Genomic DNA, 57671 nt, shown 5'->3' on the forward strand with positions numbered 1-57671 from the left:
GCGCGCCACATGTTCCAGCTCGATGCCACCTGCCCGCTCGTCACCAAGGTGCACATGGAGGCGCAGCGCCACCATGCCGAGGGCTATGAGATCATCCTCATCGGCCACAAGGGCCACCCGGAGGTGATCGGCACCATGGGGCAGCTGCCGCAAGGCGCCGTGGTCCTCATCGAGACGCCCGGCGACGTGGGGCGGCTTCAGGTGAAGGACCCCGTCAAGCTTGCCTACATCACCCAGACAACGCTGTCGGTCGACGACACGCGGGACGTGATCGCGGCGCTGCAGGCGCGCTTTCCGGCGATCAAGGGCCCTTACAAGGAAGACATCTGCTACGCCACCACCAACCGGCAGGAAGCGGTGAAGGTCATTGCCAGCCAAGTGGATCTGCTGCTCGTGGTGGGGGCGCCAAACTCGTCGAACTCCCGCCGTCTCGTGGAAGTGGGCGAGCGCAACGGCACGCCGCGCTCCATGCTGGTGCAGCGGGCAGCCGAGCTCGACTGGTCAACACTTCAGGGCCTGTCCACCGTCGGCATCACGGCGGGGGCTTCCGCGCCGGAGCTGCTGGTGAACGAGATCATCGACGCCTTCCGCGCGCGCTATGACGTGAGCGTGGAGACGGTGACGCTGAGGGAGGAGACTGTCTCCTTCAAGCTGCCGCGGGAATTGCGCGAGGTTCCGGCCAGTCCATGACGGCGAACAAAGTGATCGTGCATACCGACGGGGCCTGCTCAGGCAACCCCGGCCCAGGCGGCTGGGGCGCGATCATGGACTACAACGGCGCGCGCAAGGAACTTTCGGGCGGCGAGGCCCGGACCACCAACAACCGCATGGAACTGATGGGGGCGATTTCGGCGCTCGAGGCGCTGAAGCGTTCCTGCGAGGTGGAAATGCATGTCGACTCGCAATACGTGAAGGACGGCATCACCAAGTGGATTCACGGCTGGAAGAAAAACGGCTGGAAGACCGCCGGCAAGAAGCCCGTGAAAAATGCCGAACTCTGGCAGCGGCTCGACGATGCGCTGAAGCTGCACAAGGTGAGCTGGCACTGGGTGAAAGGCCACGCCGGCCATGACCACAACGAACGCGCCGACGAACTGGCGCGTGAGGGCATGGCGCCATTCAAGAAGCTATAATAATTTATTCCTCTCCCGCTTCAGCAGGAGAAGACGCTTGCTCACCTCCGTGCCTTCGCCACGTCCTCCGCCATGGGGCACAGGATTTCGAACATCATCGTCACGCCCGCATGCGCGGTGACGCCCGACGGGTCGAAGGGCGGCGACACTTCGACGACATCGCCGCCGACGATGTGCAAGCCCCGCATCTCGCGCAGCATCGCCTGAGCCTGGAACGTCGTGAAGCCGCCAATCTCCGGCGTGCCGGTGCCAGGGGCATAGGCGGGGTCGAGGCAGTCGATGTCGAAGCTCACATAGGTGGGGCCGTCGCCAACGATCCCGCGGGCTTCCGCCATGATGGCCTTGGGCCCCTTCTCCATCGCCTCCTCGATCCTCACCAGGCGCACGCCCATTTTCTCGCCCCACTCGAAATCGTCGAGGTCATACATGGAGCCGCGCAAGCCGATCTGGATCGTGCGCTTCGGGTCCAGCACACCTTCCTCGATGGCGCGGCGGAAGGGCGTGCCGTGGGTATATTTGAAGCCGCCGAAATAGCCGTCATAGAGATCGGTGTGGGCGTCGAAATGGATCATGCCCACCGGCTCCCTCTCGCCCACCGCGCGCAGCACGGGCAGCGAGCAAAGATGGTCACCACCGGCCGAGAGCGGGCGGATTCCCCTGGCGACGAGTTTCTTGAAATAGGTCTCAACGCGCTTCAGGCCATCGGCGACATCCGCCGGGTTCACCGGGCAGTCGCCGAGATCGGCAATGTTGGCGAGCTTCGAGGGCGCCACATGCGAGGTCTGGTGCATGGGGCGCACCATAGAGGACATGTCGCGCATCTGGCGGGGGCCATGGCGCGGGCCGGGGCGGTTGGTGGTGCCGCCGTCCCACGGGATGCCCACGAGGCCGATGTCGATGCCGTCCGCCTGTTCGAGGTCCACATGCGGCATGCGCATGAAAGTGGCGATGCCGCCGAAGCGCGGCGTCACGAGGCCGGAGACCGGCTTGTTGAAATCGACCATGGCGGATGATCCTTATTCCCATTTGGCGTGGCGAAGCCCATGGCCGGTATGATGATACGGCGGGGCGTTCTTGCGCAAGGGCCAGCGCCCGGTTTAACTGGGGCCATGAGAAAGGATTTCGACATCATCGTCATCGGCGCCGGCATTGCCGGCGCTTCCGCCGCAGCGCATCTGGCGGCCACGCATCGCGTCGCCATCTGCGAGATGGAGGACCGGCCCGGCTATCACACCACCGGCCGCTCGGCCGCCATGTACGAGCCCAATTACGGCTCGCCCCCCATGCTGGCGCTGACGCGCGCCGCGGGGCCGGAATTCTGGGCCGGCGGCTTTCTGCAGAAGCGCGACACCATCTTCTTCGCGCCGCCCGAGCAGGAGAAGGCCTTCCAGCGCCTCATGGGCCTGCAGAAGGGCATGCGCGAGATTTCGGTGGCGGAGGCCAAGCAACGCTTCCCGCACCTCGCCGACGGCTATGCGCAGTGGGCGGTGCTGGACGAGCACACGGCCGACATCGACGTCGACGCCCTGCACCAGCATTACCTGAAGCTGTTCCGCCAGAAGGGCGGCGAGATGCATTGCGATCACGCCGTCATCGCGCTGGAGAAGAACGGCCAGTGGACGGTGCGCACGAAGTCCGAAACCTTCCGTGCACGGATCATTATCGATGCCGCCGGCGCCTGGGGCGACGTGGTGGCGGAGATGGCGGGGCGAAAGCCCATCGGCCTTCAGCCCAAGCGCCGCTCGATGGCGGTGGTGCCGGGCCCCGAGGGCAAGGATTTCATGCGCTGGCCGATGGTCGGCGACGTGGGCGAGACCTGGTACTGCAAGCCGCAGTCGGGCAAGCTCTTGATCTCGCCCGCCGAGGCCACCCCCGTGGAACCGCATGACGCCTATGCCGACGACATGACGCTAGCGGAAGGCATCGCGCGCTTCAGCGAAGCGGTGAACTATGAGGTGACGCGCGTCGAGCGCACCTGGGGCGGGCTTCGCTCCTTCGCCCCCGACGGCTGCCCGGTGGTTGGCTATGACGGCCTGGACGACGGCTTCTTCTGGCTGATCGGCCAGGGCGGCTACGGTATCCAGTCCGCCCCCGCGCTCTCCCGATTGGCCGCGGCCTTGGTGCGCGGCGATGCTCCGCCTACGGATATTATGGACGAGGGGCTGGTGCTGAAGGAGATTTCGCCGGGGCGGTTTGCCTGATTTTTGTCTTCTCCCGCTTCGGCGGGAGAGGACGTTTCGTTTCACCCCGCCAGCAGCGGAAACTCCGGCGCATCCATCGCCGCGCCGTGCTTCAGCGTGACACCGCGGAACGGCGGCGAGGTGTTGGCGCCCTCGCGCCGCGCGAAGCGGACGTTGTCGCCCATCAGGCGCAGCGAGAAGGCGCGGCGCTGTTCGACCTTGCTGTTGTTGGCGGGCGCGCCATGGAGCGTCATGTAGTTGAAGGCCACGGCATCGCCCGGCTCCAGCGCCCAACCCAGCACGTTGAACTTGTCGCGGTTGCCGTCGATGTCCGGCACCGGCTCCAGCCCGTCGTTCTCGTTCAGCGCCGTCTTGTTGAAGCGTTCGGGGCGGTAATACTTGCCCCACTTGTGCGAGCCCGCGACGAACTCCAGCGTGCGCTCGCGCGGAACGCTGTCGAGCGGAATCCACAGCGATACGGTGTCGGTTCCGTCCACACAGTAATAGGGCTGGTCCTGGTGCCAGGGCGTGGGAACGTCCGCGCCCGGCTCCTTTACCAGCACGTGCTCGTGGAACAGGCGCACGGTCTTGCTGCCCATCAGCTCACGGCCCACCGCGGCGGCGTCCGAGTTGAAGATGAAGTCCCGGTATTCGGGGATACGGTCCCAGTTGCAGTAGTCGCCGACGAAGCGGCCGGCCCCATCCTTGCCTTGATAGATCTTCACATCCGCCGAAGGTTCGGCGAGGTTGCGGTCCACCCCCTTGCGCAACGTGTCCATCCAGGCGGTGAAAACGCCGCGTAGCACGCAGGCGCCGTCGCGGCGGAAAGCTTCGATGGTGTCGGGCGGCACGAGGCTGGTCATGGCGCAACTCCTTGGGACCGGGGCATTCTGCCAGCCCTGACGGGCGGCGTAAACCGTTCCGCATCTTGCCGATTTTGATTGCCGCCAATTTTCGTGCTTAAGTGCTTCCACGCCCCCCGGAGGGCGGGTAAAAAGACGACAGGGAGTTATCCATGAAATTCCACAAACTGCTGGGCGCAGCCCTGCTCGCGTCGAGCATGCTGGTGGCGGGCGCCGCCAACGCCAAGACGCTGGTTTACTGCTCGGAGGGTTCGCCCGAGAACTTCACACCCTCGATCAACACCACCGGCACCAGCTTCGATGCCGCCCGCCCCGTCTATAACCGCCTCGTGCAGTTCACGCCCGGCACCACCCAGGTGGAACCGGCGCTGGCCGAAAGCTGGACCGTGTCGCCCGATGGCCTGACCATCACCTTCAAGCTGCGGCCGGGCGTCAAGTTCCATTCGGGCGTGAACGGCTTCACCCCCACCCGCGACCTCACCGCCGAGGACGTGATCTGGTCCTTCGACCGCCAGTGGAAGCCCGACCATCCCTATGCCAAAGTTTCCGCCGGCTCCTATGACTATTTCAACGACATGGCCATGCCCGACCTGCTGGAGTCGGTTGCTCAAGGCGGCGACAACATGACCGTCGTGATCAAGCTGAAAAAGCCGAATGCCCCGATCATCGCCAACCTTGCGATGGACTTCGCGGCCATCCACTCGGCCGAATACGCCAAGTTCCTGCTCGACAAGGGCACGCCGGAGCAGTTCGACCAGATCCCGGTCGGCACCGGCTCGTTCCAGTTCGTCGACTACCAGAAGGACGCGGTCATCCGCTTCAAGGCCTTCGACGGCTGGGCCGGCAAGCCCAAGATCGACGACCTCGTCTACGCAATCACCCCCGACGCGACGGCGCGCTATGCCAAGCTGAAGGCCGGCGAATGCCAGGTGATGATCGCGCCGAACCCGGCCGACCTTCCGGACATGAAGGCCAACGCGGACATCAACGTTCTCGAGCAGGCAGGCCTGAATATCGGCTACTATGCGATGAACAACCTGAAACCGCCCTTCGACAAGCCCGAGGTGCGCAAGGCCTTCGCCATGGCGATCGACCGCGACGCGATTATCAAGGAGGTTTATCAGGGTGCCGGCCAGAAGGCCAAGAACCTGATCCCGCCGACCATGTGGTCTTACGACGACTCGATCAAAGACGTCGAGTACAACCCGGACAAGGCCAAGGAGATGCTGAAGGCCGCCGGTGTCGAGGGCCTCAAGATCGACATCTGGTGGATGCCGGTGCAGCGCCCCTACAACCCCAACGCCAAGCGCATGGCAGAAATGATCCAGGCCGACCTCGCGAAGATCGGCGTGGAGTCGACCCTCGTGTCCTATGAGTGGGGCGAGTATAGGAAGCGCATGCAGGCGGGCGAGCACATGACCGGCATGCTGGGCTGGACGGGCGACAATGGCGATCCGGACAACTTCTTCGCCGTGCTGCTGGGCTGCAATGCCGAAGGCAAGCCCAACAGCAATAACATTCCGAAGTGGTGCTCGGCCAAGTTCCAGGAGGTCGTGAACAAGGCGGCCACCATCACCGACCAGGCAGAGCGCGCCAAGCTCTACCAGGAAGCGCAGAAGATCCAGGCGGAGGAGATGCCGCAGGTTAACATCGCGCACTCGACCGTCTTCGAGCCGATCAGCAAGAAGGTGACGGGCTACAAGGTGAGCCCGCTCGGCGCCCACGAATTCCAGAACGTGGACATCGCCGAGTAAGCAGACACACCCGTCCTTCTCCCGGCTTGGCCCGGGGGAAGGGCTTTGAGCATTTCCCTCCCCACAAGGGGGAGGGGAATGCCGAAAGATCCGTCAGACGTTTTTCCCATCCGGCGCCAAAACAGGTGGCAATGATCCGGTTTTTCCTCAAGCGCCTGGCGCTGACCATTCCCACTTTCATCGCGCTCATGTTCATCACTTTCGTGATGCTGCGGCTGGTGCCGGGAGACCCCATAGAGGTGCGCCGCGGCGAACGCGGCATCTCGCCCGAACGGCTGGCGCAGCTGCGCCATGACATGGGCCTCGACCAGCCGGTGTGGAAGCAGTTCCTCGACTATGCGAACGCGCTGCTGCACGGCGATTTCGGCACCTCCATCGTGTCCAAGTCGCCGGTCCTCCATGAATTCCTGACACTGTTTCCGGCCACGCTGGAACTCACCATCACGGCCATGCTCTTCGCCATCGTGCTGGGGATTCCCGCCGGCGTCATCGCCGCCTCGCGGCGCGGCGGCGTCTATGACCAGACGTTGATGGGCCTGGCGCTCACCGGCTATTCCATGCCGATCTTCTGGTGGGGCCTGATCCTGGTGCTCGTCATGTCCAATACGCTGCACCTCACGCCCGTGTCCGGACGCGTCGATCTCATCAAGTTCTATTACCAGCCGGTGACCGGCTTCATGCTCATCGACTCGCTGCTGTCCGGCCAGGAGGGCGCCTTCATGGATGCGGTGCGCCACCTGATCCTGCCGATGATCGTGCTCGGCACCGTGCCGCTCGCCGTCATCGCGCGCATGACGCGCTCATCCATGCTCGAAGTGCTGGAGGAGGATTACGTGCGCACGGCACGCGCCAAGGGCCTGTCCTGGACGCGCATCGTGGGCGTTCATGCGCTGCGCAATGCGCTGATCCCGGTCGTCACCGTCATCGGCCTGCAGGTGGGCGGATTGCTGGCCGGTGCGGTGCTGACCGAGACGATCTTCTCCTGGCCGGGCGTGGGCAAGTGGCTGATCGAATCGATCAACCGCCGCGACTACCCGGCCCTTCAGGGCGGCATCATGCTGATCGCCACCATCGTCATTCTCGTCAACCTGTTCATCGACATGCTCTATGGCCTCATCAACCCGAGGATCCGCCATGCCAAGTGACGCGCGCCTTACCGCGCCCGCAACAGCACCGGCCCCACCCGGACCCTTGCGCGCCTTCTGGCGGGCCTTCCGCGAAAACCGCGGAGCGGTGCTGGGCCTCGCGGTGGTCGGCTTCATCCTGTTCGTCGCCGTCTTCGCCAATGTGCTGGCGCCCTACAGCCCCATCGAGCAGTTCCGCGGCTTCTCCAAGCTGCCGCCCTTCTGGGTGGAGGGGAGCGACCCGAGGTTCCTGCTCGGCACTGATGCCGTGGGCCGCGACATGCTCTCGCGCCTCATGTATGGCGCGCGCGTGTCGCTGTTCATTGGTCTCTCCGTCATGGTGGTGTCGATGGTGGTGGGCGTGGCGCTGGGCCTTGCCGCCGCCTTCTTCGGCGGCGTCGCCGACGTTATCATCATCCGCGTGATGGACCTCATCATGGCGATCCCCTCGCTGGTGCTGGCCATCCTCATCATCGCCATCATCGGGCCCAACCTCACCAACACCATCGTGGCGGTCACCATCGTCGGCCTGCCGCGCTATGTGCGCCTGGTGCGCGCCTCGGCCTTGACCGAACTCACCAAGGATTATGTGACGGCGGCCAGGGTCTCGGGCGTGGGCAAGTTCCGGCTGATGACGAAGACGGTGCTGCCGAACTGCGTGGCGCCGCTCATCGTGCAGGCCGCACTGGGCCTCTCCGACGCCATCCTCGAGGCGGCGGGTCTCGGATTCCTGGGGCTCGGCGCGCAACCGCCCACGCCGGAATGGGGCTCGATGCTCGCCGACACGCGCGACCTGATGCTGTCGCACCCCTGGGTCATGGCCTTCCCGGGCCTTGCCATTCTCGTCACCGTGCTGGCCATCAACCTCATGGGCGATGGCCTGCGCGACGCGCTGGACCCGCGCCTGAGGAGAAGCTGAGATGAGCCTGCTCGAAATCGAGAACCTCACCGTCGAGTTCAAGACAGGGTCGGGCGATTTCCGCGCCGTCGATGGCGTGTCGCTGAAGGTCGACAAGGGCGAAGTGCTGGCCATCGTCGGCGAGTCGGGCTCCGGCAAGTCGGTTTCGATGCTGGCCGTCATGGGCCTCCTGCCGTGGACCGCGAAGGTCACTGCCGACCGCATGCATTTCGAGGGCATCGACCTTCTCGGAATGTCGGCCAATGAGCGGCGCCGGATCATCGGCAAGGACATTGCCATGATCTTCCAGGAGCCGATGTCGAGCCTCAACCCCTGCTTCACCGTGGGCTTCCAGATCATGGAGGCGCTGAGGGAGCACCTCGACATGGGCAAGGCCGAACGCAAGGCGCGCGCCATCGAGCTTCTGGGCCTCGTCGGCATTCCCTCGCCCGGGCAGCGGCTCAGGGCCTTCCCGCACCAGCTGTCGGGCGGCATGAGCCAGCGCGTGATGATCGCCATGGCGATTGCCTGCAATCCCAAGCTGCTGATCGCGGATGAGCCCACCACCGCCCTCGACGTCACCATCCAGGCGCAGATCCTCGACCTTCTCGTCAAGCTGCAGAAGGAGACGGGCATGGGCCTCGTGCTCATCACCCACTCGATGGGTGTCGTGGCGGAGACGGCGGAGCGCGTGTCCGTGCAATATGCCGGGCAGAAGGTGGAGGAGCAGCCGGTGAAGAACCTGTTCCGCGATCCGCATCACCCATATACTGCCGCCCTGCTCTCAGCACTGCCCGAGCGCGCCACCGGCCGCAAGCTGCCGTCGATCCCCGGCGTGGTGCCAGGCCAGTTCGACCGGCCCGCGGGTTGCCTGTTCTCACCGCGCTGCCACCTTGCCACCGAACTCTGCCGCACCACCAGGCCGCCGCGCATCGATGGCGCGCTGTGCCACTATCCCCTGCATGAAGGCGTGGCGCAGAACCACCCCGGACAGGAGAAGGCGGCATGAGCATCGTCGTTACCGCCCGCGGCCTCGCCCGCTACTACACCGTCTCGCGCGGGGCCTTCTCGGGTTCCGCCACGCTGAAGGCACTCGATGGCGCAAGCTTCACGATCGAGCGCGGCAAGACGCTGGCGGTCGTGGGCGAGTCGGGCTGCGGCAAGTCGACCCTCGCGCGCCTCGTCACTATGATCGAGACGCCGACCTCGGGCTCGCTCAACATCGGCGGTGAAGAAATCGTGGGAGCTTCCGCCGCCACGCTCAAGGCGCTGCGCTCGCGCGTGCAGATCGTATTCCAAAATCCCTATGGTTCGCTCAACCCGCGCCAGAAGATCGGCCATGCGCTGGAGGAGCCGCTGCTCGTCAACACCACGATGGGCGCGAAGGAGCGCTCCGGGAAGGCGCGCGAGATGATGGCGAGCGTGGGGCTGCGCCCCGAACACTACGACCGCTATCCGCACATGTTCTCCGGCGGCCAGCGCCAGCGCATCGCCATTGCCCGCGCGCTGATGCTGAACCCGGAGCTGCTGGTGCTGGACGAGCCCGTCTCGGCACTCGACGTCTCGATCCAGGCGCAGGTGCTGAACCTGCTGGCCGACCTGCAGGAGCGGCTGAACCTCGCCTATCTCTTCATCAGCCACGACCTCTCGGTGGTGCGCCACATCGCCAATGACGTGATGGTGATGTACTTGGGCCGCGCCGTCGAACACGGGCCGCGGGATGCGGTGTTCGGCAATCCGCAGCATCCCTATACCAAGGCGCTGCTCTCGGCGACGCCGCAGCCCAACCCGGAGCGGAAGCGCGAGCGCATCGTGCTGACGGGCGAGTTGCCGTCACCGCTGAATCCACCATCGGGCTGCACTTTCCACACGCGCTGCCCGTGGGCCTTCGAACCCTGCGCCCACCTCAATCCAGCCTTGCTTGCGCAGGACGGAAGCCTTGTGGCATGCCATGCGGTGAACCCGCCCGAGCCTTCAACGAAAGCAGCCTGACATGCCGCACCGCGCAGAACTCTCGACCGGCGAAGCCCTCGTCGGCCTTCTCGAGGCCTATGGGGTGGACACGATCTTCGGCATCCCCGGCGTCCATAATGTCGAGATGTATCGCGCCTTGCCGCGCTCCAAGATCAAGCACGTCCTGGTGCGCCACGAACAGGGGGCGGGCTTCATGGCCGACGGTTATGCGCGCGCGACGGGCAAGCCCGGTGTTTGCTTCACCATCACCGGGCCGGGCCTTACCAATATTCTCACACCGCTGGGCCAGGCGTGGTCCGACTCGAGCAACGTGCTGGTCATTTCCTCCGCACTCGACATCCGCGATTCGGCGCAGGGGCGCGGGCGTTTGCACGAGATGATCGACCAGCGTGGTGCGGCCGCGGCGGTGACGGCGCTCAATTTCCGCTGCTATACGCCGAAGGATGTGCGCGATGCGGTGGCGGCGGCCTTTGCGCATTTCACCAGCCAGCGCCCGCGACCCGTCTATATCGAAGTGCCGCTCGACCTTCTGAAGGAACCCGCCGGTGAGGGCTGGACGGCGCGCGCCCTGCCGCAGCGCCCCTCGCCCAATGCGGCGCAGATCGCTGCGGCGGTGGCCAAGCTCAATGGCGCGAAGAAGCCGCTGATCATCCTCGGCGGCGGCGCGCTGGACGCCGGCAATGCGGCGATCGCGATTGCCGAAAAACTGAAGGCGCCGATCATCACGACAACCGCCGGCAAGGGGGCCGTTCCCACCGGTCACCCGCTGTGCCTTGGCCAGATGATGGCGCGCGAGGGCTTCTGGACGCTGGCGGCGGAGTCGGATGCGATCCTCTGCGCCGGGTCGGAACTCTCCGAGACCGACCACTGGAACGATGCGATGGCGATTGAGAAGAACCTGATCCGCATCGACCTCGACCCCTCGGTCATGGCGCGACCGCACACCGCCGGGATCGCCATTCTCGGCGATGCGCGCGAGGCGCTCGAGCTGATCGCCAAGGGCGTCAAGGACAAGAAGGGCAAGGCCGCCGCCAGCTTCGACATGGGCGAGCCCGACGCGCTGCGGGCGATGCTCACCAAGGTCCTCGCGGTGATCCGCCAGGAATTGCCGGAAGACACCGTCATCGCCTCCGACATGACACAGATTGCCTATGCCGCGAACGAGGTGTTTCCCGTCAGCCTGCCGCGCACCTGGCTGCACCCCGTGGGCTTCGGCACGCTGGGCTTCGGTTTGCCGGTGGGCATCGGCGCCAAGTTCGGCGTGGGCGAGCGGCCCGTCGCGGTGCTGATCGGCGATTATGGCATCCAGTATACGATCAACGAGCTCGGCACGGCGGCGGAGCACAAGCTGCCCATCGTCATCCTGATGTGGAATAACAATGCGCTGGGCGAGATCAGGGACGACATGGCAAGGAAGGGCATCCAGCCCAATGCCGTAACGCTGATGAACCCGGATTACCAGATGCTGGCGAAGGCCTATGGCCTCAATGCCGAGCAGCCGAAGGACCTGAAGGCGCTGGCCACCGCGATCAAAAAGGCGCTGAAGGCCGAGGCCCCGACGCTGATCGAGATGACGCCGCGCGTGGTGGCGGGCTAATCAGTCCGGTAAAGGAAAAAACTCCTTGACAGCGCGCGCTCGATGTGCTAGAAAGGCGCATACTCCAGAATTGGGTTTTGCGGCCCTTCAGCTTCCATCATGTCCGGGCTTGTCCCGAGCATTCTTCTCGGCGGACGGCAAAAAAGATCACCGGAATAAGCCCGGCGATGATGAGCGGTGGGACGTGAGCGCCGGTGAACGAGAGAGCGTGGAGACACGCTGGCAAATTTCGTCGTATCGCCGGGACAGGCCCGGCAATTGGACGTTTGGGAATAGGACTGCAATTGTAATCTTACGCAGACACAACACACGAGAGAAACGGGACGGCGCCGGGGGAGTGGCGCCGCCCCGCAAAGGACTTACATCTTCGGCATGATCACCGCGTCGATGACGTGGATGACGCCGTTGTCGGTGACGATGTCGGCCTTGATGACCTTGGCCTGGTCGACCATGACGCCGTCCTTGCCGTTGACGGAGATCTCCGAACCCTGGACGCTCTTGACCATGAGTTCCTTGCCGGCGACGTCAGCGGCCATCACCTTGCCGGGCACCACGTGGTAGGTGAGGATGGCGACGAGCTTGTCCTTGTTCTCCGGCTTCAGCAGGGTCTCAACTGTGCCGGCAGGCAGCTTGGCGAAGGCTTCGTCCGTGGGGGCGAAGACGGTGAAGGGGCCAGCGCCCTTCAGCGTATCGACGAGGCCGGCGGCCTGCACGGCGGCGACCAGCGTCTTGAAATTGCCGGCGGCGACAGCGGTGTCCACGATGTCGGCGGCATAGGCCTGGGCTGCGAATGCGAAACCCGACACGGCGATGGCGGCGGCGGCGGCAAGGTTGCGAAGGCGCTTCATAAGGTAATCTCCCATTGTCGGAATTGACAGTAACGGTTACGGGCGCCTTTCCGCTGCGGTTTGCGCACGGAAAATCACGAATTCGTTTTCCGAGTTTGATGATCCGCCACCGCTCTGACATAGTCTCGCCGGAGCCTAGAACGACCAAACAGCGGGGGACCTGACAGCTTATGACGCCGGAGCCGAACGAGACGCAGAGCCAATTTGCAATTCTTAAGCGCCGGAGCTTCCTGGCCCTGTTCGTGACCCAGGCGATCAGCGCCTTCAACGACAATGCGGTGCGGAACGGCATCGCCATTCTCATCACCTACGACCTTGCGGTGCGCTTCGGCTTCGACGCGGCCTTGTTCGTGCAGGCGGGATTGGCGCTGTTCATGGCGCCTTACTTCCTCTTCTCGGCCATTGCCGGGCAGCTCGCCGACAAATATGACAAGGCACAGGTGGCGCGCTGGGTGAAGCTGTTCGACCTCGCCGCCATGGTGTTCGGGGGCTTGAGCCTCTATCTCGAGAACCCATACATGCACCTCACGGTGCTTTTCCTCGCGGGCACCACGGCGGCCTTTTTCGGGCCGCTCAAATACGGCGTGCTGCCGCAATACCTGAAGCGCGAGGAGCTGATCGCCGGCAATGCGCTGATCGAGCTCGGCACCTTCGTGACCATCCTGCTCGGAACGCTTTTTGGCGGCTTCCTGGTGCTGCAGGGCGTGGGGCGCGACATTCTCGCCATTTCCATCATCGTTCTGGCGGCGATCGCCTGGGGCTGCGCCTTCCTGATGCCGCCGGCGCCTGGCGACAGCTCGATCAGATTCGACTGGAACATTTACCGCGCGACGAAGAAGCTGCTCGCCTATGCCCGCGAGCGCGAGGACGTGTTCTGGTCGGTGATCGGCGCCTCGTGGTTCTGGTTCCTGGGAGCCGCCATCATGGCGCAACTGCCCGTCTTCACGCGTGACGTGCTGATGGCGGATGACACGGTGGCCAATGCCTTCATCGGGCTGTTTACCATCGGCATCGGGGCGGGCTCGCTGCTGACCAACTGGCTCTTGAAAGGCGAGGTTTCGCCGCGCTACGTGCCGATGGCCTCGATCATGATGACGGTGTTCCTGCTCGACCTGTATTTTTCGGCGGGCGCCGCGCATGAGGCGATGGCCGGCGCCAATGGCGCCGGGATCGCGGCCTTTTTCAGCCACTGGCAGGGCTGGCGTGTCGGAATCGATCTGTTCTTCGTCGCCTTCTTCGGCGGACTCTATGCCGTGCCGCTCAACGCCATCATGCAGCACCGCGCGGCGCCGTCGCGGCGCAGCCAGGTGATCGCCGCCAACAATGTGATGAACGCGATCTTCATGATCGTGTCGGCGCTTGCCGGGGCGGTGCTGCTGAAATTCATGTCGGCGCAGGCCTTCTTCCTGCTGCTGGGGCTCGCCAACGCCATCGCCTCGATCTTCGTGGCCAGGCTGCTGACGCAGGAACTCACCGCCTCCATCGCGCGCTTCATGTTCCGCATCCTCTACCGCGTGGAGGTGCACGGGCTGGAGAACTACAAGGCGGCCGGGCGCAAGGCGGTGATCGTGGCCAACCACACCTCCCTCCTCGACGGGCCCCTGCTCTCGGCCTTTCTGCCGGAGCGGGCGAGCTTTGCGATCGACACCTATGTGTCGCAGGCGTGGTGGGCCAGGCCTTCCTTCATTCTGTTCAAGATGATCCCCATCGACCCCACCAGCCCGATGGCGCTGCGCGTGCTGGTGGACGAGCTGAGGAGGGGACGCAAGGTGGTGATCTTCCCGGAAGGCCGCCTGACCGTGACGGGTGCGCTGATGAAGGTTTATGAAGGGCCCGGCGCCATTGCCCAGATGGCGGGCGCGCGGGTGCTGCCGGTGCGGATCGACGGCGCGCTCTATACGCCCTTTTCGCGCATGCGCGGCAAGCTGCGGCTCAGGTGGTTTCCCAAGATCACCATTACCTTCCTGCCGCCGGTCAAGTTCAATGCGCCGGCTCATTTGAAGGGCGCGGCGCTGCGCCAGCACCAGGCGAACAAGCTTTACGACGTGATGACAGACATGGTGTTCCGCACCTCGGCCATCGACAGGACGCTGTTCCAGTCGCTGCTCGACGCGCGCCACGTTCATGGCCGCGGCCACAAGGTGGTGGAAGACATCGCGCGCAACCCGGCGAGCTATGACCGGCTGGCGATGGGAAGCTTCGTCCTCGGCCGGCGCATGGCAGAGATGACGCCGGGCCAGAAGAATGTCGCCGTGCTGCTGCCCAACTCCATCGGCTGCCTGCTGACGATCTTCGGCCTCCACGCTTTCGGGCGCGTGCCGGCAATGCTGAATTTCTCGACGGGCGCGGTGAACATGGCGGCAGCCTGCACGGCAGCACAGGTTTCGACCATCGTCACCTCCAAACGCTTCATCGAGGCGGGGGGCATGGAACAGGACCTTGCGGTGGTTTCCGCTGGCCGCAAGGTGATCTTCCTCGAGGAGCTGCGCGAGGAGCTGACCTTCAAAGACAAGCTCTATGGCCTGTTCGCGCGCTTCTTCTCGAACACCGCGCTGCGCATGGCGGGGGCTTCGCGCGATCCTAATTCGCCCGCCGTGATCCTGTTCACCTCTGGCTCGGAAGGCCTGCCCAAGGGCGTGGTGCTGTCGCACCGCAACCTGCAGGCCAACCGCTATCAGGCGGCGGCGCGCATCGCCTTCACCGCCTCCGACATCGTGTTCAACGCGCTGCCCATGTTCCATGCCTTCGGGCTGACGGGCGGCGCGCTGCTGCCGGTGCTTGCCGGCGTGCGCACCTTCCTCTATCCCTCGCCCTTGCATTACAAGATCGTGCCCGAGCTGTGCTACTCGACCAATGCCACGGCGCTGTTCGGCACCGATACCTTCCTGATGGGCTATGCGCGGAGTGCGCATCCTTACGACTTCTTCAACCTGCGCCTGGTGGTGGCGGGCGCGGAGCGGGTGAAGCCCGAAACGCGCGAGGCCTGGATGGAGAAATTCGGCCTGCGCATCCTCGAAGGCTATGGCGCCACCGAATGCGCGCCGGTGATTGCCGTGAACACGCCGATGCATTTCCGCACAGGCACGGTGGGGCGGCTGCTCGACCAGATTCAATACCGGCTGGACGTGGTGCCTGGCATCGAGGAGGGCGGGCGGCTTTACGTGAAGGGCCCCAACATCATGCTGGGCTATCTGCGCGCCGGGAACCCGGGCGTGATCGAGGCGCCGCCCGATGGCTGGTATGACACGGGCGACATCGTGAAGGTCGCCGAGGATGGCTTCGTCACCATCCTGGGCCGCGCCAAGCGCTTCGCCAAGATCGCGGGCGAGATGGTGTCGCTGGGGCTTGTCGAGCAGAAGCTGGCGGAGGCGTTTCCGCAAGCGCAGCACGCGGTTGTTGCGGTGGCGGATGCGAAGAAAGGCGAGCAGCTCGTCATGTTCACCACAGATGAGGGCGTAGACGCCAAGGCGGTGCAGGAGAAACTGAAAGAGGCCAACGCCACGGCGCTGATGGTGCCGCGCAACGTGATCGCGGTGAAGGAACTGCCGCTGCTGGGCTCCGGCAAGACGGATTACCAGTCGTTGAACCGCATGGCGCTGGAGCGGGTGAAGGCTTGAGGGTGAGGGGCCGCGCCTTGCCCTCACCTTCCATCGTCATCCAGGCGAAGGCCGGGATGACGGAATTATGTGGGATGACGGCGTCCTTGGTCTTTGCGGTGCGGTGATGGACCTCCCCGAGCAGACCCGCGCCCAGCTCGCCGGCGATCATGGCCCGGCGATGCAGCTGGCCGCGCGACTCGTCGTCAAGGCGGCGGAGATCATGGGGGCGGAGCGGCTGATCCCGATTTCCTTCGCGCATCTGGATGCCTGTTTCTACACAGGCCGGGCGCATGTCGATTTCGTGCGCTTCCTGACCGGGAACGGCGCTGCGCTCAGCGTCGAGACCTGGACCAACAATGGCGTCGTCAGCCTTGCCGATCCGTCGCTGAGGCCGCGCGAGGAAGACCCCGAGATGGTGGCGGGCGCCGCGGAGCTGATGCATCTTTACAAGCGGCTGGGAACGCGGCCCACCTGGACCTGCGCGCCTTACCAGCTTCCCGGCGGGCCGAAGCTGGGGGACCATATTGCCGTGGGTGAGTCCAATGCCGTGTCCTATTACAATTCGGTGGTGGGCGCACGGACCAACAAATATGGCGACTATCTCGACGTGGCCTGTGCGCTCACCGGTTTTGCGCCAGATGCGGGATTGCACCGCGACGAAGGCCGCCGGGCGGAGCTGCACATCGATGCTTCCGCACTGCCGGAATCCTGGCGGCGCGAGGATATCTTCGCGCATCTGACCGGCCATCATGCGGGGCGGCTTGCCGGGCGGCGGGTGCCGGTGATCTCCGGCCTTCTTTCCGGTACGCCAGCTTTCGCGCTGAAGGCGATCAGTTCGGCCGCGGCGTCTTCGGGTGGGGTGGAGCTGTGGCACGCCGTGGGCGTGACGCCAGAGGCGCCAGTTCTCGATGCGGTGTTTGGCGGCGGCGAGACATATCGGGTGACGGCGGAGGACCTTACCCGCGCGCATCGCGATCTTTCCACCGCCCGCGACGGGCCGCTCGATGCGGTGGCGCTGGGTACGCCGCATTTCGGGCTTGGCGAGTTCGAGGCGCTCGTGCGGCTGTTCGATGGACGGCGCGTGAAGGCGGGATTGCCGATGCTGGTGTCGACCAGCCGCGGCGTGCGCGCGATGGCGCGGGCGAAAGGCTTCCTCGCGGCGCTCGAAGCGTCCGGCGTCGAGGTGCCCGTCGATGTGTGCACCTATCATTCGCCGCGCGTGCGGGGCTTGCGCGGACGCGTGATGACCAATGCTGCCAAGTGGGCCTATTACGCGCCAGGCATGCTGGGCGTGGAGGTGGCCTTCGGCTCGCTGAAGGAATGCGTGGAAAGCGCCATTCGCGGCGCGGTGTGGCGCGACCCCGCCCTGTGGACCAACGCATGATCAGGGCGCGCATGCTCACCTCCGGCACGGCGGAGGGCCCCGTCCTCCCGCTCGGCGAACCGTTGAGCTTCTGGGGCGCCTTCGAGCCGCGGACGGGCGAGATCATCGACGTGCATCACCCGCAGCGGGGCCAATGCGTGAAGGACACGGTGCTGGTGATGACGGAAACGCGTGGCTCGGGCTCCGCACCCGGCGCCATCGCCGAGGCGATCCGGCTCGGCACGGCGCCGGCGGCGATCATCCTTGCGGAGGCCGACATCAACCTCGCGGTGGGAGCGGAGGTGGCGGCAACACTCTATGGGCGGAGCTGCGTGATCGCGTGCGTGACGGCACAGGAGCTGGAGAGCTTGCGCGCTGCGAAGCGGATCGCGATCAGGGCGGATGGGGTGGTGAGAGCGGAGTGATGTTTCACGTCTTCTTCCGCTTCAGCGAGAGGACCAAGAACTACTGCGCAGCTTCCAGCAGCGGCTCGGGCTGCATCACTTCGGCCACCAACTCTTCGGCCTTGCGCGGGGCTTCTTCCGGGATGCGGAAGACGTTCCAGTGCCAGAGCTTGCGGCCGAATTCCGGCAGGCCCGTCGACCACGAGACAAGCGGCGCGAGCATGAGGGCGCCAGCGATAGGCGACAGCCACAGGAAGGTGGCCCAGGAGAGGTGGAAGGCCAGAACGCCGAATGCAAGACCCGCCATGACGTGCAAGGCATGGACCTTGGCGCAGGCCTTGAAGGGCATGGCCTGGTCGTCGCGGTTCTGGGCGTTCCAGCCGGAATCGCGGCCGATCATCACATCCGCGACCACACGCGACTGGATCAGCATCATGATGGGCGACAGCAGCATGGAGACGAAGGTTTCCGCCAGCACGCTCTTGATGAGCCCGATGGCGCCGCCGCAGCCCTTGCGAAGCTCCGAATCCTTCAGCGCGAGGGTAAGGGCCAGGAGCTTGGGCAGGTAGAGCACGGCGAAGGTGATGGCGAAGAGCCTGAGCGCCAGTTCCGGGTCGAAGACCGGCCAGACAGGGAAGAGCGAGAAGCTGTCTGGGAAATAATTGGGCGCCGTGTGGCGCGCCACGGTGGCGAGCAGCAGGCCCGCCAGCAGCAGCATGAGCCACAAGGGCGAGGCGAGGTAGGACATGATGCCCTGGATCAAGTGCACGCGGCTCATCCAGTGCAGGCCTCGTGAGCCTACGATCTTCATGTGTTGGAGATTGCCCTGGGCCCAGCGCCGGTCACGCGTGGCAAGGTCGATGAGGCAGGGCGGCGTTTCCTCGTAGGAGCCGGTGAGGGCGGGCAGCATGGTGACGGCCCAGCCGGCGCGGCGGATGAGTGCGGCCTCGACGAAGTCGTGGCTGAGCACATGGCCGCCGAATGGCTTGCGGCCCTTGAGTTCGGGCAAGCCGCAGGCCCCGGCGAAGGCCCTGGTGCGGATGATGGCGTTGTGGCCCCAGTAATTGCCGTCACGCCCATGCCAGGCGGTAAGCCCGGCGGCCACCAGCGGGCCATAGACGCGGCCGGCGAACTGCGTCATGCGGGCAAAGGGCGTCCAGCGGTTCTGCAGCAGCGGCAGCGACTGAATGATGCCGGACTTCGGATCCGCCGCCATGGCGCGAGCCAGCGTAACCATGGCGCCGGCTGTCATGTCGCTGTCGGCATCGAGCACGATCATGTGGTCATAGGCCGCACCCCAGCGGGTGACGAAGTCGGCGATGTTGCCGGCCTTGCGGTGATGGTTGTTCTCCCGCCGGCGGTAATAGACCCTGATGACGGGGCCGAGCTGGCGCTTCAGCCATTCATAGGCATCGGCCTCCGCCGCGGCGATGTGATCCTTCCGGGTATCCGAGAGCACGAAGATGTCGAAGTGGCGGGCGGCGCCCTCGCGGCGCAGCGCGAGCCCCATGCGCGAGAGGGCGGCGAAGACGCGCTCCGGGTCCTCGTTGTAGATAGGCATGAGGAGTGCGGTGCGGCCCATATCCGCCATCTCGGCCAGCGGCGGCAGCCTGGTCTTGCCGAAGAGCAGCACGAGGAAGCCGAGGATGGCGCTGGCGCAGGAGAAGGCGATCCAGGCGAAGGTGAGGGCGAAGAAGGTGGCGAAGAGCACCTGCAGCGCCGTCACGTTCACTGGGCTGATGACCTGGTACATTTTCCAGGTGCCGAAACCGGTGATGAGCAGCGAGGTGCCGAAAACGAAGAGGCGGGCCAGCGTGACGCTGCGCGGATTGCCGGCGGACACGCGCTTGCCCGCCCACGCGCGGAGGTCCTGCACGGGCATGGCGAGCGGCGCTTCGGCCGGTATCGCGCCGGTCAGCTTCTGGTCCACCGGAAGAGCCATGTTTCGCTTGCCTTCTTGTCGCCGCGCTTCAGCACGGCGCGCAATTCCGCAACATCTGCCCCATTGACGTTATGTTCGAAAGCAAGCCGCGTGGTCTTCGCCACGTCATTCTTGACGATATGCACGTTCGAGATGGCCCCCGCCGAAGCCGTGACATCCGCCGCGATGTCCCCCTCGAGGTTCCCGCCATCGAATTCCAGAATGTAGAGCCGCAGATCTGGGTCATAAGATGGCGGATCGGCTGCGAAATTCGGGGCTGTGCCGGCGCCTGAGAACACCGTGCGGGCCACGGCCGCGTCCCCCGGCCAGTCAAGGCACCAGTGCAGGCGGTAGACGTAGGAATAGCTCTGGCCCTGCTTCAGCCCGTCCTTGGGCTGCCAAAAGGCCACGATGTTGTCGTTGGTTTCCAACAGGGTGGGAATTTCGTAGAGTTCCACGTCGCCCTGCCCCCAGTCGCCGATGGGCTCCGCCCATAGGCTGGGGCGCTTTTCGTAGCGCGCCTCAAGGTCCATGAAATCGCGGTAGTCGCGCTTCCTCTGCATCAGGCCGAAGCCCCTGGGGCTCTGATCGATGAAGGCCGAGACCTGCAGCGTCCTGGGGTTGGCCAGCGGGCGCCACAGCCATTCCCCCGCTCCGGTCTGCATCATCAGCCCGTCCGAGTCATGGACCGCCGGGCGGTAGTCGTCGACCGGCCGGCTGAGTGGATCGAGCAGGAACATCGACGTCATCGGCGCGATGCCCACGTGCGCAATGTCGCGGCGGGGGTAGAGGGTGAGCTCGACGTCGATCTGCGTGTCGTCGCCCGGCTTGATCGAGAACTTGTAGGCGCCGGTGACCGAGGGGCTGTCCAGCAGCGCTTCGACCACGATCGTCGTTGCGGCAGCGTCGGGCTTGCGCACCCAGAAGGCCCGGAAGGCCGGGAACTCCTCGCCCTTGGGCTGGCCGGTATCGACCGCGAGGCCGCGGGCCGAGAGGCCGTAAATCATGCCTTTGCCGACGGCACGGAAGTAGGAGGCGCCCTGGAACACCACGAACTCGTCGTTGTAATCCCTGGAATTGATCGGGTAACGGAGCCTGAGGCCGGAATAGTGGAGGTCGGTCTTGCCGTCTGTCCTGGGCGCCAGCGGCCCGAAAATGAAAAGCTCCGGACTGTAGTTGATGCGGGCCTGCTCGCCGTCCTGGACGACGTGTACGTCCACGGGCGCGGTAAACAGGAAGCCCGAGTGGAACAGGTCGAAGGAGAACTGATGCGGCTCACCCTTCCAGAACGACTTGTCCGGGTTGAAGCGGATGTCGCGGTACTGGTCGTAGGTAAGTTTCTCCCAGCCCGGCGGCATGGCGATCTTGCGATCTTCCCACGGCTTCTGGGCCAGCGCTTCAGCCAGCTTGCGGACATGATCCTCGGCGAAGGGGGACTGCTCTATGAACAGGCCGGTGGGCGCCTGCGCGAAGGAAGGGATCGCGCCCGCGTGCAGCGACGCAATCGTCGCGCCAAGCAGTGCCGCCGACCCCAGGAGCTGACGCCGTGAGAAATTCATGCTCGGAAAATCCGGGAAGATAGTGCAATGCACAAAATATCCCAACCTCCAGAAATGTAAAGACCCTCGGATGACAGCCGGGGGCCACTCGACCGCGCTCATGCCATGCACTAAGAGCGCGGCCAAACAAGGGTTTCCAAGATGAAATTTGCGCAAGTGACGGAGCGGCTGAACGGTTTAGGCTCCGAAAAATGGGCTGTGCACATCGCGGGCAAGCGCCGGGCCGCACAAGGCGAGCCGGTGATCTTCCTGTCGATCGGCGAGCCCGACGCGCCCCCTCCCGCCGCCATCCTGGACGAAGCCAACCGCCAGATGCGTGCCGGCCGCATCCGCTATGCCGAGGGCCGGGGCGAGGCCAACGTCCGCCGCGCGCTTTCCCGCCTCTATACCCGGCAGACGGGACGCTCGATCCACGAGGACCAGTTCATCTACCTGCCCGGCACGCAGACGGCACTCTATGCCGCCATGATGACGGTGGTGAACGAGGGCGGCGAGGTGCTGATGGCCGACCCCTATTACGCCACTTATGAGGGCGTGATCGCGGCGGCGGGCGGCATTCCCGTTCCGGTCAAGGTCGACCCCGACCATGGCTTCCACCTCAAGGCCGCCGATCTCGAGAAGCACATCACGCCCCGTTCGCGCGTGCTGCTGATGAACTCGCCGTCGAACCCAACGGGCGCGGTGTTCACCCGCACCGAAATCGAGAAGATCGGCAAGGTCGCAGAGAAGCACAATCTGTGGATCATCTCCGACGAGGTCTATGCCACCCTCACCTATGGCAACCATGTTTTCGCCTCGCCCTTCGACGTTCCGGAGCTGGAGAAGCGGACGATCGTGGTGTCGTCGATCTCCAAATCGCATGCGATGCCCGGCTTCCGCTGCGGCTGGATCGCGGCGTCATCCGAGTTCTGCGACCGCTGCATTCCGGTGACCGAGACCATGCTGTTCGGCTCGCAGCCGTTCCTCGAGGACGCGATGGCCTTCGCGCTCGACAACCACTTCCCCGAGCTCGACGCGATGAAGGCCAATTACGAGAAGCGGGCGCGCGCCCTGGTGAAGGCGCTCGAAGGCTCCAGCAAGGTTTCCGCCCGCATGCCGGAGGGCGGCATGTTCGTGATGGTGGACGTGCGCAAGACCGGCCTTTCAGGCGAGGACTTCGCACGGCGGCTGCTGGCAGAAGAGAATGTCGTCACCATGCCCGGCGAAAGCTTCGGCGCGGGCGGTGCCGGGCATTTGAGGATCGCACTGACGGTGGGGGTCGATGAGATCACCGAAGCCTGCAGGCGCATCGTGCGGCTGGCGGAAAGGGCTTAAATCCTAATAAGTTCCGTCATTCCGGCGGAAGCCGGGGGTTGACGACCGACAGGGGTGAGGGCGGCCATCAAGAAGGATGGCCGGGACAGACCCGGCCATGATGAGCATTCAGCAGCGAATATTCAGATCACCTGATAGCCGAACTCTTCCGCCTGTTCCGTGATCCATTCCCAGAAGCTTTCCGAGAAGCCGCGGAAGACCGAGAGGTCGTAAGTGTCCGCATCGACGCGCGTGAGGTGGACGCCGACATGGGCCATCTGGGTGAGCGCCGACTTACCGGCCGGGAACACATCGGCATGGAGATCGACCGGCGTGCCCTTGGCGAGCACGGCGCGGGCCTTGGTGCCGGCGATGCGGATGATCACGCGGCCGTGGCTCTGGTCACTCACTGAGGCAAGGCCTGAGAGCTTCGACTTGAGTTCGCGGTAGAGCGCGCCCTCGCCGCGGCCCTCGGCCAGCACGAACCACTGGTCCGGCCCGGCCCATTGGGCGTCGTAGCCTTTCAGCGCTTCAGCCGTTGCCGCGCCCTGCCCCGCACGCGCGATCACGGTGATGATCGACATCGGATGGCGGACGGTGAAACTGACGCCCACCGCACCCCTGTCGGCGCCGAAGCGGCCTTGCACGGCGACGTCCTGCAAGGGAGAAACACGGTTGAATGTGCGTTCGGTCATGTGTGCTGTCTCAGGCATGGAGTCTCTTGTTCTCCTTGTCGAAATGGACGGGATCGCAGATCTCGCCCAGCACCAGGTGGCCACGCAGGCCATCCCAGACCTGCACGACTTCGCCATGGCGTGCGCGGCCATTGGCGAAGAGCGCCAGGCCCACCCACATGTTGAGCATGGGCGACCAGGCGACGCCCGTCACATAGCCTTGGTCATTGGCCAGCGATGGCGTGTCGTCCTTCTTGAGGAGATGGGCGCCCGCGCGGATGCGGTGCGACGGGTCGACCGGGCGGATGCCGACGACCTGCTGGCGGTTCGGATCCACGAGGCCCGGACGCTGCGCCATCATGCGGCCGATGAAGTCCTTCTTGGTGGACACCATCTTGCCCATGCCGAGATCGCCCGCGGTCGTGGTGCCGTTCAACTCGCCACCGGCCACGTGGCCCTTCTCGATACGCATGATGGAGAGGGCTTCGACGCCATAGGGGCAGATGCCGAATTCCTCGCCCGCCTGCATCACCGCACGCGCGGCCATGGAGCCGTAATCGGCAGGCACCGCCAGCTCATAGGCATGCTCGCCCGAGAAAGAGAGGCGGAACAGGCGCGCCGGAATGCCATGCATGATGGTGACCTCGAGGGCCGCCATGTAGGGTACCGTCTCGTCCGTCATCACCAGCTCGTCCATCAGCTTCTGCAGCGTGGCGCGGGACTTCGGCCCCGCCACCGCCATCTGCGCCCACTGCTCGGTGACCGAGACATAGGTGACGTCGAGATCGGGGAAGAGCGCCTGGTGGGCGAATTCCATCTGCGCCATCACCTTGGCGGCGTTGGCCGTGGTGGTGGTCATCACATAGTGATCCTCGGCGAGGCGCGAGGTGGTGCCGTCGTCATAGACGATGCCGTCCTCACGCAGCATGAGGCCGTAGCGCGCCTTGCTGACGGCCAGGGTGGAGAAGGTGTTGCAGTAGAGCTTGTCGAGGAATTGGCCTGCATCCTTGCCCTGGACGTCGATCTTGCCCAGCGTCGAGACATCGCAGATGCCGACGGAGCCGCGCGTGGTGAGAACCTCGCGCGAGGCGGAGGCCAGCCAGTCCTCGGCCTCACGCGGGAACCAGGAGGAGCGCATCCACAAGCCGGTTTCGACGAAGACGGCACCCTGCTCTTCCGCCCAGTCATGCAGCGGCGTCTTGCGGACGGGCTGGAAATGGTGGCCGGTGAAGGGGCCGGCGAAGGCGCCGAAGGAGACGGGCGTGTAGAAGGGACGGAAGGTGGTGGTGCCCACCTCGTCCATCGTCCGGCCCGTCGCCTCCGCCAGGATGGCGATGGCATTGATGTTGCCGAGCTTGCCCTGGTCGGTAGCCATGCCGGTCGTCGTGTAGCGCTTGGCGAGCTCGACGTCGGAGTAACCTTCCCGCGCGGCGAGCGGCAGGTCCATGGCAGTGGCATCGTTCTGGTAGTCGATGAAGGCCTTGGCCCGGGCCTCCTTCACCCACCAGAGCGGCGAAATCGCGAAGGCCTCGTCACGGCACCTGGGCGCCTCGATCGCCCTGCCGCCCGCCGCACCCTTGGCCGCGCCATCGGCGAGGCATTCGGACAGCAGCATCTTGCCGGCGGCGGAGCCCGCAACGGTGAAGGCCTCGCCATTGTCGGGGGGCAGGAAGGCCAGAAGATTCGCGTCCCACATGGGCTTCTTGCCACGGTGGCAGGCGAGATTGACGATGGGGCTGAAGCCACCGGACATGGCAACGGCTTCGCAATTGATGTGCATGCCGTTGGTGAGGTGCACGGACTTCACCGCCTTGCCGCCCACCGCATCGGCCACCATCGCGCCGCGGATGACGTGAACGCCGCCGGGATCGGCCTTCGCGTCCTTGCGGCTGTCGACGATGGCCTCGACGTGAATGCCGTGGAACCGCAGGTCACGCGCCGTGCGGTAGATCGAATCATTGCCGCCGAAGACGACAACCGAGCGGCCCGCCGCCACCGCATAGCGGTTGGCATAGGTGCGCATGGCGGAGGCCTGCATGACACCCGGTATGTCGTTGCCGCCGAAGGCCACTGGGCGCTCTTCCGAGCCCGCCGCCAGCACGGCGCGCCTGGCATGGATCTTCCAGTAGCGCTGGCGCGGCTCGTAAGGATCGGGCACGCGCAGGTGGTCGCTCACCCGCTCCACCGCGCCGAAGATGTTACCGTCGAACCAGCCCATGATGGTGGTGCGCGGCATCAGCGTGACGTCGGGCAGCGAGGCGAGCTCGGCGATGATGCCTTGCGACCAGTCGAAGCCGGATTGGCCGCCGATCTCCTCCTGCTCGTTTAGGAGAGAGCCGCCGAGGCGGGCGCCTTCATCGGCCAGGATCACGCGCTTGCCCTGGCGGGCGGCGGCAAGAGCCGCCATCAGGCCGGTGGGGCCGGAACCGATCACCAGCACATCGCAATGGGCGTAGGACTTCTCGTATTTGTCCGGGTCCGGCAGCTTGGACGCTGTGCCGAGGCCCGCGGCGCGGCGGATGATGGGCTCGTAGATCTTCTCCCAGAAGCTTTTCGGCCACATGAAGGTCTTGTAGTAAAAGCCCGCGACAAACATCGACGACGCCAGCGAGTTGATGGCGCCGACGTCAAAGTTCAGGGACGGCCAGTTGTTCTGGCTCTTGGCGACGAGGCCGTCATAGAGCTCGATCATGGTGGCGCGGGTGTTCGCCTCCTTGCGGCCGCCCTCGCGCAGTTCCACGAGTGCGTTCGGTTCGGCAGCGCCCGCGGTGATGACACCGCGCGGGCGGTGATACTTGAAGGAGCGGCCCATCAGCCTGACGCCATTGGCCATCAGCGCCGAGGCGAGCGTGTCGCCGGCGCGGCCGATATGCAGCGCACCGTCGAAGGTGAAGCGCAGGGCTGACTCGCGGTCAATGAGGCCGCCCTTGTCGAGACGGTAGGAGGTCATGCCTGCTCTCCCTTGGCGACCGCTTCCTTGCGGCTCGCGAAGGCGCGCGCCGTCACGGCGCCGTAAACTTCATGGGTTTCGGTGTTGCGCTGGACGACGAGCCAGGCGCGGCAGCCGCCGGAGTGATGCGCATATTCGTCGATCGTCCCGCGCGGGTTGTTGCGGAGGTAGACGTATTCGTACCAGGCTTCCATCGAGGAAGGGTCATTCGTGGTGGGGCGGGTGGGCGCGGCATCGCCGAGGAAGGTGAACTCTTCCACGGGGCGCGTTCCGCAATGGGGGCATGGGATGAGCATGTGCGTGATCCGTCAGTGCAGGTTCGGCGTTGCGCCCTGGCCCTTTTCGTCGATCATGTGGCCGGTCCTGAACCGGTCGAGACGATAGGCGGCGTTAAGCTTGTGGGGTTCGTCCCTGGCAATGGTGTAGGCGAAGCACCAGCCGGAGGCGGGGGTTGCCTTGAAGCCGCCATAGCACCAGCCGGCGTTGAGATAGAGGCCCTGGATATGGGTCTTGTCGATGATGGGCGAACCGTCCATCGACATGTCCATGATGCCGCCCCAGGACCTGAGCACGCGCACGCGCGCGAGCGAGGGGATCATGGCAACGCCGGCCTCGATCACATGCTCCACCATCGGCAGGTTGCCGCGGCGGGCATAGGAATTATAGCCATCGATGTCGCCGCCGAAGACGAGGCCGCCCTTGTCCGACTGAGAAACATAGAAATGGCCGGCGCCGAAGGTGACGACGCCGTCGATATAGGGCTTGAGTCCTTCCGAGACGAAGGCCTGCAGCACGTGGCTTTCCATGGGAAGGCGCATGCCGGCCATCTTGGCCGTCTCGGAGGAATTGCCCGCCGTGGCCAGTCCGAGCTTCTTGCACTTGATGAAGCCCTTGTTGGTGTCAACGCCGGCGACCTTGCCGTTCTCGACGTTGATGCCCTTCACCTCGCAGTGCTGGATGATATCGACGCCGCGGCTGTCGGCGCCGCGGGCGAATCCCCAGGCCACCGCGTCATGGCGCACCGTGCCGCCACGGCGCTGCAGGAGGCCGCCCTTGATGGGGAAGCGGGCATTGTCATAGTCGAAGAAGGGATACATCTCGCGCACCGCTTCGCGGTCAAGGAGTTCGGCATCGACGCCATCGATGCGCATCGCGTTGCCGCGGCGCGCGAAGGCGTCGCGCTGTGCGTCCGTGTGGCAGAGGTTGAGCACGCCGCGCTGCGAGACCATGGCGTTGAAGTTGAAGTCCTGCTCGAGATTCTCCCACAGCTTCATCGACCATTCATAGAACGGGTTGTTGCCGGGCAGCATGTAGTTGGAACGGATGATGGTGGTGTTGCGGCCGATATTGCCGGAGCCGAGCCAGCCCTTCTCCAGCACCGCGATGTTCCTGAGTCCGTGTTCCTTGGCGAGATAATAGGCCGTCGCCAGGCCGTGGCCGCCGCCGCCGGCGATGACAATGTCATATTCCTTCTTCGGCTCGGGCTGGCGCCAGGCGGGCTCCCAGTTCTTGTGGCCGGAGAGGGTGTTCTTGATGAGCGAGAATACGTTGTAACGCATGCGCTGGTCCTGGAAGATGAGGTTTCCTGTGTAGCGCCGGAGGGGTGGCCACGTCTTGCGGGAAAAAGCCATTTCCTGATAGATTTGCGCCATGCCTGAGACGCCACAGACGGTCGGCCTGCTGCTCATTCCGAGCTTCGCGCTGATGTCCTATGCGTCCGTCGTGGAGCCGCTCAGGGCCGCCAACCTGCTGGCTGGGAAGGAGCTTTACCGCTGGATCCACATCTCGCCAGGGCCTGCGACCGTAACCGCCTCCTGCGGGGCCACGGTGCCCTGCCCGGTGAAGGCGGGGGACGCGGTGAAGCTCGACCTGCTGCTGGTCTGCGCCGGCGGCAACCCGACGGCCTTCAAGGACCGCGTCACGCTGCAGTGGCTCAAGACGCTGGCGGCACGCGGCCTGCGCATCGGGGGCGTGTCCGGCGGGCCGGTGATCCTGGCGCGTGCCGGCATCATGGACGGCTATCACATGACGGTGCACTGGGAGCATGCACCTGCAGTGGCCGAAGGCTTCCCCAACATCATGCTGACGCGCTCCATATACATCGTCGACCGCAACCGCCTGACCTGTGCGGGCGGCACCGCACCGCTCGACATGATGCATGCGCTGATCGCCGAGCGGCACGGGCCGGAACTGGCGCGGCGGGTGTCCGACTGGTTCATGCACACCGACATCCGCCCGGCGCAGTCAGCGCAGCGGGCTTCGCTGACCGAGCGCTATGGCGTGCATGACGATCGCCTTACCGCTGCACTCGAGCTTATGGAAAGCCACCCGGGCGAGCCCCTGAAAAGGAGCGAGACGGCGCGGCGCATCGGGCTGTCCACGCGCCAGGTCGACCGGCTGTTTTCCGGGAAGCTGGGCTCCAGCTATGCCGCGCACTACCGCCGGATCCGGCTCGAGCGGGCACGCGACCTGCTGCGCCAGTCTGCCGTGCCGATCACCGAAATCGCGCTGGGCTGCGGCTTTTCGAGCGCCAGTCATTTCAGCCGGGCGTATCGCGAGGCGTTCGGCGTGACGCCGGCCTCGGAAAGAAAATAGCTCACTCCTCAATGCCGTCATCCCGGCGAAAGCCGGGATCCAGCTTTCCGCGTGGCCAATGCCCAAAGCTGGGCCCCGGCTTTCGCCGGGGTGACGGACATGAGGGGTTGGTGTGTCATCAAGCAAAAACCCGGCGCAGTCGCCTGCACCGGGTTTCCATGTTCCCTCTCTGACGCGGGGTCAGCAGTCGAGCGTGGTGTCGCGCTCCCACTGCGTCAGGTGGCGGCAGTAGTTATTCCACTCATTGTGCTTGAGCTTGAGGTAGCCCCTGGAGACTTCGTGGCCGAGCATCTCCTGCAGATAGCTGTCCTGCTCGAAGTTCCTGAGCGCGTCCAGCAGGTTCAGCGGCAGCTTCTTGGCGTGCTTGATGGTGTGGCCCTCGGCATACATGTCGATGTCGAGGCGCTTGCCCGGGTCCATCTGCTTTTCCACGCCATGCATGCCGGCGACCAGGATGGAGGCCAGCAGCAAATAGGGGTTGGCGGAGCAATCCGGCAAGCGGTACTCCGCCCGGCCCGAGTCGGGAATACGGACCATGTGGGTGCGGTTGTTGCCGCCATAGGTGATCGAAGACGGCGACCACGTGGCGCCCGAGATGGTGCGCGGCGCGTTGATGCGCTTGTAAGAGTTCACCGTCGGGTTGGTGATGGCGCACATGGCGGACGCATGGTGCATCAGGCCGCCCAGGAAGTGATAGCCGAGCTTGGAAACGCCGAGCTCGCCCTTCGGGTCCTCGAACAGGTTCTTCTTGCCGTCCTTCGTCCACACGGAGAGATGCACATGGCAGCCGTTGCCAGTGAGGTTGATGAAGGGCTTTGGCATGAAGGTGGCGCGCAGGCCATGCTTCTCGGCGATCGACTTCACCATGAACTTGAAGAAGGCCACCTGGTCGGCGGTGGTGAGCGCATCCGAGAAGTTCCAGTTGATTTCGAACTGGCCGTTCGCATCCTCATGGTCGTTCTGGTAGGGGCCCCAGCCGAGCTGCGTCATCGTCGTGCAGATTTCCGAGATGACGTCGAGGCGGCGCATGATGGCCGACTGATCGTAGCAGGGCTTCTCCGCGGTATCGCGATTGTCGGAAACGGCCGAGCCATCGGCATTGATCAGGTGGAATTCGGGCTCGACGCCGGCCATCAGCTTCATGTTCTTCTTGGCGTAGTGCTCGCTGAGCTTCCGCAGCACGACGCGCGGCGCCTGGGCGAGCGGCTCGCCGTTCATCCAGGGTTCGCCTGCAACCCACGCCACTTCGGGGCGCCACGGCAGCGGGATGATGGAGCTGGTGTCGGGCATCACCAGAATATCGGGGTGGGCGGGCGTCTGGTCGAGCCACGTCGCGAAGCCCGCAAAACCCGCGCCGGCCTTCTGCATCTTGGCCGCGGCTTCCGCCGGAACGAGCTTGGCGCGCTGCACGCCGAAGAGGTCGGTGAAATTGAAGAGGAAGAATTTGATGCCGTTTTTCTTGGCATATGCGGCGAGATCGCCCATGATCCGTATCACTCCCGTATCGTCTTGTTGGTCTTGTTTTGAAGATCCCGGCATCCTTACTCAGGAAGCCGGGGATTGTCATCAGGTACGATGCTAATATCCGGCGCGCCCCGGAATCCAGCTTGTTCCTGCAAGGGGGACTTGCGCCATCGCCGCGGCTTCCACCGTCAGTGCACAGAGGTCCTCGGGTTCGAGGTTGTGAAGGTGGCTCTTGCCGCAGGCGCGCGCCACGGTCTGGGCTTCGAGTGTCATGACCTTGAGGTAGTTCGAAAGCCGGCGGCCTGCCTTCACGGGATCGAGCCTGGCGGCGAGAACCGGATCCTGCGTGGTGATGCCCGCCGGGTCGCGGCCTTCGTGCCAGTCGTCATAGGCGCCCGCCGTGGTGCCGAGCGCCCTATATTCCTCCTCGAGGTGCGGATCGTTGTCGCCGAGCGCAACGAGCGCCGCGGTGCCGATGGCCACCGCATCGGCCCCCAGCGCCAGCGCCTTGGCCACATCGGCGCCTGACCGGATGCCGCCCGAAACGATGAGCTGCACCTTGCGATGCATTCCTAAATCCTGAAGCGCCTTCACTGCAGGGCGGATGCAGGCGAGGATGGGCAGGCCCACATGTTCGATGAACACCTCCTGCGTTGCGGCCGTGCCGCCCTGCATGCCATCGAGCACCACGACGTCGGCGCCCGCCTTCACGGCAAGCGCCACGTCGTAGTAGGGCCTGGTGCCGCCGATCTTCACATAGATCGGCTTTTCCCATGAGGTGATTTCGCGCAGCTCATGAATCTTGATCTCGAGGTCGTCAGGCCCCGTCCAGTCCGGATGGCGGCAGGCGGAGCGCTGGTCGATGCCCTTGGGCAGGCAGCGCATGGCGGCCACGCGATCGGAAATCTTCTGGCCCAGAAGCATGCCGCCACCGCCGGGCTTCGCACCCTGGCCAACCACCACTTCAATGGCATCGGCCTTGCGCAGGTCATCAGGGTTCATGCCATAGCGCGATGGGAGATACTGGTAGACGAGATGGCGCGACTGGCCGCGCTCCTCCGGCGTCATGCCGCCGTCGCCGGTGGTGGTGGAAGTTCCGGCCATCGAGGCGCCGCGGCCGAGCGCTTCCTTGGCCTGGGCGGAAAGCGAGCCGAAGCTCATGCCGGCGATGGTGATGGGGATCTTGAGTTCCAGCGGCTTCTTGGCGAAGCGCGTGCCGAGCACAACATCGGTGCCGCACTTTTCGCGGTAGCCTTCGAGCGGATAGCGCGAGATCGAGGCGCCGAGGAAGAGCAAATCATCGAAATGCGGCAGCTTGCGCTTGGCGCCCGCACCGCGGATGTCATAGATGCCGGTGGTGGCGGCGCGGCGGATTTCCGCCAGCGTGTAATCGTCGAAGGTGGCGGACTTGCGGGGCGGGGTGCGTGGAACGTTGGTGTCCATGGTCTTCTCGTTCCTCAGTAGGCGTCGGCGTGATCGACGTTGAAGTTGTAAAGTTTGCGGGCGGACCCGTAGCGGCGGAAGGCTTCGGGACGGTGCTTCATCCTGGCGCGATCGAGAAGCCTGGCGAGGTCTTCCAGATGTTCCTGGCGCATTTCCTTCTCGATGCAGTCGGAGCCGAGGTTGACGGCGCGGCCCCTCACATAGAGGCGCGCCTCGTAAATGGAGTCGCCCAGCGCTTCGCCCGCATCGCCGCAGACCACGAGATTGCCGCGCTGGGCCATGAAGGCCGACATGTGGCCGACGGAGCCGCCCACCACGATGTCCACGCCCTTCATCGAGATGCCGCAGCGCGATGACGCATCGCCCTCGATGACGAGGAGGCCGCCATTGGCCGTGGCGCCGGCTGATTCAGAGGCATTGCCCTTCACCCAGACAACACCCGACATCATGTTCTCGGCAACGCCGACACCGGCATGACCGTGAATGGTGATCTCGGCCTCCTTGTTCATGCCGCCGCAGTAGAAGCCGACGTGGCCCATGATGTCGATCATCAGCGGCCCATCCACACCGCAGGCGATGGCATGCTGGCCCATCGGGTTCCTGATCACCCAGTGGCGCTCGTTCGAGTCTTTCGGGATGTTGTAGAGCTTCTGGTTGATGCCGGTGACGCCAATGGCCTTCAGGTCGAGTTCGTGCATTCTGCTTTCCGTCCCATGGTGGTCCCGTCCCTGTTGTCATGTTGAGCGGGGCGGGATGAGTTGAAGGACGCCGGAGCCCCGCGGGGTATAGGAAGCCCCCGGCGAAGTTCACTGTCACGTCAGGCGTTGCCGCCCCAGGTATAGATGGTTGCGGGCTCGGGCTCCCAGATGCGGGCCGTGTCCGCACCCGGAAGATGCGCGATCGCGCGCCACTCGGTGGCCATGGCCACCCAGTCATCCGTCTCCGCCATCACCGCGTGCTTGCAGGCGATCGGGTCACGCACCACGGCAAAGCCATCCGCCGTGCCGACGAGGAAGGTGTAGAAGCCGTCGAGGTCCTTGAGGCCGTCTTCGAGCGCCTGCTTGAGGGTGGCGCCGCCGCGCAGCTTCCAGGTCATATAGGCGGCGGCCACCTCCGAGTCGTTCTCGGTTTGAAACTCCATCCCCTCGCGTTTCAGGTTCTCGCGCAGGCGATTGTGGTTGGACAGCGAGCCGTTGTGAACGAGGCAGAGGTCAGCGCCCGTGGCGAAGGGATGCGAGCCAGCGGTGGTGACGGCACTTTCGGTCGCCATGCGGGTGTGGCCGATGATGTGGGTGCCGGTCGCACTGCCGAGATTGAAGCGGTCATAGACCTTCTCCGGCAGGCCGGTTTCCTTGAAGATCTCGACGGTATGGCCGGAGCCCACCACGCGCACGCCGGGCGCATTGGCCTTGAGCCACTTCACCACGTCCTCTTCCTTGCCATCGGTGACGAGGATGCAGTGGGTGCCGGTCTGGTGGATTGCCGCCTCGCAGTTCAGCGCCTCTTCGAGGGCGCCCTCGACGTGGCGCCAATTGAAGGCCTTGTCGTCGTGGGCGAGCGAGAATTTCACCTCGTTGTCCTTGACCGGGTTGCGGTAGACGGCGACTCCGGCGGAGTCCGGCCCGCGGGCGGTCATCTCGATGAGCATGGGCTTGAACATCGCGCCCAGCTGCGGCTGCAGCCTGGGGTTCTTCAGGTAGAGTCCGACAATGCCACACACGGCCCGTTCTCCTCCAGCAAAGGCGTGCTCAAGAAATTAGCAGAGCCGGAGTCATAACTCAACTAGAAGGAAATTTTATTTCATGCGAGGAATGCGCCCCGGCATGCGCCTATTGCGGGCCAACCGGGTCAAGGAAGCCCGCCGGGCAACCGGGAGCAACCGGTTTCGCCGCCAGAATCAGGTCCGAAAGCTTTGATCCACCTGGGATATCGCCCTTCAAGCCAATGGTGAGTTCGGCAATCAGGCGGCGGTCGCCGTCATCCCTGCAGGCCAACCGCACGCGGTTGCCCGCGCCGGCACCGAAGCCCTGGTCGAAGGCGGCGCGGATGTCATTCGCGGTCACTCGCCGGCCGATGTTGCGGCGGAAGACGTCAGCCACGGGCGAGGCGTTGATCTCCTTCATCAGGCGGAAGGAGTCGCGGAAGTAGGCTTCGGCATCGGCCGGGTAGCAGCTGCCGTGCTTGGCCCATTCATGGCGCTCCAGCATCGACTGCGAGCCCGGCATCATTTGCTCCAAGTCAGCCCGGGTGGAGAGGCTGAGTTCGACCGGCGGAATGTCATGCCAACGCCCGCCCTCTCCCGCGGCACGCACCGCCGGAGAGAGGTTGCAGTATGCGAGGCTCGACGGCTGCGGCCAGAGGCCATGCAGCGAGAGATAACTCGCGTCATAGCGCGCGGCCGTCTGGCGGCGGCATTCGCGCTTGCCGGGGTTCGCCTCGCAGAAAGCCGGTTGCCAACTCAGCGCCAGCACATAGGAAAGGGCGACGGGCTTCGGCTGCGCCGGTGCAGGCGCCGCCTGCTTTGCGGCGCCAGGCGCAACCTTGCCGCAGTCCGCCGCCACCCAGCGCTCCGGCGGCGTGGCGCCCGGGATTTCGATGCGGTAATGCGTCGGCTTCTTCTTGTTCTTCGCCAGCAGTTGGTAGCTCCTGCCCGGCGCGGTGGTCACATTGCCGGGGTTGGTGGCCCTGCGGATCGACAGCAGCGCCTCGCAGGAACGGCTGGCAACAAAGCTGCCATCCATCGGCTCGCTGGCGCGCGCCGGGGAGAAAAACGCCAGCAGCGCGAGTGCGGCGGCGGCGAGACGCGCGGGGAACTGCACGCTAGTCCTCGCGGCGATAGCTGATGACGGAGAGATAGCGGATCGGCAGCTTCTTCAGTTCCTCCGGGCCGTGCGGCGCCTCGGCGTCGAAGAACAACGCGTCACCCGGGTGCATATCATAAGTTTTCTCGCCATGGCGGTACACGACGTTGCCCTCCAGCATGTAGAGAAATTCGAGGCCGGCATGCTGGAAGGTGGGAAAGACGTCCGACTCATGCGTCAGCGTGATGAGATAGGGCTCCACCATGACCGGCCCGTGCGGGCTGTGGCCCAGAAGCTCATACTGATGGCCGGCGCGCGTGCCGCGGCGCTCAATGGTGAGGCCCTTGCCCGCCTTCACGAAAGTGGCATCGCGGATCTCTTCATAAGACTTGAAGAAGGCCGTGACCGGCACCTGCAGCGCCTTGCCCAGCGCCTGGAGGGAGGCGAGCGAGGGCGAGGTTGCCCCATTCTCGATCTTGGACAGCATGCCGGCGGACATGTCGGCCGCCTTGGCCAGTTCCGCGATGGTGAGACCCAGCTTTTCGCGGAATTCCTTCACCGCGCGGCCAATCGCCTGCTCCAGCAGCTTGCCCTGCGCCTCGCCGTGACCATGCGGGTCCTGGAAAGGCATGCCGGACTTCCGGGCCGGCCGTCGTCCGTTGCCTTTGTCCACGTCGTTTCCTCCCAGGAAAAACACTATAACGGACGCAAGGTGACCTCAAGGCCCGTTGCATCAACCGTAAATCGGATCATTCCTATCAGTCCAATGTTTAACTGCCGAACCACAAAGATTTGCCTATTTTTGTCCGTCGATCTGCGCTAGTTGATCCATGAGTCACCGCAGTCAAAGGTAATATCCTATCATGGACAGTCTCGCCCGATCATTTCTGAGCGAAATCGAGCGCTTTCTCGCGTCCGCTGGGGTAGAACCCACCGCGCTGGGCAAGCAGGCGCTGGGCGACCCCAATTTCGTCTTCGACCTGCGCAAGGGACGTTCCCCCTCCACCCGCACCATCGACAAGGTGCGGAGCTGGATGGCCCAGCAATCCGCCCCCGGCGGCGCGCCGAAATCCTTGCAGCGTGACGCAGCGGCGCTCACCCATCTCGAACGCCTCGAGGCCGAATCGATCCACATCATGCGCGAGGTGGCGGCGGAGTGCGAGAAGCCGGTGATGCTCTATTCGATCGGCAAGGATTCAGCCGTGATGCTGCATCTCGCCATCAAGGCCTTCCATCCCTCGAAGCCGCCCTTCCCGCTGCTCCACGTCGATACCGGCTGGAAGTTCCGCGACATGTATGCGATGCGCGCGGCCACCGCGAAGAAATATGACTGGGAGCTGATCGTCCACAAGAACCCGGAGGGTGTGGCCAAGAACGTCAACCCCTTCGACCATGGCTCGGCGCTGCACACCCAGATCATGAAGACCGATGGCCTCAAGCAGGCGCTGGACACATACGGCTTCGACGCGGCCTTCGGCGGCGCGCGGCGCGATGAAGAAAAGTCCCGCGCCAAGGAGCGCATCTTCTCCTTCCGTGACCAGCGACACCGCTGGGACCCCAAGAACCAGCGCCCGGAACTGTGGGACCTCTATAACGCGCGCAAGAACAAGGGTGAATCGATCCGCGTATTTCCACTTTCGAACTGGACCGAGCTCGACATCTGGCAATACATCCACCGCGAGTCGATCGACATCGTGCCGCTGTACTTCGCCGCGGAACGTCCCGTGGTGGAACGTGACGGCCAGCTGATCATGGTGGATGACGGGCGCATGCGCCTCAACCCCGGCGAGACGCCGCAGATGCGCCGCATAAGATTCCGCACGCTGGGCTGCTATCCGCTGACGGGGGCCATCGAGTCCAGCGCCACCTCGCTTCTCGATATCGTGGAGGAAATGCTCGTGGCCACCTCCTCCGAGCGCCAGGGCCGGGTCATCGACAAGGATGCGTCTGCCTCCATGGAAAAGAAGAAGCAGGAAGGATATTTCTGATGACGCGCTTCATCGAATTCGCCGGCGGCGACGTCGAGGCCTATCTCCACGCCCAGGAACAGAAGGATCTCCTCCGCTTCATCACCTGCGGCTCGGTCGATGACGGCAAGTCCACGCTCATTGGACGCCTTCTCTATGAAGCCAAGATGCTGTTCGAGGATCAGCTGACCGCACTCGAAGCGGACTCGAAGAAGATGGGCACGCAGGGCGGCAACCTCGATTTCGCGCTGCTGGTCGATGGGCTCGCCGCCGAGCGCGAACAGGGCATCACCATCGACGTAGCCTACCGCGCCTTTACCACCGGCAAGCGCAAGTTCATCGTCGCCGACACGCCAGGCCATGAGCAATACACCCGCAACATGGCGACGGGCGCATCGACCGCCGATCTCGCCATCATCCTGATGGATGCGCGGAAAGGCGTGCTCACCCAGACTCGCCGCCACACCTTCATCTGCACGCTGCTGGGCATCAAGCACCTGGTCGCCGCCGTCAACAAAATGGACCTGATGGACTTTGACCAGGCCGTCTTCAAGCGCATCGAGGAAGATTATCGCGCCTTCGCCAAATCGCTCGGCGCGGACGAGATCACGGTGATCCCGGTCTCGGCGCTGCTCGGCGACAACATGATCACCCGCTCCACCACCATGCCCTGGTACCACGGCCCCACGCTGATGGCGCATCTCGAAACCGTGCCGGTGGGAGACGACCTGGCGGAGAAGCCCTTCCGCCTCCCCGTGCAGTGGGTGAACCGCCCGAACCAGAATTTCCGCGGCTTCTCCGGCACCATCGTGTCCGGAACGGTGAAGCCCGGCGATGCCATCAAGGTGCTACCCTCCGGCCGCGCGTCAAGCGTCGAACGAATCGTCACCTATGACGGCGACCTCGAAGAGGGTGTGGCCGGCCAGTCGCTGACCGTCACCTTGAAGGACGAGATCGACATCAGCCGCGGCGACGTCATTTGCACGGCCAATGATCCGGCCGAGGTCTCGGACCAGTTCGAGGTCGAGATCCTGTGGATGTCGGATGAGCCGATGCTTCCCGGAAGGCCCTATCTCTTCAAATCCTCGGCCAAGACCGTGCCCGGCACGCTGGAGGAGCTGAAATACAAGGTCAACGTCAACACCATGGAGCACGTGGCGGCGAAGACGCTGGCCTTGAACGAGATCGGCGTGTGCAACCTGGAGCTCGACAGCCAGATCGCCTTCGCGCCTTACGCCGAGAACCGCCACCTCGGCTCCTTCATCATCATCGACCGCTTTTCCAACAATACAGTGGGCATGGGGCTGATCCGCTTCGCGCTCCGCCGCGCTGGGAACATCCATTGGCAGGCGGTGGACGTGAACAAGCAGGCGCGCGCCGCGCTCACCGGGCAGAAGCCGGCGGTGCTGTGGTTCACGGGCCTTTCGGGTGCGGGCAAGTCGACCATCGCCAACCTGGTCGAAAAGCAGCTCCATGCCGCGGGCCATATGACCTACCTGCTCGACGGCGACAATGTCCGCCACGGCCTCAACCGCGATTTGGGCTTCACGGACGCCGACCGCGTCGAGAACATCCGCCGGGTGGGCGAAGTCGCGAAGCTGATGGTTGACGCGGGGCTCATCGTGCTCGTCTCCTTCATCTCGCCCTTCCGCTCCGAACGGCTGATGGCCCGCGAATTGCTGGAGGATGGCGAGTTCATCGAGATCTTCGTCGACACCGCCTTGGCCGAGGCCGAGAGGCGCGATGTGAAGGGCCTCTACGCCAAGGCGCGGCGCGGCGAGATCAAGCACTTCACCGGCATCTCCTCGCCCTATGAAGCGCCGGAGAAGCCGGAGCTCCGCGTCGACACCGCCAAGGTGACGGCGGAAGGCGCCGCCGACCTCGTGGTGCAATACCTGAGGGACAAGGGGCGGCTGGCGAAGTAGCAACGGCTCCTTCAGTCCGAACTCGTCATGGCCGGGTCAGACCCTGCCATATCGTTACCTGGCCGTCCCCGGAGAGGGTCTACCCCGGAGCATGATCCGCGAAAGCGAAATCCGCTTTCGCAACAAGATAGCGCGATGTGACCCCAGGAGCGCCTCCCACGGATGCAGCATCGTCGCGCGCACCAGCGCCTGCGGGCCAAGCGATGCTCTCTTCATGGCCTTCACACCGGCTTTCGCCGTGATGACGGCTCGCAGGAAAGGGCACGGCGCGGGACAGCAGTCTACTTGCAGCCGAGGTCGCCGAGCAACTCCGGCACCAGCTTTGCAAAGCGGCCCTGCTCGACGAGCGTGGCGATGGCCTCGGTGCCGGTGGCGAATTCACGGTCCTCGTCGCGCCTGGCGGACTTCGCCCGCACGATGGCATGCGCCTCCTCGATCGGCTGCGACGAGGCAAGCGGCCTGCGGAACTCGATGCCCTCGGCCGCCGCCATCAGTTCGATGGCGATGATGCGCGAGAGGTTGGCGTTCATCAGGCCAAGCCGCCTCGCGCCGTGGGTGGCCATGGAGACGTGGTCCTCCTGGTTGGCCGAGGTGGGCGCGGAGTCGACGGAGGCCGGGTGCGACATCTGCTTGTTCTCGCTCATCAGGGCGGCGGCCGTGCATTGCGGGATCATGAAGCCGGAGTTGAGGCCGGGGTTGCGGATGAGGAAGGGCGGCAGCAGCGAGATCGAGCTGTCGATCAGCGCCGCGATGCGCCGCTCGGAGAGCGAGCCCATCTCGGCCACGGCAAGAGCGATCATGTCAGCCGCGAAGGCCACCGGCTCTGCATGGAAGTTGCCGCCGGACAGCACCGCGCCATCCTCGGCGAAGACCAGCGGATTGTCGGACACCGCATTGGCCTCGATCACCAAGGTGCGCGCGGCATGGCTAAGAAGGTCGAGGCAGGCGCCCATCACCTGCGGCTGGCAGCGGAAGGAATAAGGGTCCTGCACGCGGTCATCGTTTTCGAGGTGCGAGGCGCGGATCTGGCTTCCGCTGAGCAGGCGGCGATAGTGAGACGCGGCCAGAACCTGCCCGGGGTGCGGGCGCAGCGCATGGATGCGGGGGTCGAAAGGCGTGTCGGAGCCCATGACGGCATCGACCGACATGGCGCCGGCGAGGATCGCAGCCTCGGCATTGCGTTCCGCTGCCACGAGGCCAAAGAGAGCCAGTGCGGTCGAAACCTGCGTGCCATTGAGCAGCGCCAGGCCCTCCTTGGGGCCGAGCGCCACCGGTGCGACTCCAGCTGCCTTCAGCGCCTCCGCACCCGAGACGCGCGCGCCCTTCACCAGCGCCTCGCCCTCGCCGATGAGCACGAGGCTCATATGCGCCAAGGGTGCGAGATCGCCCGAGGCGCCGACGGAGCCCTGCCCCGGAATGATTGGCAGCACGTCGGCGTTGATCAGCGCGGCGAGTGCCTCCATGGCGGCGAGCGAGATGCCGGAGGCGCCCTGGCTCAACGCGTTGAGCTTCATCAGCAGGATCAGCCGGGTAACGCCTTCACTCAAGGGCGCGCCCACGCCCGCCGCATGCGAGCGCACGATGTTGATCTGCAGCTTGTCGAGGTCCTGTGCGGCGATGCGCGTCTTGGCCAGCTTGCCGAAACCGGTGTTGACGCCATAGATCGCATCCCCCGTGGCGAGCAGCCGCTTCACCGTCCCGGCGGAGCGGATGATGCGGGCCCGCGCCCCTTCGGAAAGCTCCACCTCGATCGGCCCGGCAAGTGCCGCGCGGATGCCGGAAAGGTCCAGCGGGCGGTCTCCGATGGCGATCATGTGTCGAGCCTCCGTAAGGCGCGGCGGAAGTTCCGCGCGATCTGTTCTTCATGGATGTGATGGCGGTCCTGCACGACATGCCTGCCGCCGACGATCACGTCTCTCACCAGCGCATTGCCACCGGAGAAGATCCAGGTGTCGAGTGCGGCATCCTCGTGCCGCCCCGCCAGCAGCGGATGACCGGCGTCGAGGACCGTGATGTCCGCCCGGCATCCCGGCGCGATGGCGCCGACCGGCTGACGCATGGAGCGCGCACCGCCCTTGAGCGCGGCTTCATAGAGGGTGCGCCCGGTGGACCGGCCCGGCCCGCCCGCCAGCGCATTGCGGGTCAAGTCGCGCAGGCGCTGGGAATATTCCAGCATGCGCAGGTCTTCCGCGGGCGAGACGGTGATGTGGCTGTCGGAGCCGATGGCGATGGCCCCAGCCTCGGCCATGAACTGGGTGGCCGGGAAGATGCCGTCGCCGAGATTGGCCTCCGTCGTCGGGCACAGCCCGGCAATGGCGCCGGAGCGGGCCAGCGCCGCCGTCTCGGCCGGGGTCATGTGGGTGGCATGGATGGCCGTCCAGCGGCCGGAGAGGTCGAAGCTCTTCATCAGCAGTTCAACCGGGCGGCGGCCGCAGAAGGCGATGCAGTCCTCCACCTCCTTCACTTGCTCGGCGACATGGACGTGGATCGGGGCATCGGCGGCAAGCCCGGCGATCACCTCGCGCAGCAAGTCCGGCGTCACCGCCCGCAGCGAATGGGGCGAGATGCCAACGCGCTGGAGGGAGTTGCTTGCAACTTGTATAGACAGGTGGTCGACGATCTTCAGGAATCGCTCGGCGCGGTTCAGGAAGCGGCGCTGGCCGGGCGCCGGATCCTGCCCGCCGAAGCCGCCGAAGGCATAGAGCGTGGGCAGGATGGTGATGCCGATCCCCGCATGCTGCGCTGCAGCAAGACAGCGGAGGCTCATCTCCGCCGGGTCGGCATAGGGCGTGCCGTCCGGGGCATGGTGCAGGTACTGGAACTCGCCCACCACCGAGAAACCCGACTTCAGCATCTCGACATAAAGCTGCGCCGCAACGGCCTCGAGATCGTCCGGCGAGAGCCTGAGCGCGAAGCCATACATGGCCTCCCGCCAAGTCCAGAAACTGTCCGCCCCCGGCCCGGCCCGCTCCGCAAGGCCGAGCATGAAGCGCTGGTGGGCGTGGGAATGAACGTTGGGCATGGCCGGAACGGCGATGCCGGGAATGGGCTCGCCGCCCGCACCCGCGCCAATGGCTGCGATGATGCCTGCGCTGTCGATGACGACCGTGACGTCCCGCTGCCATCCGGTGGGCGTAAGCAGGCTGTCGAAGTGAAATTTCCGGCTTTCCATGACGCGGACTATACTGTATATACAACCTTATACAAGAGGCTTCATCATGCTGCTCACAAACCTCACGGCCGCCACGATGCGCGACGGTTATGGCCTGATCGAGGATGCCGCGATCCTGATCGAGGGCAGCCGCATCGCCTGGGTGGGCCCCCGCGCCGATGCCCCCTCGGGCCACGACACGACCGACTGCGCGGGGCGCCTCGCCACCCCCGGCCTGATCGATTGCCACACCCACCTCGTCTATGGCGGCAGCCGGGCGCATGAGTTCGAGCAGCGACTCACCGGGGTCTCCTATGCCGAAATCGCCAAGGCCGGCGGCGGCATCGCCTCGACCGTTCGCATGACGCGCGCTGAGTCGGAGGCCGACCTCGCCGCGTCAGCGCTGCGCCGCCTCGACAGCCTGCTGGCCGAGGGCGTCACCACCATCGAGGTCAAGTCCGGCTACGGCCTCGACCGCGACACCGAGATGAAGATGCTGAAGGTCGCCCGCGAGCTCTCGCAGTGGCGGCCTGTCGACGTGGTCACGACCTATCTCGGCGCCCATGCCCTGCCGCCGGAGTTCAAGGACAACCGGGCTGGCTACCTCGACCTCGTGTGCGGCCAAGTCATGCCCGCCGTGGCCCAGGCCAGGCTCGCCGACGCTGTGGACGCCTTCTGCGAGGGGATCGCCTTCTCGGTGGCCGAGACCCGCCGGGTCTTCGAGGTGGCGAAATCCCTGGGACTCCCCGTCAAGCTCCACGCCGAGCAGCTCTCCAACCTTGGAGGCTCGGCGCTCGCCGCCGAATTCGGCGCCCTCTCGGTGGACCACATCGAATATCTCGACCAGGCGGGGGTGGACGCCATCGCCGCCTCCGGCACCGTGGCCGTGCTGCTGCCCGGCGCCTTTTATTACCTGCGGGAGAAGCAGGCTCCGCCCGTCGCCGCGCTGCGCAAGGCGGGCGTGCCCATGGCGGTGGCAACCGACCTCAATCCCGGAACCTCGCCCGTCCACTCGATCCTCACCGCCATGAACATGGCCTGCGTGCTCTTCGGCCTCACGCCGGAGGAAGCGCTGCGCGGCGTCACCGACAACGCCGCCAAGGCGCTCGGACTCTATGACCGGGGCCTGCTCACCCCCGGCATGCGGGCCGACATCGCGCTGTGGAACGCCCAGCGGCCGGGCGAGCTCGCCTATCCGCTGGGCTTCAACCCGCTGGCCGCCGTCATCCACGATGGCAAATTGGCGCGGGGCATCCTCTGATGAGCGGCGCGCAGCCGCTCTACGCCAAGGTCAAGGAGCATATCCTCGACAACATCCGCTCCGGCGCCTGGGAGGCGGGCCGCCGCGTGCCCTCTGAGAACGAGCTGGTGGAAAGCTTCCGGATAAGCCGCATGACGGCCAACCGCGCCTTGCGCGAGCTGACGGCGGAAGGCTTCCTCAGCCGCGTGCCCGGTGTCGGCACCTTCGTGAAGGAGTCGCCTGCCCTCTCCAGCCTTATGGAGCTGCGCAACATCGCCGGGGAGATCGCCCAGCGCGGCCACCGCTATTCCTCGCGCATGATCCGCAAGGGCGTGAGCGACTCCAACCCGGCGCTGGCCGAGGAGTTTGAGGACCGCAGCCTCAAGCAGCTCTTCCACATCGTCATCGTGCATGAGGAGAATGGCGTTCCCGTCCAACTCGAAGACCGTTACGTGAACCCCGCCGTGGCGCCGGATTTCCTCGACCACGACTTCACCGAAACGACACCCACCGCCGTGCTGCTCGCCGCAACACCGGTGGATGAACTGGAACACACGGTGGAAGCAAAACTTCCGACAACCGAACAGCAACGGCTGCTCGGAATTGCAACACTCGAACCATGCCTCGCGCTCTACCGCCGCTCGTGGAGCCGCGGCAAGGTCGCGACCGCCGTCACCCTCACCTATCCCGCCAGCCGCTACGCGCTGTACAGCCGCCACCGCACCAACGCGCGCGGCGCCTTCTCGCAATAGGAGCTTTCCCATGACCACCCGCCGCGATAACACCCGCGTCATCAAATCCCCCACCGGCGCCACGCTTTCCTGCAAGTCATGGCTCACCGAAGCGCCGCTGCGCATGCTGATGAACAACCTCGATCCTGGCGTGGCCGAACGCCCCGAGGAGCTCGTGGTCTATGGCGGCATAGGACGTGCCGCCCGCAACTGGGAAGCCTTCGACAAGATCGTGGCGGGCCTCCGCTCGCTGGAAGAGGACGAGACGCTGCTTGTCCAGTCCGGCAAGCCCGTCGGCATCTTCCGCACCCACAAGGATGCGCCGCGCGTGCTGATCGCCAATTCCAATCTCGTGCCGCACTGGGGCACCTGGGACCATTTCAACGAGCTCGATAAGAAGGGCCTGATGATGTACGGCCAGATGACGGCCGGCTCGTGGATTTACATCGGCACACAAGGAATCGTGCAGGGCACCTACGAAACCTTCGCCGAAGTGGGCCGCAAGCACTATGGCGGCAACCTCAAGGGCAAGTGGTTCCTCACCGCGGGCCTCGGCGGCATGGGCGGCGCGCAGCCGCTCGCCGCCACCATGGCCGGCGCCTCAATGGTCGCCATCGAATGCCAGCCCTCGCGCATCGAAATGCGCTTGAGGACACGCTACCTCGACACCAAGGCGAACACGATCGATGAAGCCTTGGAAATCATCGTCCGCTCGCACAAGCAGGGCAAGCCGATCAGCGTCGGCCTGCACGGCAATGCGGCCGAGCTGCTGCCGGAATTCGTCAAGCGCGGCATCCGCCCCGATGCGCTGACCGACCAGACCTCGGCGCATGACCCGATCAACGGTTACCTTCCCGCCGGCTGGACGCTGGCCGAATGGGAAGAGAAGCGCGTCTCGGACCCGCGGGCCGTCAAGGCTGCCGCCATGGCCTCGATGAAAAGCCATGTCGAAGCCATGCTCGACTACTGGCACATGGGCGTTCCCACCCTCGACTACGGCAACAACATCCGCCAGATGGCGCTTGAAAAGGGCCTGAAAAACGCCTTCGAATTCCCCGGCTTCGTGCCCGCCTACATCCGCCCGCTGTTCTGCCGCGGCATCGGCCCGTTCCGCTGGGCTGCCCTCTCGGGCAACCCCGAGGACATCTACAAGACCGACCAGCGCGTGAAGGAACTCATCCCGGATGATCCGCACCTCCACAACTGGCTGGACATGGCGCGCGAGCGGATTGCCTTCCAGGGCCTGCCCGCCCGCATCTGCTGGGTGGGCCTCGGCCAGCGCCACCGGCTTGGCATGGCCTTCAACGAAATGGTCAGGAACGGCGAGCTCGAGGCGCCCATCGTCATCGGCCGTGATCACCTCGACTCAGGTTCCGTCGCCTCGCCCAACCGCGAGACGGAAGGCATGATCGATGGCTCGGATGCCGTCTCCGACTGGCCGCTGCTCAACGCACTGCTCAACACCGCGAGCGGCGCCACCTGGGTATCGCTGCACCATGGCGGCGGCGTCGGCATTGGTTACTCGCAACATGCCGGCGTGGTGATCGTCGCCGACGGCACGGACGACGCCAAGCGCCGCCTCGAGCGCGTGTTGTGGAACGACCCTGGCACGGGCGTCATGCGCCACGCCGATGCAGGTTACGAGATCGCGGTGGAGTGCGCCAAGGAACAGGGGCTGAAGCTGCCGGGCATCACCGTGTAGTTGGCGTCAGGGCGTCACCCGCACCACCCGCCCCATCGGGGCGTCTTCATCCGTCAGCATGTAGAGGTAACCATCCGGCCCCTGCCGAACGTCGCGGAAGCGGGCAAAACCCTCAAACAGCTTTTCCTCCTCCACCACCTTGCCATCCTTCAGGACGAGGCGCGCGAGGTGCTTCAGCGCCAGTGCGCCGACGAAGAGATTTTCCTTCCATTGCGGATATCTGCCGCCGGTGTAGAACACCATGCCCGAGGGCCCGATGGAGGGTGTCCAGACATGCACAGGCTGCTCCATGCCGTCCTTCTCGGTAAGCCCCTCGCCGATGGGCTCGCCTGAGTATTCGCGGCTGTAGGTGATGACGGGCCAGCCGTAATTCTTGCCGGCCTCGGGATGATTGAGTTCGTCGCCGCCCTTGGCGCCATGTTCGGTTGTCCACAAATGGCCGGTGTCTGGATGGATGGCCGCGCCCTGCAGGTTGCGGTGGCCGATGGACCAGATCTCAGGCAACCAGCCTTCGACCTTGGGGTTATCCGGCGGGATGCCGCCATCCTCGGTGATGCGGATGACCTTGCCGATGTGATTGTCAGTCTGCTGCACCAGCGGGCGCAGGTTCAGCCGGTCGCCAGTTGTCACAAACAGCGCGCCCGTCCTGTCGAAAGCAAGGCGCGAACCAAAATGGGCGCCCCCTTCATAGGCTGGCTGCTCACGGAAGATGACCTTTACGTCATTGAGACTGCGAAGGTCCTCCGACAGGCGCCCACGCATCACGCTGGTGCCGTTCTTGCCCGCGTCGCGCGGCTCCGCAAAGGAAAGGAACACGAGCCGCGTCTGCACGAAATTGGGGTGAAGTGCGATGTCGAGGAGCCCGCCCTGACCCACGGCGGCAACCTGCGGCAAGCCGGAGACCGGCCCGGAGAGCTTTCGATCCATGCCAATGGTGCGGAGGTTCCCGGCGCGTTCGGTGACGAGGATCGTCCCATCCGGCAGGAAGGCCAAGGACCAGGGATGGTCGAGGCCATCCGCCACGGTCTCCAGCATATCGTTCGAGCCGGCACACGCGCTCATGGACGTAAGCGAAACGGCCAACAGGCTCGTGACAACGGTACGGCGATCAATCATCTGGCACCCGGTTTGACAGGACAGCACATTTCCTTACGCACAGGGCGAAATCATGGATGCTATGTGGCCAAAGCTGCGAGCCCGGCTCTCAAATGCGTGATCTCGTCGTCATTGATGCCATGCGAAGCGCCCGGATAGATGCGCTCCCAGACCGCCGCTCCCATGCGGGTGAAGACCTGCGTCGTCTCCTTCACGCGGGCGAGCGGAATGTGCGGGTCTTGATCGGAGCAACCGAGGAAGATAGTGGCGCCCGCCAGCGACCCCACATAATCGCGCGGCGCGCCCGGCGGGCCGATGGCCCCGCCACTCAGCACGCCCACGAAGCCATAGGCTCGCGGATTGCGCAGCACGGTCTCGCTCGTCAGGCAAGCGCCCTGACTGAAGCCAACGACGGCAAGCTTCCCGGGCGCAATCCCGGCCTCCAGAATATCCGCGATGATCCCCGCAACACGATCAAGCGCGCGCGACAGAGAGGGCTCGTTCGCGGCGGTGGGCGCCATGAAGCTCTGGGGGTACCAGGTATAGCCATCGGCCTGAGGCGCCAGGTAGCAGAGATCCGGCATTGCCACGACGTCGGCCAGTGGCAGCATGCTCTCGGCGCTGGCGCCACGGCCGTGGATGAGCAGCACCACGCCCTTGGCGCGCGATGGCGGGGCGCCGGCGCGGGCCAGCGCGTGGCGTTCGATCACGGCGTCGAGCGTGTTGCTCATGAGAGGCGCCTTCCAATGGCGTGCAGCGCCGTCTGCGTTGCGATGTTGAAGGGCGTCGAGAGGAAGTCCGGCCAGCTCGACAACTTGGCCGCCACCATCCCATAATCCCAGTTCACATAGATCATCTGGCCGAACACGCCACGCGCATAGATCGCGCGTGACCGCGGGTCCTCGATCCACCATTTGTTGCGGTAGGAGCCTTCCGGCAGCGATGGCGATGGCGGGGCGGCGGGATCATGGATGCCGCTGCGCGCCGCCTCCACCCATTCCGGCGGAACGATGCCGCCGCCGTTCTGCAGGTAGAGCAACCCGACGCGGGCATAATCGCGCAGGCAGGCGTTGAAGCCGCCATCGGCCAGCGAGCTTCCCACCGCATCGACGGTGAAGCTGGCGCTCTGCTCCGCGCCCATGGGCTGCCAGAGTTGCTCCGACACGATGTCATAAAGGCGCTTGCCCGTGGCGCGCTCCATGCAGAAGCCGAGCACTTCCGTTTCGATCGAGCGGTAGGAGAAGCGTTCGCCGTGGCGGCATTCGAGCTTGCCCAGCCCCAGCACCTGCTCGAAGACGTGGCGCGGCCAGCGGAAGTTGGGGTCCGTTCCCGGCGGGATTGGCTTCCAGCCGGCGGAGACATCGAGCTGGCCGATATCGGAATAGGGATCGGTATAAGTTTCGTCGAAGGTGACACCGCTCCGCATGTCCAGCACATGTTGGACTGCCGCGCCGCGATACGCGGTGTCGTTGAGCTCTGGGATATATTGCGTCACGGGGGCATTCACGTCGAGCAGGCCTTTGCCGGCCAGCACGCCAGCCGCTGCAGCGGTAACGGACTTCGCCACCGACTGCGACAGGTGCAGGGTGCGCGGCGTCATGCCGTTGAAGTAGCGCTCATAGACGACAGCGTTGTCTTTCAGGACGATAAAACCATCCGTATACGTCTCATCGAGAAGCCCTGCGAGCGTGGTGGCGGCCCCCTCGACGGAGGTGACGGGCAGCTGGTCAAGGTCCTGCTCCTTGCGCGGCAGCGATCGCACCGGCGCATCGCCGCGCCAGACCTCCGCGGTGGGCAGGATCTGCCGGATATTCTGGAAGCTCCAGCGGTTCCACGGCGGCCGGTCCCAGTCCATGCGTGGCGGCGCCAGCTGCGGGGGCGAGCCCTGCATGATGGCCAAGCGCGGGCCGGAATTGCGGTAGGAGGTCATGATCAGGCGCTTCCCAAGAAAAGAAGCCCCGGCTCTTGCCCGCCGGGGCTTCCGGGCGGCCCGCGCTTACTTCAGCACTTCCGTCCATATCTTGGTGTAGATGTCCGTCACCTCTGGCGGGCAGGGCTTCAGGAACCGGCCGGCCGCCTCGAGGTCCTTGGGAACGATGAGTTCGGGCGCGTCCTTCATGTCGGCCGGCATGAACTTGTCGGAGCCCTTGATGCCATTGGCATAGCGGGCAAAGCTCGAGATCATGGCCGCATTCTCGGGGTCCATGATGAAATTGAGGAACAGCTTGGCGTTCTCGACGTTCTTGGCGTCCTTGAGGATGGCGGCGCTGTCCATGAAGTAGGGGAAGCCTTCCTTCGGATAGCCGAACTTCACCGCCGGGTTCTGAGCGCGGGCGCGCATGGCTGCGCCGTTCCAGTAATAGGCGGCAGCGAAGTCGCGGCTGGCGAACTTCTCGATCACGCCATAGTCCATCGCGATCCATTTCGGCTTGGCCTCGACGAGCTTGTCGCGCACCTTCTTCAGCACTTCCTTGTCGGCGGTGCACCACTCGCCGCCCACATAACGGATTGTGGCGTACATCACGTCGTTCATTTCGGGCGCGACGTTGATCTTGCCGACCAGCTCGGCCGGCGGATCCAGGAAGATCGACGACGTGTTCACGTCGCCCTTGTAGACAGAGGTATCGACGATGATGCCCGTGAGGCCCCACTGCCACGGCACGGAGTAGTGGCGGCCGGGATCCCAGTCGACGTTGACCCAGCGCTCGTCGACGTTCTTGAAATTCTCCATCTGGTCGGGCCGCGACTCGAGGAGAAGGCCTTCCTTGATCCAGATCGGCATGTAGTTGGCGGAGGGCACCACGATATCGAAGCCGTGGCCGCCGGCGCGCACCTTGGCGAGCGCCGTGTCGTTCGCGTCGTAATCGGTGATGGTCACCTTGACCTTGTACTTGTCCTCGAACTTCTTGATCATGTCGGGGCTCGTGTAGTTGCCCCAATTGAAGATGTTGAGTTCGCCATCGGCGTGGGCTGCGCCCGCGCCCACGAGCATGGCAAGCCCGGCGAGGGCGGCGGTGAGTTTGAACTTCATTTCATTTCACTCCCTGTTGACGTTTCTCCCATGTCACACCTTCCTCCTGCTGATGAAGAAGAACAGAGTGACAACCAGCACCGATATCGCCAGGAAGATGGTCGATATGGCGTTGATTTCCGGCGTGACGATGCGGCGGAGCTGACCCAGCATGTAGGTCGGCAGCGTGTCCTGCCCGCCGGATTTCACGAATTCGGTAATCACCACATCATCCAGCGATATCACGAAGGCCAGCATGAAGCCCGCGAGAATGCCGGGCCAGAGCAACGGCAGCGTGACACGGCGGAACGCCCGCCATGGGGTGGCGTAAAGATCGGCCGCGGCGCGCTCCAGCGTCAGATCCATGTTTTCCAGCCGGGCGCGGATGGGCAGATAGGCGAAGGGAATGCAGAAGGCGGTGTGGGCGGCAACGATGAAGCCGAGGCCCGAATAGCCGGTCCACGCCTTGATGCGCGAGAAGACGATGAGGAGCGCCACCGCGGTCACGATTTCGGGCACCATCAGGGGCTGGTTGATGAAAGCGTACTTGAAGGTCAGGCCGCGGTAGGGTTCGGTGCGCGTAGTTGCGAGGGCCGCCATGGTCGCCGCGGCAGTGGCGATGGTTGCCGCGATCACGGCGATCGCGAAGGAGCGCGCCGCCGCTTCCTGCACCGCCGAATTGTTCCAGGCCGCCATGAACCAGGTGAGCGAAACGCCCTCCCACACCGCAAGCGATGAGCCCGCGTTGAAGGCAAACACCACGAGCGTCGCGATGGGCAGGTACAGCAGGAAGAAGCAGACCATTGCGACCGCGGCGAAACCGCGCTGGCGCTTGACGTCGAAATGGCTAGCCATGCCTTGCCCCCGGCCTCGAGGCGTTGCGCACGTAGAATAGCAGCGCCACCATGACGATCGCCATCAGCGTGATCGAAATGGCGGCTCCAAGCGGCCAGTTTCGCCCCTGTCCGAACTGAAGCTCGATCAGGTTGCCCAGCATCATGTTCTTGCCTCCACCCAGCACGCGCGGCGTCACATAGGCGCCGAGCGACGGTATGAAGACGAGGATGGAGCCCGCGATAATGCCTGGCTTCACCATGGGGATGATGATCCGCCACAGCACCTTGAGGCGGGTCGCATAGAGGTCGTAGCCGGCTTCCACGAGACGGAAGTCGAGGCGCTCCATGGAGGCATAGAGCGGCAGCACCATCAGCGGCAGGTAGACATAGGCCATGCCGAAAAGGATGCCCATGTCGGTGTACATCATCTGGACCGGCGCGGAGATCAGGCCGAGTTTGAGAAGCGCCGTGTTGATAACGCCCTCGTTGCGGATCACCTCCTGCATCGCGTAGGTCCGGATCAGAAGGTTGGTCCAGAACGGGATGGTGATCAGAAACAGCCAGATCTCGCGGGAGCGCTCGCTGCGCGTGGCGATGAAATAGGCCGTGGGAAAGCCGAGCAACAGCGTGATGAGCGTGGTCGCCAGCGACAGTTTCACCGAGCGCGCGAAGATCGCCACATGAGCGTCGTTCAGGGCGAGCGTGTCGTCGAAAATGTCGCGCTGGAAAAAGACGCCGAACCAGCCGTCAGCCGAAAACTGCCAGAGCTTCACATCGCCGTAGTCGCCCTTCGCCATGACCGAGTAGAGGAGCATGACGAAGAGCGGACCCACGGCCGCGAAGAAGATGATGAGCAGCGACGGCGCGGACAGCAGCCAGCGGTTGCGGACGTCCTGGCGCCGCGCGTTTTCGGCGGCCTCGCGGGCTGACAGCATGCGCTCAGTCCCTCACCACCTGGGCGGAATTCGCTTCGAGCGCCACGCCCACGGCATCGCCAGGCTTGTGACCAGCGCCGCCGCCATGCGCGTTCTGCTGGCGGATGATGAAGGTCTCGCCGCCATCGAGCTTCACGTAGTAGTGCGTGTCGGTGCCGAAATAGACGATGTTCTCGAGCGTGCCCCGGAGATCGGCCGTGCCACCGGACTTGACGAGATCGGCGTGCTCGGGCCGCACCACCACGGTGACATGGCCTTCGGGCTTCAGCCCCTCGGGCAGGCCCGCGGCAATCGTGCCGCCACTGGCGAGCCTGACCTGGGCCGAGGCGCCCTCGACCGAAACAACGTCGCCCGCCAGGAAGTTCGTCTCGCCGATGAAGTTGGCGACGAAGCGCACCGAGGGGCGGTCATAGATGTCACGCGGCGAGCCGATCTGCAGGATCTTGCCCTTGCTCATGACCGCGATGCGGTCCGACATGGTGAGGGCTTCTTCCTGGTCATGCGTGACGAAGATGAAGGTGATGCCGGTTTCATTCTGCAGCCGCTTCAGTTCGATCTGCATGTCCTTGCGGAGCTTGTAATCCAGGGCCGAGAGCGGCTCGTCGAGGAGCAGCACCTTGGGGGCCGGCGCGAGCGCGCGGGCCAGCGCCACGCGCTGCTGCTGGCCGCCGGATATCTGGCTGGTGCGGCGGTTGGCGAGCTCCTCCATGCGCACGAGCTGCAGCATCTGGGAGACGCGCCTGTCGATTTCGGCGCGGGGCTTGCCCAGCATCTCGAGCCCGAAGCCAATGTTCTGGGCGACCGTCATGTGGGGGAAGAGCGCGTAGCTCTGGAACACCGTGTTCACGGGGCGCTTGTAGGGCGGCAGGGGCGCGATGTTCTCGCCGTAGAGGAGAATTTCGCCATCGGTGGGAAAATCGAAGCCGGCGATCAGGCGGAGCAGCGTGGTCTTGCCGCAGCCCGAAGGCCCGAGCAGGGTGAAGAACTCATTCTCGCGGATCGAAACCGAGACGTTATCGAGAGCCTTTACGGCGTCCTGCCCGGCTCCGAATTGTTTCGTGACGCCTTTCGCCTCGATGGCGGTTTGGCCTGCTGCCAAGATTGCTCTCTCCCTCACCCCCAGCTGTCCCACCGGGCTGTTGCTCCCATCCTATGACGGGAAATCAGTGTTTGCCAATGGGTTCCGTTGGCGGCGCGGAGTTGACGCGGCGGCCACGCATGGTGCCCGGCCCTTTTTGGTTCAGATCGACCAGCCGCCGTCGATGACGAAGGTCTGCCCTGTCACAAAGGCCGCCTCGTCGCTTGCCAGATAAACCACCAGCATTCCGATTTCCTCAGGCTGCGCCATGCGGCCCATGGGCTGGCGTGAGATGAAGGCCGATTTCGCCGCCTCGTAATCCCCCGTTGCCTTGAGGCGCTCGGCAAGCGATGGGCTGTCAACCGTGCCGGGGCAGATGGCGTTCACCCGGATGCCCTTGGACGTGTAATCCGCCGCCAGGGCCTTGGTCATGCCGATCACCGCGGCCTTGGTGGCGCCATAGACGAAGCGGTTGGGCACGCCTTTGATCGAGGAGGCGGCCGAGGCCATGTTGATGATGACACCCTGCCCCCGGGCGAGCCAGCCCGGCATGAACGCCTTCATCATGCGGTAATGCGCCTTGACGTTGAGGTCGAAGGAGAAGTCCCAGGCCTTCTCGTCGGTCTCCATCAGGGTTCCGGCATGGACGTAGCCGGAGCAATTGAACAGGATGTCCGGCGTGCCGACGCGCTGTGCCGCGGCATCAACCTCGGCCTGCTTCAGCACGTCGAGGGTGAAGGTCTCGATCCCCGGCTGCCCGGCGGCGAGCGACTTCAGCGCCTCGGCGTTGATGTCGGTGGCCCATACCTTCGCCCCCTCCTTCGCCAGGCAGATGGCGGAGGCGCGGCCGATGCCCTGGCCCGCCGAGGTGACGATCGCTGTCTTGCCGTGAAGCCTGCCGGCCATGGACTTCTCTCCCGTTGTCCTGTTCTCTGTCGGGTAAAATCACTAGCGCCTTGCGATGAGGCTTGTCCATGACCAACGATGACCTGTGCTATCTCTCCGCCACGGAGGCCCTGAAGCTGTTCAAGAGGCGCAAGCTTTCGCCGGTCGAACTCACCAAGGCACTGATTGCGCGCGCCGAGGGGGTGAACCCGAAGATCAACTGCCTTGCCGACCGCTACTTCGACGAAGCGGTGGCGCAGGCCAGGGCATCGGAGGCGCGCTACATGAAGCGGGGCGGCAAGACCGGGGCGCTCGACGGCGTGCCACTCGCGGTGAAGGATGCGCAGCGGCTGAAGGGCAAGCGCACCACGCAGGGCTCGCTGATCTTCAGAGACTGGGTGGACGATCATTCGGACCCGATGATCGAACGCTTGCAGAAGGCGGGGGCGGTGATCCTGGCGCGCACCACCACGCCGGAGTTCTGTTTGTCCGGCATCACCGCCTCGCGCATCTGGGGCGTGACGCGCAATCCATGGAACACGGAATGGGGGCCTGGCGGATCGTCCGGCGGATCGGGTGCGGCGCTGGCGGCGGGGATCACCACGCTGGCGACGGGCACCGACATCGGCGGCTCGATCCGCATTCCGGCGGCGGCCTGCGGTGTGGTGGGCTTCAAGCCGCCGCATGGGCGCAACCCGGACGGGCCGCCCGCCAACTTCGACCGCTTCAACCATTGCGGGCCGATGACGCGCAGCGTAGCGGATGCGGCGCTGATGCAGAACGTGACATCGGGTCCGCACCCGCTCGACCATGACTCGCTCAGGCAGAAGGTGAAGCTGCCGACGGAGGCCAGATCGATCCGTGGACTGAAGATCGCCTTTTCGGTGGACCTCGGCTATGTGCCGGTGGAGCCCGCGGTGCGGATGAACATGCTGAAGGCGGTCGAGGTGTTCCGCAAGCTGGGCGCCACGGTGACGGAGGTGGAGCTGGGCTGGACGGCGGATGTCGAGAAGAACGGGCTGCACTGGTACAACCTCATGCATTTCGGCCGGCAGACGATCTGGCACCTGAAGGACTCGAAGCACCTGATGACGGATTATGCCGTCAAGTTCGCCGAGGCGGCGCAGAAGCTGACGGGTGCGGACGACGCGCACCGGCCATGGGAACAGGCGCACCGCATGTACCAGACGCTGGGGCCGGTGCTGGCGGCCAATGACCTGTTCATCTGCCCCACCAACAACGCGCCCTCGGTGAAGGCGGAGCATGACCCGTGGGACCAGAACTTCACGGTGAACGGCCAGAAGGCCGACCCCGAATATGGCTGGGTGATGACCCACCCCTTCAACATGCTGCACAATTGCCCGGTGCTGTCGCTGCCCTCGGGCCATGCCGAAACGGGGGTTCCGACGGGCATCCAGCTGGTGGGCCGGACCTGGGACGATGTGAAGGTTTTCCGCGCGGGCCTCGCCTATGAAAAGGCGGTGGGCGGCTGGTACGGGACGAAAAAAGTCCGGCCGCGGCTGTAATTTCTCTTGACATTTTCTGAAAAAATACCTATAATAGGATCATGAATTGGACACTCACCACCGTCGCTATCGCAGGCACCAAGGTCAGGTTTCATGCCGCCGTCCTGATCTTCATCGCCTGGATCGGCATTGCGGATTACCTGGCCGGAGGCCCGTCAGCCGCCGCTGAATCGATTGCGTTCAATCTGCCCGTGTTCCTTTGCCTGACGCTGCGCGAATTCGGCCGCATCTTCATGGTGAAGCGCTTCGGGGCGAACGCGGCGGACGCAATCCTCTCCCCCATCGGCGGCGTCGCGGCGATGGCGCGGATGCCGGAAAAGCCCCGGCAGGAGTTGCCCGTGCCTATCGCCAGGCCTCTGGCGAATGTGGCGGCCGGCTTCCTCCTAATGCTGACCCTTCGGCCTCGGCCTGTGCCTCGTCACCACCATCGATTTGGACCACGCGGGCATGGCCGGCCGCCTGCTGACCGTGAACGCCGTGCTGGTCGCCTTCAACTTGATTCCTGCCTTTCCGGTGGACGGCAGACGCGTGTTGCGCGCCGTGCTGGCGATGAACGTTCTGACGTGATATCGATTTATCTGGGACGAAGCTGGCGCCACGGCGCCTGTTGAAAGATAAAACCAATTTTTTCCAATACTTATGGGGGCGGATTGCGGCAATTGCAAGCTGCGGGCCGCAGGGCTAAGTCTGCCCCGGCCTGCGGCGGGCAAGCATGGCGTCGAGGTCTCGACTCAAGGATCAATGCGCAAGGTCTTTCACATCTTCTTCCATGCCGAGGGCACCAGGCCCTTTCTGGTGCTGTTCGCGCTGCTGGTGGCCGCCCTGTGCGAGGCGATCGGCATTTCCGCGCTACTGCCGGCGGTGGCCATCGTCGCCGACCAACCGGGTGGCGCCGGCAGCGGCAGCCATTCGGGCCTGAGCCAGAAGGTTCTCGACGCCCTCGACTGGGCAGGCATCGCCCCCAACCTCGGCAACCTGGTGATCATCATCGGCGTGGCGCTTGTGCTGAAGTCCGCCGTCGGCTTCTTCGCGCTTACCTATGCCGCGAATTCCGCCGCGCGCGTGGGCGTGCGCCTGCGCGAACAATTGCTGGATGCGCTGTTCGGCGCCAGCTGGCGCTTCTATTCCGAACAGCAATCGGGAAGCTTCGCCAGCGCCATCAGCGCCGATGCGACGCGCGCCGCCGAAGCCTATCTCATGGCCGCCAATTTCTGCGCCATGGCGGTGCAGGCGGCGATCTATGTGATCATCACGCTGTTCGTGGACTGGCGTCTGGCGCTGCTCGGCCTCGTGGTTGGCCTGGTCATGAGCCAGTCCATGGGCTTTCTGTTCCGCATGTCGAAGAAGGCGGGACGCCGCGGCGTCGACGCCACGCGCGACCTGACGGTGAAGACGGTGGAGCTTCTCGGCAACATCAAGCCGCTGAAGACCATGCACCGCTACGACTCCTTCCGGAGTTCGATCCGCAAGGCGATGCAGAAGCTGGAAAGTGCGCTGCGCCAGCGCGGCATGGCGCAGCAGCTGACCGCGCAGGGCGGCGACGCGGTGATGGCCATTGCGCTGTGCCTGGTCATCTACATCTCATATACCTATTTCCACGTCACCATCACGGCGCTGCTGGTGGGCGGGATCCTGTTCATGAAGGTGCTGGACAATTTCGGCAGGCTGCAGCGCCTGCTGCAGCAGTCGGCGCAGACCGAAGCCTCCTATGACCGGGTGGAGCAGCTGATCGCGCTCACCAAGGCCAATCGCGAGCCCTCGCGCGGGACGCTGGCGCCCGGCGCGACCGGCGACTGCCGCTTCGAGCACGTCAGCTTTTCCTATGGCGGCCATGACGTGCTGCAGGACGTCAGCATCCTCATACCGTCGCGCCAGGTGACGGTGCTGAAGGGCCTGTCCGGCAGCGGCAAGACCACCCTCGTCGACCTGCTGATCGGCCTGCACCGGCCGCGGAGCGGGCGCATCACCGTGGCCGGCACGCCCCTTGAGGAGATCGACATCCTCAAGCTCCGCCAGCGCATCGGCTACGTCTCCCAGGAGCTTTCGCTGCTGCATGCGCCGCTTCGCGAGAACATCTGCCTCGGCGGCGAAGGCCTGACAGACCAGGACGTGGCGCAAGCCGTGAGGCTTGCGGGCCTCGAGGACTTCATCGCCAGCCTGCCGCAGGGCCTCGACACCAGCGCTGGCGAAATGGGCGCGAGGCTATCCGGCGGCCAGCGCCAGCGCATCGCCCTGGCCCGCGCCTTGGTGACCAGGCCCGACATCCTGATCCTCGACGAGGTGACGAGCGCCCTCGACCCCGCAACAGAAGCCGAAATCGTGAACAACATCCGCTCGCTGGCGCATCAATTCACCATCATCGTCATCACCCATCGCGATGCCTGGGTGGACATCGCCGACCGCCTCTACGAGGTGCGGGCCGGGCGGGTGAGCGAAGTGGGCCGCGCCGCGGCTTAGCGCAACGGGCCCTCAAGTGCATCCGCACTTGAGGGCGTAAAGTTGCGCCAGCTTTTGACTCTGGAGCATCTTTCGCTTCGCAAGCGATTCCACTTGCTCGCCCGATGCTCTAGCTGTTGTAGCCGTAGACAGGGTTCAGCCGTTCGCGCACCATGTTGTCCAGCGCGGCCGCCTGCTCTTGCGTCACATAGTCGCGCCAGCCGCCGACCTTGCCGCGGCGCACCTTGAAACTCGACGGTTCGTCGGCATTGCCCGGCTTCATGCTGCGCTGGGCGCCGGCCTTGCCGGCATTCTCGATCTCCATGCGGCGCATGTTGTCGATCGAGGCGAAGCTGACGGCATCGTCGAGATCGGCATCGGCGGGATGCTGGCCGAGGAAGTCGAGAATGCGGCGCAGCTGGCCCTTCGTGTCGGCGCGGAGGTCCTCGTAGCGCACGACGAGCAGCCTCTTCATCTTCGGCGCGGCTGCCGCCCAGTCATTCATGAAGCCGATAATCTTGGGAAGGCCCGCCTGCGCCCCGGCAATGAAATCATGGACGCTCGCATCGCCGCTCAGCGGATAGCCGTTGATGACCTTCTTGCGCGCCGCCATGCGGTGCTTCCACTGGAAGAACTGCGAGACCGCCGTGTCGCGCGGGTCGCGCACTAGCAGCACCACAGGAAGACCGGCATAGATCTCGGCCTTGCGGTCATGGC

48 protein-coding genes (2 of these 48 running past the window's edge) are annotated in these 57671 nt (G+C 64.9%); 22 read left to right on the plus strand and 26 right to left on the minus strand.

Translation table 11 applies throughout. The annotated features are described in order from the left end of the window. Positions 1 to 690, plus strand: partial view of a 4-hydroxy-3-methylbut-2-enyl diphosphate reductase gene (gene ispH / locus IOC82_RS00280; protein WP_290544165.1) — the 3' portion only. It extends 273 nt beyond the left edge of the window; only the last 690 of its 963 coding nucleotides appear in the window; the start codon falls outside the window, past its left edge; its stop codon occupies positions 688 to 690. Beyond that, a complete protein-coding gene (rnhA, locus tag IOC82_RS00285) occupies positions 687 to 1133 on the plus strand; it encodes a ribonuclease HI (protein ID WP_290544166.1) in 447 nt (148 codons plus the stop codon). Before ispH ends, rnhA begins: the two co-directional genes overlap by 4 nt. Positions 1134 to 1174: 41 nt before the next feature. Here the strand turns inward: rnhA and speB are convergent, their stop codons facing one another. After that, positions 1175 to 2137: an agmatinase gene (gene speB / locus IOC82_RS00290; RefSeq protein ID WP_290544167.1), complete on the minus strand. Its 963-nt coding sequence runs from the start codon at positions 2135 to 2137 to the stop codon at positions 1175 to 1177. Between the two features lie 105 nt (positions 2138 to 2242). Here speB and IOC82_RS00295 point away from each other — a divergent pair, with 105 nt between their 5' ends. Next, entirely contained in the window at positions 2243 to 3334 is a 1092-nt protein-coding gene (locus tag IOC82_RS00295) for an FAD-binding oxidoreductase (RefSeq protein ID WP_290544168.1), read from the plus strand. Between the two features lie 41 nt (positions 3335 to 3375). Here IOC82_RS00295 and IOC82_RS00300 read toward each other — a convergent pair whose 3' ends face one another. Beyond that, a complete protein-coding gene (locus IOC82_RS00300) occupies positions 3376 to 4176 on the minus strand; it encodes a phytanoyl-CoA dioxygenase family protein (RefSeq protein WP_290544169.1) in 801 nt (266 codons plus the stop codon). A 152-nt stretch (positions 4177 to 4328) separates the two neighbouring features. Between IOC82_RS00300 and IOC82_RS00305 the strand changes: the two genes are divergently transcribed. The 6 genes from IOC82_RS00305 to IOC82_RS00330 all read left to right on the plus strand — a co-directional run bounded on the left by IOC82_RS00305 (position 4329) and on the right by IOC82_RS00330 (position 11523). After that, a complete protein-coding gene (locus IOC82_RS00305) occupies positions 4329 to 5930 on the plus strand; it encodes an ABC transporter substrate-binding protein (protein ID WP_290544170.1) in 1602 nt (533 codons plus the stop codon). 131 nt (positions 5931 to 6061) lie between these two features. Further along, on the plus strand, positions 6062 to 7075 hold the full coding sequence (locus tag IOC82_RS00310; protein ID WP_290544171.1) for an ABC transporter permease subunit: 1014 nt from the start codon (positions 6062 to 6064) through the stop codon (positions 7073 to 7075). Next, positions 7065 to 7973, plus strand: a complete 909-nt coding sequence (locus IOC82_RS00315; RefSeq protein WP_290544172.1) for an ABC transporter permease subunit — start codon at positions 7065 to 7067, stop codon at positions 7971 to 7973. Before IOC82_RS00310 ends, IOC82_RS00315 begins: the two co-directional genes overlap by 11 nt. 1 nt (position 7974) lies before the next feature. Further along, positions 7975 to 8961 (plus strand): ABC transporter ATP-binding protein, encoded by a 987-nt coding sequence (locus IOC82_RS00320; protein WP_290544173.1) that lies wholly within the window; start codon positions 7975 to 7977, stop codon positions 8959 to 8961. Then, on the plus strand, positions 8958 to 9944 hold the full coding sequence (locus IOC82_RS00325; protein WP_290544174.1) for a peptide ABC transporter ATP-binding protein: 987 nt from the start codon (positions 8958 to 8960) through the stop codon (positions 9942 to 9944). The genes IOC82_RS00320 and IOC82_RS00325 overlap by 4 nt, the downstream gene beginning before the upstream one ends. Before the next feature lies 1 nt (position 9945). Further along, positions 9946 to 11523 (plus strand): 5-guanidino-2-oxopentanoate decarboxylase, encoded by a 1578-nt coding sequence (locus IOC82_RS00330; RefSeq protein ID WP_290544175.1) that lies wholly within the window; start codon positions 9946 to 9948, stop codon positions 11521 to 11523. Positions 11524 to 11882: 359 nt separating this feature from the next. On the opposite strand, the gene IOC82_RS00335 is transcribed toward IOC82_RS00330, so the two are convergent. Continuing rightward, positions 11883 to 12371: a fasciclin domain-containing protein gene (locus tag IOC82_RS00335; protein ID WP_290544176.1), complete on the minus strand. Its 489-nt coding sequence runs from the start codon at positions 12369 to 12371 to the stop codon at positions 11883 to 11885. 170 nt (positions 12372 to 12541) lie between these two features. Between IOC82_RS00335 and IOC82_RS00340 the strand changes: the two genes are divergently transcribed. From IOC82_RS00340 to IOC82_RS00350, 3 genes are all read left to right on the plus strand, one after another. Further along, on the plus strand, positions 12542 to 15988 hold the full coding sequence (locus IOC82_RS00340) for an acyl-[ACP]--phospholipid O-acyltransferase (RefSeq protein ID WP_290544177.1): 3447 nt from the start codon (positions 12542 to 12544) through the stop codon (positions 15986 to 15988). A gap of 67 nt (positions 15989 to 16055) precedes the next feature. Beyond that, entirely contained in the window at positions 16056 to 17354 is a 1299-nt protein-coding gene (locus IOC82_RS00345; protein WP_290544178.1) for an aconitase X catalytic domain-containing protein, read from the plus strand. Continuing rightward, positions 17351 to 17758 carry a DUF126 domain-containing protein gene (locus IOC82_RS00350; protein ID WP_290544179.1) on the plus strand — a complete coding sequence of 136 codons (408 nt, stop codon included), beginning with the start codon at positions 17351 to 17353 and terminating at the stop codon, positions 17756 to 17758. The genes IOC82_RS00345 and IOC82_RS00350 overlap by 4 nt, the downstream gene beginning before the upstream one ends. A gap of 40 nt (positions 17759 to 17798) precedes the next feature. Here the strand turns inward: IOC82_RS00350 and mdoH are convergent, their stop codons facing one another. Further along, positions 17799 to 19679, minus strand: coding sequence for a glucans biosynthesis glucosyltransferase MdoH (mdoH, locus tag IOC82_RS00355; RefSeq protein ID WP_290544180.1), 1881 nt, complete (start codon positions 19677 to 19679; stop codon positions 17799 to 17801). Next, positions 19652 to 21217 (minus strand): glucan biosynthesis protein, encoded by a 1566-nt coding sequence (locus tag IOC82_RS00360; protein ID WP_290544181.1) that lies wholly within the window; start codon positions 21215 to 21217, stop codon positions 19652 to 19654. The genes mdoH and IOC82_RS00360 overlap by 28 nt, the downstream gene beginning before the upstream one ends. Positions 21218 to 21358: 141 nt before the next feature. Between IOC82_RS00360 and IOC82_RS00365 the strand changes: the two genes are divergently transcribed. Continuing rightward, positions 21359 to 22531 carry a pyridoxal phosphate-dependent aminotransferase gene (locus IOC82_RS00365; RefSeq protein ID WP_290544182.1) on the plus strand — a complete coding sequence of 391 codons (1173 nt, stop codon included), beginning with the start codon at positions 21359 to 21361 and terminating at the stop codon, positions 22529 to 22531. A 122-nt stretch (positions 22532 to 22653) separates the two neighbouring features. Here the strand turns inward: IOC82_RS00365 and IOC82_RS00370 are convergent, their stop codons facing one another. Genes IOC82_RS00370 through IOC82_RS00385 form a run of 4 tightly spaced genes read right to left on the minus strand, consistent with a single transcriptional unit; the run spans position 22654 to position 27693 of the window. Then, a complete protein-coding gene (locus tag IOC82_RS00370) occupies positions 22654 to 23223 on the minus strand; it encodes a sarcosine oxidase subunit gamma (RefSeq protein WP_290544183.1) in 570 nt (189 codons plus the stop codon). Next, positions 23216 to 26134, minus strand: a complete 2919-nt coding sequence (locus tag IOC82_RS00375; protein WP_290544184.1) for a sarcosine oxidase subunit alpha family protein — start codon at positions 26132 to 26134, stop codon at positions 23216 to 23218. Before IOC82_RS00375 ends, IOC82_RS00370 begins: the two co-directional genes overlap by 8 nt. Then, positions 26131 to 26430 carry a sarcosine oxidase subunit delta gene (locus IOC82_RS00380; RefSeq protein ID WP_290544185.1) on the minus strand — a complete coding sequence of 100 codons (300 nt, stop codon included), beginning with the start codon at positions 26428 to 26430 and terminating at the stop codon, positions 26131 to 26133. The genes IOC82_RS00375 and IOC82_RS00380 overlap by 4 nt, the downstream gene beginning before the upstream one ends. A 12-nt stretch (positions 26431 to 26442) precedes the next feature. After that, the gene (locus IOC82_RS00385) at positions 26443 to 27693 is read right to left on the minus strand and encodes a sarcosine oxidase subunit beta family protein (protein WP_290544359.1); all 1251 of its coding nucleotides are present in this window, start codon (positions 27691 to 27693) and stop codon (positions 26443 to 26445) included. A 91-nt stretch (positions 27694 to 27784) separates the two neighbouring features. Here IOC82_RS00385 and IOC82_RS00390 point away from each other — a divergent pair, with 91 nt between their 5' ends. Then, positions 27785 to 28729, plus strand: coding sequence for a GlxA family transcriptional regulator (locus IOC82_RS00390; RefSeq protein ID WP_290544186.1), 945 nt, complete (start codon positions 27785 to 27787; stop codon positions 28727 to 28729). A 180-nt stretch (positions 28730 to 28909) separates the two neighbouring features. Here IOC82_RS00390 and glnT read toward each other — a convergent pair whose 3' ends face one another. The 6 genes from glnT to IOC82_RS00420 all read right to left on the minus strand — a co-directional run bounded on the left by glnT (position 28910) and on the right by IOC82_RS00420 (position 35068). Continuing rightward, a complete protein-coding gene (gene glnT, locus IOC82_RS00395; RefSeq protein WP_290544360.1) occupies positions 28910 to 30217 on the minus strand; it encodes a type III glutamate--ammonia ligase in 1308 nt (435 codons plus the stop codon). Positions 30218 to 30307: 90 nt separating this feature from the next. After that, positions 30308 to 31636 (minus strand): FMN-binding glutamate synthase family protein, encoded by a 1329-nt coding sequence (locus IOC82_RS00400; protein WP_290544187.1) that lies wholly within the window; start codon positions 31634 to 31636, stop codon positions 30308 to 30310. 14 nt (positions 31637 to 31650) lie between these two features. Beyond that, positions 31651 to 32334, minus strand: coding sequence for a protein GlxC (locus IOC82_RS00405; RefSeq protein ID WP_290544188.1), 684 nt, complete (start codon positions 32332 to 32334; stop codon positions 31651 to 31653). A gap of 119 nt (positions 32335 to 32453) precedes the next feature. Beyond that, complete coding sequence (locus tag IOC82_RS00410; RefSeq protein ID WP_290544189.1) at positions 32454 to 33356, minus strand: glutamine amidotransferase family protein; 903 nt, start codon at positions 33354 to 33356, stop codon at positions 32454 to 32456. 109 nt (positions 33357 to 33465) lie between these two features. Further along, positions 33466 to 34455: a ribonuclease gene (locus IOC82_RS00415; protein ID WP_290544190.1), complete on the minus strand. Its 990-nt coding sequence runs from the start codon at positions 34453 to 34455 to the stop codon at positions 33466 to 33468. A 1-nt stretch (position 34456) separates the two neighbouring features. Continuing rightward, complete coding sequence (locus IOC82_RS00420; RefSeq protein ID WP_366935622.1) at positions 34457 to 35068, minus strand: XRE family transcriptional regulator; 612 nt, start codon at positions 35066 to 35068, stop codon at positions 34457 to 34459. Positions 35069 to 35471: 403 nt separating this feature from the next. On the opposite strand from IOC82_RS00420, the gene cysD reads away from it, so the two are divergent. Together cysD and cysN are read left to right on the plus strand one after the other, a co-directional pair. Beyond that, positions 35472 to 36425 (plus strand): sulfate adenylyltransferase subunit CysD, encoded by a 954-nt coding sequence (gene cysD, locus IOC82_RS00425; RefSeq protein WP_290544361.1) that lies wholly within the window; start codon positions 35472 to 35474, stop codon positions 36423 to 36425. Next, positions 36425 to 38329 (plus strand): sulfate adenylyltransferase subunit CysN, encoded by a 1905-nt coding sequence (cysN, locus tag IOC82_RS00430; RefSeq protein ID WP_290544192.1) that lies wholly within the window; start codon positions 36425 to 36427, stop codon positions 38327 to 38329. The genes cysD and cysN overlap by 1 nt, the downstream gene beginning before the upstream one ends. Before the next feature lie 281 nt (positions 38330 to 38610). On the opposite strand, the gene hutH is transcribed toward cysN, so the two are convergent. Continuing rightward, complete coding sequence (hutH, locus tag IOC82_RS00435; protein ID WP_290544193.1) at positions 38611 to 40143, minus strand: histidine ammonia-lyase; 1533 nt, start codon at positions 40141 to 40143, stop codon at positions 38611 to 38613. Beyond that, a complete protein-coding gene (locus tag IOC82_RS00440) occupies positions 40140 to 41501 on the minus strand; it encodes a formimidoylglutamate deiminase (protein WP_290544194.1) in 1362 nt (453 codons plus the stop codon). Before IOC82_RS00440 ends, hutH begins: the two co-directional genes overlap by 4 nt. 46 nt (positions 41502 to 41547) lie before the next feature. Here IOC82_RS00440 and hutI point away from each other — a divergent pair, with 46 nt between their 5' ends. Genes hutI through hutU form a run of 3 tightly spaced genes read left to right on the plus strand, consistent with a single transcriptional unit; the run spans position 41548 to position 45153 of the window. Beyond that, entirely contained in the window at positions 41548 to 42741 is a 1194-nt protein-coding gene (gene hutI / locus IOC82_RS00445; RefSeq protein WP_290544195.1) for an imidazolonepropionase, read from the plus strand. Then, the gene (gene hutC, locus IOC82_RS00450; RefSeq protein ID WP_290544196.1) at positions 42741 to 43472 is read left to right on the plus strand and encodes a histidine utilization repressor; all 732 of its coding nucleotides are present in this window, start codon (positions 42741 to 42743) and stop codon (positions 43470 to 43472) included. Before hutI ends, hutC begins: the two co-directional genes overlap by 1 nt. A gap of 10 nt (positions 43473 to 43482) precedes the next feature. After that, positions 43483 to 45153, plus strand: coding sequence for a urocanate hydratase (gene hutU / locus IOC82_RS00455; RefSeq protein WP_290544197.1), 1671 nt, complete (start codon positions 43483 to 43485; stop codon positions 45151 to 45153). 6 nt (positions 45154 to 45159) lie between these two features. On the opposite strand, the gene IOC82_RS00460 is transcribed toward hutU, so the two are convergent. The 8 genes from IOC82_RS00460 to IOC82_RS00495 form a co-directional block, all read right to left on the minus strand. Next, positions 45160 to 46215 carry a PQQ-dependent sugar dehydrogenase gene (locus IOC82_RS00460; protein ID WP_290544198.1) on the minus strand — a complete coding sequence of 352 codons (1056 nt, stop codon included), beginning with the start codon at positions 46213 to 46215 and terminating at the stop codon, positions 45160 to 45162. Positions 46216 to 46328: 113 nt separating this feature from the next. Continuing rightward, the gene (locus IOC82_RS00465; RefSeq protein WP_290544199.1) at positions 46329 to 46979 is read right to left on the minus strand and encodes a dienelactone hydrolase family protein; all 651 of its coding nucleotides are present in this window, start codon (positions 46977 to 46979) and stop codon (positions 46329 to 46331) included. Then, positions 46976 to 48178, minus strand: a complete 1203-nt coding sequence (locus IOC82_RS00470) for a serine hydrolase (protein ID WP_290544200.1) — start codon at positions 48176 to 48178, stop codon at positions 46976 to 46978. The genes IOC82_RS00465 and IOC82_RS00470 overlap by 4 nt, the downstream gene beginning before the upstream one ends. Positions 48179 to 48244: 66 nt before the next feature. Then, positions 48245 to 49279: an extracellular solute-binding protein gene (locus tag IOC82_RS00475; protein ID WP_290544201.1), complete on the minus strand. Its 1035-nt coding sequence runs from the start codon at positions 49277 to 49279 to the stop codon at positions 48245 to 48247. Positions 49280 to 49312: 33 nt separating this feature from the next. Then, on the minus strand, positions 49313 to 50113 hold the full coding sequence (locus IOC82_RS00480) for an ABC transporter permease (RefSeq protein ID WP_290544202.1): 801 nt from the start codon (positions 50111 to 50113) through the stop codon (positions 49313 to 49315). Further along, positions 50106 to 51029, minus strand: coding sequence for an ABC transporter permease (locus IOC82_RS00485; RefSeq protein WP_290544203.1), 924 nt, complete (start codon positions 51027 to 51029; stop codon positions 50106 to 50108). Before IOC82_RS00485 ends, IOC82_RS00480 begins: the two co-directional genes overlap by 8 nt. Positions 51030 to 51033: 4 nt before the next feature. After that, positions 51034 to 52128: an ABC transporter ATP-binding protein gene (locus IOC82_RS00490; RefSeq protein WP_290544204.1), complete on the minus strand. Its 1095-nt coding sequence runs from the start codon at positions 52126 to 52128 to the stop codon at positions 51034 to 51036. 141 nt (positions 52129 to 52269) lie between these two features. Further along, positions 52270 to 53013: an SDR family oxidoreductase gene (locus IOC82_RS00495; RefSeq protein ID WP_290544205.1), complete on the minus strand. Its 744-nt coding sequence runs from the start codon at positions 53011 to 53013 to the stop codon at positions 52270 to 52272. Positions 53014 to 53081: 68 nt separating this feature from the next. Between IOC82_RS00495 and IOC82_RS00500 the strand changes: the two genes are divergently transcribed. The 3 genes from IOC82_RS00500 (at position 53082) to IOC82_RS00510 (ending at position 56975) form a co-directional block, all read left to right on the plus strand. Continuing rightward, positions 53082 to 54518, plus strand: a complete 1437-nt coding sequence (locus IOC82_RS00500) for an amidase (RefSeq protein ID WP_290544206.1) — start codon at positions 53082 to 53084, stop codon at positions 54516 to 54518. 41 nt (positions 54519 to 54559) lie between these two features. Next, entirely contained in the window at positions 54560 to 55129 is a 570-nt protein-coding gene (locus IOC82_RS00505) for a hypothetical protein (RefSeq protein ID WP_290544207.1), read from the plus strand. A gap of 130 nt (positions 55130 to 55259) precedes the next feature. Beyond that, entirely contained in the window at positions 55260 to 56975 is a 1716-nt protein-coding gene (locus IOC82_RS00510; protein WP_290544208.1) for an ABC transporter ATP-binding protein, read from the plus strand. Positions 56976 to 57084: 109 nt separating this feature from the next. Here IOC82_RS00510 and IOC82_RS00515 read toward each other — a convergent pair whose 3' ends face one another. Further along, a protein-coding gene (locus IOC82_RS00515; protein ID WP_290544209.1) for a sulfotransferase domain-containing protein crosses the window boundary here: on the minus strand, positions 57085 to 57671 show its 3' portion. 331 nt of this gene lie beyond the right edge of the window; the window shows 587 of its 918 coding nt (coding positions 332–918); its start codon lies beyond the right edge, outside the window; the stop codon is at positions 57085 to 57087.

This window comes from Aestuariivirga sp. (genome assembly GCF_020252395.1).
Taxonomy (GTDB): domain Bacteria; phylum Pseudomonadota; class Alphaproteobacteria; order Rhizobiales; family Aestuariivirgaceae; genus Aestuariivirga.

Coding starts and splice junctions, on each gene's coding strand:
- rnhA (WP_290544166.1), top strand. CDS start 687: ATGACGGCGAACAAAGTGATCGTGCATACCGACGGGGCCTGCTCAGGC.
- speB (WP_290544167.1), bottom strand. CDS start 2,137: ATGGTCGATTTCAACAAGCCGGTCTCCGGCCTCGTGACGCCGCGCTTC.
- IOC82_RS00295 (WP_290544168.1), top strand. CDS start 2,243: ATGAGAAAGGATTTCGACATCATCGTCATCGGCGCCGGCATTGCCGGC.
- IOC82_RS00300 (WP_290544169.1), bottom strand. CDS start 4,176: ATGACCAGCCTCGTGCCGCCCGACACCATCGAAGCTTTCCGCCGCGAC.
- IOC82_RS00305 (WP_290544170.1), top strand. CDS start 4,329: ATGAAATTCCACAAACTGCTGGGCGCAGCCCTGCTCGCGTCGAGCATG.
- IOC82_RS00310 (WP_290544171.1), top strand. CDS start 6,062: ATGATCCGGTTTTTCCTCAAGCGCCTGGCGCTGACCATTCCCACTTTC.
- IOC82_RS00315 (WP_290544172.1), top strand. CDS start 7,065: ATGCCAAGTGACGCGCGCCTTACCGCGCCCGCAACAGCACCGGCCCCA.
- IOC82_RS00320 (WP_290544173.1), top strand. CDS start 7,975: ATGAGCCTGCTCGAAATCGAGAACCTCACCGTCGAGTTCAAGACAGGG.
- IOC82_RS00325 (WP_290544174.1), top strand. CDS start 8,958: ATGAGCATCGTCGTTACCGCCCGCGGCCTCGCCCGCTACTACACCGTC.
- IOC82_RS00330 (WP_290544175.1), top strand. CDS start 9,946: ATGCCGCACCGCGCAGAACTCTCGACCGGCGAAGCCCTCGTCGGCCTT.
- IOC82_RS00335 (WP_290544176.1), bottom strand. CDS start 12,371: ATGAAGCGCCTTCGCAACCTTGCCGCCGCCGCCGCCATCGCCGTGTCG.
- IOC82_RS00340 (WP_290544177.1), top strand. CDS start 12,542: ATGACGCCGGAGCCGAACGAGACGCAGAGCCAATTTGCAATTCTTAAG.
- IOC82_RS00345 (WP_290544178.1), top strand. CDS start 16,056: ATGTGGGATGACGGCGTCCTTGGTCTTTGCGGTGCGGTGATGGACCTC.
- IOC82_RS00350 (WP_290544179.1), top strand. CDS start 17,351: ATGATCAGGGCGCGCATGCTCACCTCCGGCACGGCGGAGGGCCCCGTC.
- mdoH (WP_290544180.1), bottom strand. CDS start 19,679: ATGGCTCTTCCGGTGGACCAGAAGCTGACCGGCGCGATACCGGCCGAA.
- IOC82_RS00360 (WP_290544181.1), bottom strand. CDS start 21,217: ATGAATTTCTCACGGCGTCAGCTCCTGGGGTCGGCGGCACTGCTTGGC.
- IOC82_RS00365 (WP_290544182.1), top strand. CDS start 21,359: ATGAAATTTGCGCAAGTGACGGAGCGGCTGAACGGTTTAGGCTCCGAA.
- IOC82_RS00370 (WP_290544183.1), bottom strand. CDS start 23,223: ATGCCTGAGACAGCACACATGACCGAACGCACATTCAACCGTGTTTCT.
- IOC82_RS00375 (WP_290544184.1), bottom strand. CDS start 26,134: ATGACCTCCTACCGTCTCGACAAGGGCGGCCTCATTGACCGCGAGTCA.
- IOC82_RS00380 (WP_290544185.1), bottom strand. CDS start 26,430: ATGCTCATCCCATGCCCCCATTGCGGAACGCGCCCCGTGGAAGAGTTC.
- IOC82_RS00385 (WP_290544359.1), bottom strand. CDS start 27,693: ATGCGTTACAACGTATTCTCGCTCATCAAGAACACCCTCTCCGGCCAC.
- IOC82_RS00390 (WP_290544186.1), top strand. CDS start 27,785: ATGCCTGAGACGCCACAGACGGTCGGCCTGCTGCTCATTCCGAGCTTC.
- IOC82_RS00400 (WP_290544187.1), bottom strand. CDS start 31,636: ATGGACACCAACGTTCCACGCACCCCGCCCCGCAAGTCCGCCACCTTC.
- IOC82_RS00405 (WP_290544188.1), bottom strand. CDS start 32,334: ATGCACGAACTCGACCTGAAGGCCATTGGCGTCACCGGCATCAACCAG.
- IOC82_RS00420 (WP_366935622.1), bottom strand. CDS start 35,068: ATGCCTTTCCAGGACCCGCATGGTCACGGCGAGGCGCAGGGCAAGCTG.
- cysD (WP_290544361.1), top strand. CDS start 35,472: ATGGCCCAGCAATCCGCCCCCGGCGGCGCGCCGAAATCCTTGCAGCGT.
- cysN (WP_290544192.1), top strand. CDS start 36,425: ATGACGCGCTTCATCGAATTCGCCGGCGGCGACGTCGAGGCCTATCTC.
- hutH (WP_290544193.1), bottom strand. CDS start 40,143: ATGATCGCCATCGGAGACCGCCCGCTGGACCTTTCCGGCATCCGCGCG.
- IOC82_RS00440 (WP_290544194.1), bottom strand. CDS start 41,501: ATGGAAAGCCGGAAATTTCACTTCGACAGCCTGCTTACGCCCACCGGA.
- hutI (WP_290544195.1), top strand. CDS start 41,548: ATGCTGCTCACAAACCTCACGGCCGCCACGATGCGCGACGGTTATGGC.
- hutC (WP_290544196.1), top strand. CDS start 42,741: ATGAGCGGCGCGCAGCCGCTCTACGCCAAGGTCAAGGAGCATATCCTC.
- hutU (WP_290544197.1), top strand. CDS start 43,483: ATGACCACCCGCCGCGATAACACCCGCGTCATCAAATCCCCCACCGGC.
- IOC82_RS00460 (WP_290544198.1), bottom strand. CDS start 46,215: ATGAGCGCGTGTGCCGGCTCGAACGATATGCTGGAGACCGTGGCGGAT.
- IOC82_RS00465 (WP_290544199.1), bottom strand. CDS start 46,979: ATGAGCAACACGCTCGACGCCGTGATCGAACGCCACGCGCTGGCCCGC.
- IOC82_RS00470 (WP_290544200.1), bottom strand. CDS start 48,178: ATGACCTCCTACCGCAATTCCGGCCCGCGCTTGGCCATCATGCAGGGC.
- IOC82_RS00475 (WP_290544201.1), bottom strand. CDS start 49,279: ATGAAGTTCAAACTCACCGCCGCCCTCGCCGGGCTTGCCATGCTCGTG.
- IOC82_RS00480 (WP_290544202.1), bottom strand. CDS start 50,113: ATGGCTAGCCATTTCGACGTCAAGCGCCAGCGCGGTTTCGCCGCGGTC.
- IOC82_RS00485 (WP_290544203.1), bottom strand. CDS start 51,029: ATGCTGTCAGCCCGCGAGGCCGCCGAAAACGCGCGGCGCCAGGACGTC.
- IOC82_RS00495 (WP_290544205.1), bottom strand. CDS start 53,013: ATGGCCGGCAGGCTTCACGGCAAGACAGCGATCGTCACCTCGGCGGGC.
- IOC82_RS00500 (WP_290544206.1), top strand. CDS start 53,082: ATGACCAACGATGACCTGTGCTATCTCTCCGCCACGGAGGCCCTGAAG.
- IOC82_RS00505 (WP_290544207.1), top strand. CDS start 54,560: ATGAATTGGACACTCACCACCGTCGCTATCGCAGGCACCAAGGTCAGG.
- IOC82_RS00510 (WP_290544208.1), top strand. CDS start 55,260: ATGCGCAAGGTCTTTCACATCTTCTTCCATGCCGAGGGCACCAGGCCC.